Source organism: Microlunatus capsulatus (assembly GCF_017876495.1).
GTDB classification, from domain to species: domain Bacteria; phylum Actinomycetota; class Actinomycetes; order Propionibacteriales; family Propionibacteriaceae; genus Microlunatus; species Microlunatus capsulatus.
The window spans coordinates 227,315-282,329 of record NZ_JAGIOB010000001.1 but is presented as its reverse complement, the minus strand read 5'-3'; the positions used below and the strand labels follow the sequence as shown (position 1 = coordinate 282,329).

Here is a 55,015-nt window from a genome sequence, read left to right as displayed (position 1 = left end):
AGCGGCGCGGTGACTGGCTGGACGCGTCGAGCACCGTGAGCCGTCAGCTGCTGGCGCTGAGCACCGACGTCGTGACGATCGTGCAGCAGATCCTCGACCACGTGGCCCGGCTGACGGGGGCCCGGTCGGTCACCCTGGTGGTGCCGTCGACGGAGGACCCGGATCTCCTGCACGTGCGGGCGGCCGCCGGGCTGGGGGCCGGGGACCTGCCGCAGGTCGTGACGCCCCGGCGCGGCAGCATCGCCGCCGCCGCCTGGGACGTCGGCGCCGGCGTGGCCGAGGCGTTCGCCGGGCTCGCGTCGGGCCACGACCAGGTGGCGACCGACCAGCCCGTCGGGCCGGTGCTCGCGGTCCCGTTCGACGGCGGTGGGCAGGTGGGGGCCCTGGTCGTGAGCCGTCGCACGGGCGAGCCGGCGTTCAGCGTCAAGGACGTGGCCATGACGGAGGACTTCGCGCGGCAGGCCGCCCTCGCCCTGGAGCTGGCCCGGAGCCGGTCCGCGCACCAGGAGCTGCAGCTGCGCCGCGAGCGGGCGCGGATCGGCCAGCAGCTCCAGGACAACGTCCTCCAGCGGATCTTCTCCGCCGGGCTCCGGCTCGAGGCCCTGCAGGGCTCGGCCGAGGACCCCGTGGTGCAGGACCGGCTGCGCGAGGTGACCGCCGACCTGGACGCCACCATCCGCGAGATCCGCGCAGTGCTCACCGCCGGCTGAGCGGTGCGGCCGGGGGCAGCGCCCCCGAGATCGTGGTCGCTGCCCCCGGCCTGGGAGCCGCCGACGGTCGTCCCACCACGTCGGTGACCCTTGGGCCCGTTGTCTACCGGACGGCAGCCGTCCGGTGCAGCACCGGGGTCGGCGCCCAGCAGCCACCGCCGCCGAGCGGGCGTCTCCCCGGCGCGGCTAGGAGCGGTCTGCGCGGCGACCGCGGAGGTCAGGGGTCGACGTCAGCTCCGCCGCGTCCAGGCCGCCGGAGTGCCGGGCGTGGGCGTCGACCGCGGCCAGCTCCCCGGCCGTGACCGGCTCGAACAGCCCGCCCGCCCAACGGAGCTCGGCCTCCGTCATCGGGTGGGCGGCGGACTCCGCCTCGTCGTTGCGCTGCTGGAGCCGCGCCCAGAGGGTGTCGTGGTCGACGTCGAAGACGTGCAGCTCGACCCGTGCCGCGCAGGACCGGGCGTCCGCGATCTTCTCCGCACGCTCGGCGCGCATCCAGAGCCCGTCCTCGAGGATCACGTCCACCCCGCGCCGCAGCAGCGTCAGCGCGTGGGCGTACAGCGTGCTCTGCAACCGCTCGTGGAAGTCGCTGTCGGCGTGCCCGACGCCGAGCGCCGCCTGCCACGCGTCGGCGCTCAGCCGCACCCCGTGGCCCTCGGCCTCCAGCCGCCGCGCCAGGGTCGTCTTCCCCGACCCGGGCAGCCCGCAGAACAGCACGAGGGTCGGGGCGGAGGGCGTCAGCGGCGGTTCCACGCCGCTCAGGATGCCCGGTCCGACCGTGAACGGCGCAGCTGAGGCCGGCGCTGACCCGAGGCGGACAGGTGGGCGATCAGTCGTCACCGCTGATCACGTGCCACCGGCCGTAGCGCCGGAACCCGGCGGCACCGGCGAGGGCGATCGAGGCCGTGTTGTCCTGCTGGCAGCGGTACTGGGGCTGGTGGCCGCGGGCCAGGGCCTCGGCGCTCAGGGCCCGGACGGTCCGACGTCCCAGGCCGCGGCCGCGGTCTCCGGGCAGGGTCAGCACGCCCAGGTCCGCGAGGTGCGTCCCCTGCCACGGGTAGGCGCTGGCCGCGCAGACCAGCCGCTCGTCGTCGAACGACCCGAGGACCGCCCAGTGGTCCAGCTCGACGAAGGCCTCGTCGAGGTCGGCGGCCGGTGCGCTGCGCTCGAACACCGCGAAGGCCGACGCGTCGGCCGGACCGAGCAGCCGGGTCGTCGGCGGCAGGCTCTCCGCCTGGACGACGGCCTGCTCGGCGAGCGGGAGGTAGAAGAGGTGGTCGGGGTCATTCATCGCCACCCCGGCCCGGGACAGCGCGTCGAGGACCGCGGCGGGGCTGGTCCTGGACCCGTCGGCCAGCCCCAGCGTCTCGGCATGGCCGGGCGTCAGGGTGACCAGGCCGCCACCCTCCGCGAGCTCGAGGACCATCACCGCCCGGTTGGCCGGCAGCCCGTCGTCGACGACGACCGCCAGCTCAGGACGGCCGAGGTCCCCGGCGGGCGTCCAGTGGTCGGTCACAGCGGGAGAGAACATGAGGTTCCTCTGAGCAGGGGACAGCGGCGCCCGAGCGTAGAGGCGGGGCGGGTCCGACGCGAGCGGGTTGTGCCGCCGGAGACGCCGCCGACCTGGTGCTTCGATGACGTCGTGACCGTGACGCCCTGGTTCGCCCAGCCCGAGGAGCCGCTCGGCACCGCGCTCCTGCTCCCGGGTCGGCAGGCGGGCATCGCGACACCGCTGCTGCACTGGCCCGCCTCGCTGCTGACCGAGACGGGCTGGTCCGTGCTCGGCGTCTCCTGGGACGAGGCCCGGCTCGAGGAGGCCGGAGCCGCGCGGGAGGTGCGACGGTGCGCGGAGGCGGCCCTCGCCCGCGCCCAGCCGGGGCGGCCCGTGCTGGTCGTGGCCAAGTCGTTGGGCACCCTGGCCCTGCCCTGGGCGGTCGAGCACGGGCTGCCCGGGGTCTGGCTGACGCCGTTGCTCCAGGACGCGGCGGTCGCCACGAGCGCGGCCGAGGCCCGGGTGGACACCCTGCTGGTCGGCGGCACGGCGGACGCGCACTGGCGGCTGCCGGCGGCCGTCGGCCCCGGCGTCGTCGAGGTCCCCGACGCCGGTCACGGGCTGCAGGAGGTCGGCCAGTGGCGTCGCTCGGTCCTGCGTCAGCTGGAGGTCTTCGACCGGATCGGGGAGCTGGCGGATCGCGTGCTGCAGGCCGGCCCCTGACCGCCCGTCCGGGTCGCGTGAGCTGGAGCGACCGGCTGCGAGCCCTGGACCGCTGACGACGACCTGACCGGCCGCGGGGTGCCGGGTCACTCCGGTCCTACGGTGGGCCCATGAGCCGTGTGCGCCAGGTGCAGGTGACCGTCGACTGCCACGACCCCCGAGCCGTCGCCGACTTCTGGAAGGCCGTGCTCGGCTACGTCGACCCGCCCGTCCCGGACGGGTTCGCCTCGTGGGACGCCGTCGAGGCCTCGCTGCCCGTCGAGCGCCAGGGGGCGGCTGCCGTCGCCCAGGACCCGGACGGCGTCGGCCCGCGGCTCTACTTCCAGCGGGTGCCCGAGGGCAAGACGGTGAAGAACCGGGTGCACCTGGACGTCCGGGTCGCGACGGGCCTGACCGGCGAGGAGCGGGTCGCGGCCCTCGAGGCCGAGGCCGCCCGGCTGGAGGCCCTCGGCGGGCACCGCCTCCACCTGCTGCCGGCCGACGGCGAGGACGAGGCGTGCCTGGTCATGCAGGACGTCGAGGGCAACGAGTTCTGCCTCGACTGAGCATCCCCGCCGCGGTAGCGTCCACCCATGATGACCGGATCGGCCCCTGGCCACGCACGGACGGGTGATCCGGCGCTGCTCTGAGCCGCCGACGGGTGCGCGGCCCTCCTGACCGCTCGTGACCTCATCCACCACGACCGTCCAGGAGACCCACCGACCATGCCCGCAGCCTTCAACCACACCATCATCGCCTCGCTCGACGGGGCGGCGTCCGCGCAGTTCTACACCGTCCTGCTCGACGCTGCACCGGCCCCGAGCTGGGGTCCCTTCACCAACATCAGCCTGGCCGCCGGCGTCATGCTGCAGTTCGCCGCGCCGCCGGTCGACATCCAGCCCCAGCACTACGCCTTCCTCGTCGACGACGCGCACTTCGTCCGCGCCCTCGGCTGGCTGGTCGACCACGACGTGCCGTACTGGGCCGACCCCCGGATGACCCGGCCGGGGGAGACCAAGACCGAGCACGGCGGCCGCGGCGTCTACTTCCGGGACCCCGCCGGGCACTTCCTCGAGCTCACCACGCGCCCGTACTTCTGAGGCGCCGGTGCGGGCGAGGCGGGCGTCGCCGGACCGGGGTCAGCGGGCCAGGTGCTCCCGGACCGGCTCGTCCGACCACAGCTGGATCTCGACGTAGTGGTCGAGGAGCCGCCACTGGTAGCCCTCGTAGTCGTCGCCGCCCTCCGCCCGCCCGGTCCCCGTCGTGGCCGTCGGGTCGAGCTGGTCCAGGCGGTACAGGCCGCGCTCGCGGGGATCGGCGGGCTGGGCGACGCCGAGGTGGGTGCCGAGGCCGAGGGCGGTGATGCTGTCGGTCCAGGTGAAGCTCGTGACCGCGGGCGGCAGCTCGGCCAGCGGGACCGTCACCGCGCGCGGCTCGTCGTGCAGGCCCGCGAACCACGCGCTCTCGCCCAGGACGAAGTAGTGCGGGTGCCGCCGCACGGGCCGACCGCCGGCCCGCACGAAGAGCTCGCGGGCGCGGGCCTCGGTGGCCCGGCGCAGGGGGAGGTAGTGCGGGCCGAACCGTCGTCGCGAGCCCTCGGCCAAGGAGGCCAGCACCGCGTCGAGGTCGCCGTCGTCGACCTCGCAGAGGTTCTGGAAGGGTCGGCGGTCGGCCCGGTGGTCGTGGGTGGCGCACAGCTCGCTCGTCGGCACGGTCCCACCTCAGCACGTCGTCCGCCGCGGGGCCGTCTCGCGGCGCACCGGTCCCGGCTTCGGCACACTGGCGCTGTGGAGCGTCAGGAGTTCGGCGTCGCGGTGCGCCAGCTGCGGGAGGCGACGGACCCGGCTGACGTCGGGCTGCCCGGCGGCCGGCGGCGGGTGCGCGGTCTGCGGCGGGAGGAGCTCGGCGAGCTCGCCGGCCTGTCGGCCGACTACGTCCGCCGGCTGGAGCAGGGCCGCAGCCACCCGTCGGCCGCCGTCGTCCGGGCTCTCGCCCGGGCGCTGCGGGCCGGCCGCGCCGAGTACGAGCAGCTCAGCGCGCTCGCCGGGTACGCCGCTGCGGACGGGCAGGTGCCGCACGAGCTGGGGCCGGGCGCCACGCGGCTGCTGGAGCGCTTCCCCGGCACCCCGATGATCGTGACCGACGCGGGGCTCGACCTCGTCGCGGTGAACAGCGCCTTCACCGCGCTGGAGCACTGGACACTGACTGGTCACCGGTGGGAGTGGAACATCGCGTACCGCACGTTCTGCGACCCGTTCGAGGCGTTCCGCCAGTCCCCGGCGGACGCCGCCGACCACGAGTCGGTGCTGGTGGGCAGCCTGAAGAGCTCGGTGCTGCGCTATCCCGCCGACACGTCCCTCGCCGCCCTGGTCGACGAGCTGCGGACCCGCAGCCGCCGGTTCGACACCTCCTGGCGCTCGCCGCGGGCGGTGGGGGTCTACGAGAGCGCCGCGACCATCAGCCGCCCCGAGGGCGCCGTCACCGTCGTCGGGAACATGATCGCCCTCCCCGGCGACGACCTCGCGGCCGTCATGCTCACCGCCGCCCCGGGCTCGGCCGACGCCGCGCGGCTCGCCGAGCTGGTCGGGGCGGCGGGCGGGCCGGCGGTCGTCAGGGTGGGCCGGTCTGGCCCAGGCTGAGCGGCTCGCGACCTGCCACGGTGGGTGGGACGGCCCGACGACGGTCCGGCGGACCACGACGACACCCCCACGAGAGCGAGTTCCATGAAGGCAGTGCGTTTCCACGCGTTCGGCGGTCCCGAGGTCCTGCGGCAGGAGGACGTCGAGCCGCCCCGGCCGGCCGCCGGCCAGGTGCGGGTCCGGGTGGCGGCCTCGGCGTTCAACGCCGCCGACAACGGCATGCGCGCCGGCTTCCTGCCCATCCCGGTCGTGCTGCCGCACGTGCCCGGTTACGACGTCTCCGGCACGGTCGAGCTGCTCGGCGACGACGTCGGGGAGGAGTCCGGCCTGCACGTCGGCGACGCGGTCATCGGGTTCCTGCCCATGGAGCGCGACGGCGGCGCCGCCGAGCTCGTCGTCGCGCCGGCGGAGGCGCTGGTCGCCGCCCCCACGACCATCCCGCTGGCGGACGCGGCGGCCCTGCCGTCGGTGGCGCTGACCGCGTGGCAGGCGCTCTTCGACGACGGGGCCCTGCAAGCCGGCCAGCGGGTGCTCGTCAACGGCGCCGGCGGCGTGGTCGGCAAGTACGCCGTCGCCCTGGCCCGGCGCGCCGGCGTGCACGTCGTCGCGACTGCCAGCCCCCGCAGCATCGACGCGGTCCGCGCCGCCGGGGCCGACGAGGTCGTCGACCACACCGCCACGAGCCTGTTCGACGCCGTGGACCAGCCGGTCGACGTCCTGCTGAACCTGGCCCCGGTCGAGCCCGAGGAGCTCGCCGCCCTCGTGGCCCTGGTCCGCGACGGCGGCGCCGTCGTCAGCACGACGGCGTTCATGGCCACGCCGTCCGACGAGACGCGCGGCGTCCGCGCGGCCACCGTGTTCGTCCGTCCCCACCGGGACCGGCTCGCCGCGCTGGTGGCCCTCGTCGACGCCGGGTCCCTGACGGTGGAGGTCACCCGCCGCATCCCGCTCGAGGAGCTGCCGGCGCTGCACGCCGAGGCCGCCGCCGGCCGGGTCCCGGGGAAGGTCGTCGTCCTGGCTGGCTGAGCGGACCCGCTGGCCGGGTGGCTCGGGGTGCCGGTAGAACGGACCATGGCACCGACGAGCAGCCGACGACCTGCGGCCGGGCCGCCTCCTGCTCGCGGGGCGGCCCGGCCGGTCGGCCGGTGGGTCCTCGCGGCGGGCACGGTGGCGTGGCTGGTCCAGCCGCTGTACGTGGTCGCCGAGCTGGTCACGGCCGCCGGCTCCACCGCTCCCTACAGCCTGGCCGACCAGACGATCAGCGACCTCGGAGCCACCACCTGCACCAGCGTCGGGTACCCGTACGGGGCCGTCGCCGTGTGCTCGCCCCGGCACCTGCTGCTGAACGGGAGCCTGGTGCTCTTCGGCGCCCTGCTGGCGCTGGGCGCCGTCCTGCTGCACCGGTCCCTCCCGCGACGCCGCTCGGCCCGGGCGGCGACCGTCGCCTGGGTCGTGGTCGGCCTGAGCAGCGCGGCGACCGGTTTGGTGCCCCTGGACCGCGACCTCACCCTGCACGCCCTGGTCGCCCTGCCCGGCCTGCTGGCCTCGCCCGTCGCGCTGCTGCTGCTGGGTGGGGCACTCCGGTCGATCGCGCCGAGGACGGCGGTCCTGACGGCTGCCGCCGGCCTCCTCTCCGCGGTGGGTGCGGTCGCCTTCCTGGCCACCGCCTCCAGCCCCGAGCTGGGCGGTGTGCGGGAGCGGGTCGCGTTCTGGCCCAGCTACCTGTGGGTCCCGGTGGTCGCCGTCGTGCTCCGACGTCACCGGTAGCGGCCCCCGTGGCACCGGCCCTCGGCGCACGGGCGCCGGCGGACCGCCGCCATCATGGGGCGGGTGATCGACCTCAGCAGCGGGTTGGCGGACCGCTACCGCGACTTCGCCGGGTGGGCGGCGGGCAGCTCGCCCTGCTTCCAGCGGTGGGCGGACGGCGTCGCCGGGGACCCGCCGGTGCTGGAGTGGATCGGCACGCTGCCGGTGGCCAAGCAGCAGCCGAACCTCGTCTTCGCGGCCGCGCGCTGGCACGGCGTCCCCGCACCGGGCCCCTACCGGGGTCTCCGCCAGGCGCTCCTCGGGGACGACGGCAGCATCCGTCGCACGGTCCTGCGCCGCGCCACCCAGACCAACGAGGTCGGGCGGCTGGCCACCCTCGTGCCGGCCTTCACCCACCTGGGCGAGGACGGGCCGCTCGCGCTCCTGGAGGTCGGGGCCAGCGCCGGCCTGTGCCTCTACCCCGACCGCTACGACTACGCCTGGGCGCCGGCCGGCGGGTTGGGCGGCAGCGGCGGCCCCACCCTGGCCTGCGCGGTGGCCGGGCCGGTTCCCCTCCCGACGGCGCCGCTGGCGGTGGCCTGGCGGGGCGGGGTCGACCTGAACCCGCTCGACGTGACCGACGACGACGCCATGGCCTGGCTGACCACCCTGGTCTGGCCCGAGCAGGACGAGCGACGACGTCGGCTGGCCGACGCCGTCGCCATCGCCCGGCAGGACCCGCCGCTGATCCGGACCGGTGACCTGCTCGACGAGCTGCCGCCGCTGGTGGCGGAGGCGTCCCGGCACGGCCGTGTGGTGGTGTTCCACAGCGCCGTCATCGCCTACCTGACGACGGAGGACCGCCGGGCCTTCACCGCGATGATGACGGCGCTCGTCGCCGCCGGCCGCTGCCGCTGGGTCAGCAACGAGGGATCGCAGGTGCTGCCCGAGGTCACCGCCACCGCGCCCGCGGGCGACGACGGCGCCACCACGTTCGTGCTCGGCGTCGACGGGCGGGCGGTGGGCCGCACCCACCAGCACGGGGCGACGCTGGACTGGTTCGCCGCCTGACGGGCGCGCTCCCGACTAGGGCAGCCGGAGCCCGGCCAGCGCCCGGTCCCGGCTGGGCGGCTCCTCGTTGCAGAGCACCGCGAGGTCGAGGTCCTGGTCGGGCAGGTGGGCCAGCAGCGTCTCGTACCCCGGCATGTCGCCGGGGTTGACCCGCGCGCGGTGGCCGCGGACGTGGCCGAGGAAGGTGCCGTAGCCGTACCCGGTCAGCGTCATCGGCCCGCCGCCGGGCTCGCCCGCGGGGAGGGCTGCGTGCTGGGTCCAGAGCAGCGCGGCGGACCGGGTGGACACGACCGCGCCGGCCCGCAGCGCCTGGTTGAGGCGGACGAGGTCACCCGCGGTCGTCCAGAGGTCGCCGGAGCCGGTGATGGCGGCGAAGCCGGGGTGCAGGGGTCGGAGCCGGCCGTGGTCGTGGCCGACGGCGAGGTCCGGGCCCGCCGGCGCCGCGCCGGAACGGGTGGCCGTCATCCCCGCCGGCGCGAGGACCAGGATCTCGGCGGTGGTCGCCCACGGCTGGCCCGTCACGGCGTCGACGACCCGCGTCGCGGTGAGGAAACCGGGTCCGCTGTAGCGCCAGGCGGCGCCGGGCGGGGTGACCGGGGGAGCCGCGGCGATGAGGGCCAGGAGCTCGTCGAGGGGCGGCGGCGCCGTCAGAAGCCGCGGCAGGCCGGGCACGTCGCCCCAGTGCCCGAGGCCGGAGGTGCTGCTCAGCAGGTGGTGCAGCGTGATGCCCGACCATCTGGCCGGCAGGTCGTCGAGCCAGGTGGTGACCGGCCGCTCCAGGTCCAGGTCACCGGCCTCGACCAGCGCCAGGACGACGGCCGAGACGACCAGCTTGCTGATCGAGCAGGCTTGGAAGACCGACCCCGGGCCGCACGCTGGGCTGTCCGCCCCGGCGGTCCGCCCGAGGGCGCGCTCCTCGAGCACCTCGGACCCGCGCACCACCAGCGCCGTCCCCGACCACGCCGGCCCCTCGTCCTGTTCCGCCACCTCCGAAACGGTAGCGGCGCTGCCCTGCGGCCAGCCGGTCCGGGGAGGGTGCGGGCGTGCGCGGACGGCGGCCACCGGGGCGGCCGCCGGCTCAGGTCGTCGTCGTCAGCACCCCGCCGTCGGCGCGCAGCGCGGCCCCGTTCGTGGCCGAGGACAGCGGGCTGGCCAGGTACAGCACCAGGCGCGCGATCTCGTCGGGCTCGAGGAACCGCTGGACCAGCGAGGTCCGGTTCTCGGCGACGATCGCGGCCTTCAGGTCGTCGGCTCCCATCCCCTGGGCCGCCGCGATCCGGCGGACGGTGTCCTCGACGCCGTCGGACCAGGTCGGCCCGCCCAGGACCGTGTTCACCGTGACCTCGGTGCCCCGGGTCAGCTTGGCCAGGCCGTTCCCGAGCGCGATCACCGCCGCCTTGGTGACGCCGTAGTGGAGCATCTCGGCCGGGACGTCCACCCCGGACTCGCTGGCGACGAAGACGATCCGGCCCCGCCCGCGGGCCAGCATGCCGGGCAGCGCGTGCCGGGAGACCCGCACGCCGCTCATCACGTTGACGTCGAAGTAGCGCTGCCAGTCGTCGTCGCCGAGGTCGGCGAACGCCGCCCGCTCGAACAGGCCGACGTTGTTCACGACGACGTCGAGCTCGTTGAGGCCGTCGAGGAGGCCCTGCACCTGGGCGGGGTCGCCGAAGTCGGCGACGGCCCCCTCCACGACGGCACCCGGCACCTCGGTGCCCAGCCGGTCCACCGCGTCCTCGACCCGCTCGGCGCTCCGCCCGTTGACGACGACCCGGGCGCCCTCGCCGAGCAGCGCCCGGGCGACCGCGTAGCCGATACCTCCCGTCGAACCGCTCACGAACGCCCGCTGACCGCTCAGCCGCAGATCCATCCCGCACCCGTCCCCTTCTCGTGCCGAGCCGCCGAAGTTGGTTGCTCAGTCAAGTGAAACGGTAACGCTTTCACTTGCTCGGTCACGTGAGCCCGGTCGTCGTCATGGCCGCACGTCGCGTAGCCTGCGGGGATGGCGGACGACGAGGGCGCCCCGGGCCTCAGCGGCGAGGAGCTGCAGACGTGGGCGGCCCTGGCCACCGTGCTGGAGTGGCTGCCGCCCGCCCTCGACGCGCAGCTGGGGCGCGACGCCGACCTGACCCACTTCGAGTACGGCGTCCTCTTCGCCCTGGGCGACGCCCCCGGGCGGACCCTCCGGATGAGCGTGCTCGCCGGCTACGCGAACAGCACGCTGACGCGGCTGTCGCGGGCGGTCGGGCGGCTGGAGAAGCGGGGATGGGTGCAGCGCGCCCCGGACCCCTCCGACGGCCGGTCCACCCTGGCCATGCTCACCGCGGCCGGGGTCGAGAAGCTGGAGCAGGCGACGCCGGGGCACGTCCGGGTGGTCCGTCACGTGCTCGGCTCCCTCACCCGCGCCCAGGTCCGGCAGCTGCGCGAGATCAGCCGTCGCCTCCTGGGCGCCCTCCGCGAGGAGGAGGGCTGGCAGCCGTCCACCCCGCCGACGGAGGCGGCCGCTCCGGTCGGACCGGGCGGACGGGGCGGACGGGGCGGACGGGGGAGCGGCCGTCGACGGGAATAGCGGCCGCGCCGACGGGCTTGGACCGGACATGACCACCATCGGATTCATCGGCAGCGGGAACATCGGCAGCACCGTCGCACGGCTGGCCGTCGCGGCGGGCCACGACGTGGTGCTGAGCAACAGCCGCGGACCGGAGACCCTGGCCGACCTCGTCACCGAGCTGGGGCCCCGCGCCCGCGCCGGCACCGCCGCGGAGGCGGCCGAGGCGGGGGAGATCGTCGTCGTGACCGTGCCCCTCAAGGCCTACCGGCAGGTGCCGGTCGAGCCGCTCGCGGGCAAGGTCGTCCTCGACACCAACAACTACTACCCCGAGCGCGACGAGCGGATCCCCGAGCTGGACGAGGAGTCGACCACCACCAGCGAGCTGCTGCAGCAGCACCTGCCCGACTCGCACGTCGTCAAGGCGTTCAACAACATCTACGTCGTGCAGCTGGGCGGGCTGCCGCGGCCCAGCGGCGACCCGGAGCGCTCGGTGCTCCCGATCGCCGGCGACGACGCGGCGGCCAAGCAGACGGCCACGGCGTTCCTCGACGCCGTCGGCTACGACGCGCTGGACGTCGGCCCGCTGGCCGAGGGCTGGCGCTTCCAGCGCGACACCGTCGCCTACGTCCAGCCCTACGTGGCGGCGAGCGGCGACCTCACCGACCCGCGGGGCCAGCAGGTCACGGCGGCGACGCTCCAGCAGAAGCTGGACGCCGCCGCGCGCTACCGCGACATGTAGGCCGCACCGCCGCACCTGCGGCTGGACGCGTCGACCGGCCCGCCCCACCACGGAGCGGGCCGGTCGTCTGCGTCCAGGGACGGAGCGCGACCTCAGCCCGGCGGGTTGGCCGCGAGCTGGGCGTAGAACGCCGTCGGGTCCGCGGCGAGCGAGGCCTTGACCATGGCGCTCCACTCGTCGACCACGACCTCGATCGCCCCGGCGGCGACGCCGTCGAGCGCGGCCCGCGGGACGTCGCGGGGGTCGATCATCGGGCCCTCGTAGCCGGCCATGATGTCGGTGGCGGCCGCCCCGAGGTGGACGCCCTGCACGAGGGTGCCCTGCGCGGCGAGGTCCTGCCGGACGGCGTTGGTCAGGCCCCACTCCGCCGCCTTCGCCGCGGCGTAGGCCCCGTTGCCCGGGAAGGCGAACCACGACAGCGCCGACAAGATGTTGACGACCGCGCCGCCACCGCCCGCGGCCAGCACCGGCGCGAAGGCCCGGGTGACGGCGAGCGTCCCCCAGAAGTGGGTGTCCATCTCGCGCCGGATGGCGTCGAGGTCGCCCGTGATGAGCGGGGTCGAGGTGGAGATGCCGGCGTTGTTGACGAGCAGCGTCACGTCGGAGGCCTCCGACGCGGCCGCGGTGACCGAGGCCTGGTCGAGCAGGTCCAGCCGCAGCGGCACGACGCGGCCGTCGCCGCCGGTGTCGACCGCCTCGGGCCGGCGGCTGGCCGCGTAGACCTTGGCCGCGCCGCGGTCGAGCAGCTCGAGCACGAACGCGCGCCCGATGCCCCGGTTCGCTCCGGTGACGAGGGCCGTCTGTCCGGTGATGTCCATGGATGTGTCCTCGTGTTCTTGGTGAGCCGGGTACCTGTCGACCCGGCCTCGCCTACGCTAGGAGCTGACGTTGACGTCAGGGGCAAGTCCTGCACCGCCCGCTGGTCCCCACCCGTCCTCCGAGAGGTCCTTCATGCGCATCGGCGAGGTCGCCCACCGCTCCGGCGTCAGCCCCCGGGCTCTGCGCTACTACGAGGAGCAGGGTCTGCTCACCTCGAGCCGGACCAGCGCGGGCCAGCGCACCTACCCGGAGTCGGCGGTCGAGCGGGTGCAGCTCATCCAGCAGTTCTTCGCCGCCGGCCTGCCGAGCCGCTCGATCGTCCAGCTGCTGCCGTGCGTGGACTCCGGTGCCTCCACGCCGGAGGTGTTCGCGATGCTCGAGGCCGAGCGGGCGCGGATCACCGCGGCGATGGACGCCCTCGCCGCGGCGCGCGACGCCCTCGACCACATGATCGACATCGCGCACCACCCGACGCCCGAGCACTGCCCGGCCCTGCGTGAGCCCGCCGGTGCGGACGAGGGGTTCGCCCGGGCCGGGTAGCCGGCGCGGTCCTGGTGCCGAGCCGGCGTAGAACGAGGAGGTCCGGACGGTTCGGGAGACCCCGGAGGTCGGCATCCGGCCGCCCGAGCGCGAGCACGCCGTGCGCCCCGGGCTCGGCGGGCTGGAGCTGGACTGCCGGTCCCTGCCGGACCCGGACCAGTCCCACCGCCTGCTGGTCTGCACCGCCGTCCCGGGCCGCGAGAGCCACGACGAGCTGCAGCTGCTCACGGTCGTCGGCGCCAGCCGATGACCGCGACCGGGGCGGGCGCGGACCGCACGCCCTGAGACCCCGACGGGCTCCCGGGGGGCTCATCCGGGCGGCCGTGAAAGCCCTGGACTTCGCGCAACCCCTGGTGAAACGCACCATTTCCCGTCCCGTCACGCCGTGGAAACGGCCGGCGGTCAGGGTGGTCAGCAGTCCCGGACGCCGATGGAGCGTTTCACGGACGACCCTTCCCCCGATGCACGAGGAGTCCGACCTTGACCTCCCACCACTGGAGCTCCGTGAGCCGACGCACCCTCCTGGCCGCAGGCCTGGCAGCGCCGGTGACCGCCGCCGTGGCCACGCCCGCCGAGGCCCGAGGAGGTGGTGGCGGCCGGAAGAAGCGTCGCTGGGACCACCACCTGCGGGCCACGCCCGACCACCTGCACTGGGGCGGCTTCCCGGTGGACGCCGAGCCGGCCCTCACCATCCGGTCCGGCAGGACCGTCCGGGTCGACATGCTCTCCCACCAGGGCGCGACCCAGGCCATCCACCCCGTCGAGTACTTCGCCGCCTTCGGGGCGGGGCGCTCGGCCGTCCTCCCCGACGCGATCGCCTTCTGGGAGACCCGGGCCGAGCGCCAGGCCAAGGGCCAGCAGTACGGCGGGCACGTCCTGACCGGGCCCATCTACGTCGACGGCGCCGAGCCCGGCGACACCCTCGCCATCGAGATCATGGACGTCGAGACCCGGGCGCCGTACGGGTTCAACAACACCGCCCCCGAGGGCGGGGTGATGGCGACCTTCTACCCGGGCTGGCGGGAGGGTGACGCCGGCCTCGACATCCCCGCCGAGATCCCGGCGGACATGCCGGCGGGGGTGTGGCCCGACGTCCGGACCCACATGTACCGGGTGGGCAAGCACCGGGGCGAGGACGTCGTCTTCTTCTCCGACCGGCTGAGGGTCCCCGCCCGGCCCTTCCCGGGCATCGTGGCCGTGGCCCCGGCGAGCGGGGTCTTCATCGGCAACACCGAGGACGCCCCGCCGCCCGCCACCGGCGTCCAGAATTCGACACCGCCGTGGACCTTCGGCGGCAACATGGACGTCCGGGACCTCTGCTCGGGGTCGACGCTCTACCTGCCGGTCTTCCAGCCGGGCGGCCAGGTCTTCCTCGGCGACCCGCACAGCGCCCAGGGCGACGGGGAGGTCAGCGGCACCGCCGTCGAGCACTCGTGCGTCGGCAACTTCCGGATCACCGTCATGAAGGACACCGAGACCGAGCTGCCCTGGGCCGAGAACGAGACCCACTGGATCATGATGGGCATCCACTGGGACCTCGACCGCGCGATGCGGATGGCGGTGGAGAAGACCGTCGACTTCCTCGTCACCACCCAGGGGCTCACCGTCCCGAAGGCGTACTCCTTCGCCTCGATCGCGGTGAACTACCACAACGCCGAGGTCGTCGACCGGACCCAGGTCGTCACCGGGTACATCCCGAAGGACGTCTTCGCGCGTCCGCACCGCTGACCGGCGGGGGAGCGCGCACCGCTCCTGGAGCCGGGAGGTCCCGGCGCGGGTCGCCCCGCCGGACGGCTGCCACCGTCCGGCGGGGCGTCGGCCCGGCGTGGCATCCTGCCGGCATGCGCGCCAAGGCCGTGACCGTCGGCATCCCCGTCCGCGACCTGGTCGCGGCGACCGCCTGGTACCGCTCGGCCCTCGACCTCGCCGAGCCGGACTCGGAGCCGGTGGACGGCGTCGTCGAGTTCGACCTCGGCCCCTTCTGGCTGCAGCTGGCCCTCGCTCCCGAGCTCGCCGGCGCCCGTGGCATCTCGGTGAACATCAGCGTCGAGGACGCGGGGTCGGAGCGCGAGCGGCTCGCCGCCCTCGGGCTGGAGGTGGGCCCGCTGGAGCGCTTCGAGAGCTTCGTCGAGCTGTTCGCGCTGACCGACCCCGACGGCAACGAGATCGGCTTCGTCACCGAGCTCGGCTGACCGGGCCCGGGCGCCGGCCGCCGGTGGTCGGCACCGCGCCGGTGCCCGCCGCCGCCGGCCCGGTCCCTACGATGACGCCCATGACCGCCCCCGCACCGCCGCCCCCGCCCGCGCCGGACGGACCGGTCTGGGCCGGGTCGCTGACGACGGTCCGCACGGCCGCCCCGCAGGTGGTGCTGACCTTCGACGACGGACCGCAGCCCGGCGGCACCGACAAGATCCTGGCCGCGCTGGCGGACACCGGGTCGACGGCGACGTTCTTCGTCCTGGTGTCGCGGGCGCGCCGGTTCCCCAGCCTGCTCGACGAGGTCGTGGCGGCCGGGCACGAGATCGGGCTGCACGGCCTCGACCACGTCCGGCTCACCACGTTGCCGCCGGAGGAGGTCCGGCAGCGCACCGCGGATGCGCGGGCGGAGCTGCAGGACCGGATCGGCGGTCCCGTGCCGTGGGTGCGCCCGCCCTACGGCGCGCAGGACCGGGACACCTGGGCGGGCCTCACCCACGGCGGGCTCACGTCGGTGCTGTGGGGGATCGACCAGGAGGACTGGCGGCCCGACGTCGACGACGACCACCGGCTGGCCATGGCCCTGACCGGGCTGGCCCCGGGGATGATCTTCCAGGGTCACGACGGGTTCGCCGGACCGGAGGACGGAGCCTTCGACGGCCCCGCCCCGCAGCTGGACCGCGGCGCGCTGCTGCGACGCGTCCTCGCCGCCTACGCCGAGCAGGGCCTGGTCGGGCGATCCCTCAGCCAGGTGCTGGGCGACGGCGGCGTCCAGCTCCGCGAGGAGCGCTTCCCCGTCTGAGCCGGCGCGCGCCGGCCCGCCGCGGTGGGGTGACCGGCCGGCGAGCTCACCGTCCCTGACCCTCAGAGGCGTCGTCGCGACCGGTCCGGCGTCCTCGGTGCGAGACAGCGGGGGCGGCGTCCCCTAGATTCACCAGGGCGCGGGCGTCGCCGGACGCTCCGGGGAGCAGGGGGCGCAGTGCAGCGAGCCGGGCGTCTGTTCGTGCTGCAGTACGGCGCGGAGCGGGTCTCCAAGGGGCTCTCGCTGCGCGGCGGAGACCACGGACACCTCTACTGGGAGCCGCTCACCGGGGTGCTGGTCGAGACCACGGCCGGCTGGATCATCTTCGACACCGGGATGAGCCGGCGCCACCACGACTCCGCTGCGGTCGAGCAGGTCTACCGCGGGGACCTGCCACCCGGTCCTCTCCCCGGCCCGCCGTGGCACCTGCCGCCCGCCCCGCCCGCCGATCGCAGCACCTGGGGACTCCCGGGCGACCCGCTCGTGTCCGTGCTGCAACCCCTGGGTCTGACGCCGGCCGACCTGTCGTTGGCCGTCATCAGCCACCTGCACTGGGACCACACCGGCGGCATCGAGACCCTCACCGGGGCTGGGGTCGAGGTCCTCCTGCACGCCGACGAGCTGGCCTGGGGCCGCAGCGGTCGCGCCCGCTTCGAGGAGGGGTTCGACGCCGCCGAGTGGTCCCTCCCCGCGACGCGCTGGCGGACGGTCGACGCGGAGACGGAGGTGGCTCCGGGGGTGACCGTGCTCCCGACGCCGGGTCACACCCCGGGGCACGTGTCGCTCCAGGTCGAGCTCGCGGGCACCGGGACCTGGATCTTCGCCGCGGACGCCACCGACCTCGCCCAGAACCTGCTCGACGCCGTGCCGTGCGGCTCCTGCGCCGGCGGCACCGCTGCCGACGAGGAGCAGGCCTCGGCGTCGCTGGACCTCCTGCTCGCGCGGGCGAGGGCGAGCCACGCCCGCCTGGTGCCCGGGCACGACCAGGTCGTCTGGAACGCCATCCGGCACCCACCGGGCGGGCACCGCTGAGCCGCGCCCGGGCGCTGCGGAACGCCCGCGGCCGCCGGTCGCCTCGCCGAGGTCCGTCGGGGCGAGGCGGCCCCCGGTCTCGAGGGCCGGGGCTCCAGCCGGAGCGGTGGCCCGTGTGCGAGCGTGGCTGCACCTACCCGGGAGGTCTGATGAGTGCCATCGCTCCATGGCTGTCCGTCCGTGACGCCGCCGCTGCCGTCGCCTTCTACCGCCGCGCGTTCGGGGCGACGACCGGCGAGCTCGCCGAAGGCGGAGGCGTCCTGCAGGTCGGAGAGCTCTTCGTGGGCGGCGCACGGTTCTGGGTTCAGCACGACCCGGAGCTGCCCGCCGGCCACGATCCGGGCCGCGCGGTCCGGATGATCCTCACGGTGACGGACCCCGATGCTGCGTTCAGCCGCGCCCTCGACGCCGGAGCGGTCGAGATCGCCGGCGTCCACGACGAAGGAGCCTGGCGGACCGGCCGTCTCGTCGACCCCTTCGGGCACCAGTGGGAGCTCGCCCGGCTCACGCCGTAGGGGACCTGCCCCCCACCCGTGCGCGCCAGTCCGCGGTCGCACCGCGGGGGCCGGCTCGACGCACCGGGCCCCTGGTCGTGCCCAGCACCGCGGACGTGTCAGCGCCGGTGGCGGCTGGGGCGACCACCGACGCTGACAACCCGCGTCCCGGCCGACGCGCGGGCTACGGCGATGGAGGGGCGGCGGGCAGGGTCGCCCCTCGCAGCCGGTCGGCGAGCGCGAGAACCGCGTCGTGGAGCGGCGGCGGCCCGTGGACGGTGAAGTCGACGACGAACGCCGCGAAGGCGGCGGCGAGCCCCTCCCACGACCACGACCCCAGGGTCACCCGGACCTCGTCGGGACCGGTCGGCTCGACCACGGCGTCGTCCGGCAGGTACGGCGCGAGCGTCCGCGCCCCGTCGGCGGACACGAGGACCGAGCCGGTGCACGGCCAGACGTCGTCACGGTCGGAGCCCTTGAACCGTGCTGCGACGAACACCGCCGCGTCGTCGCCGGGGACGGGACGCGGCACGAACCGCACGCCGGTCCGGGCCCGGGGGGCGATCCGGTCCACCCGGTAGGTCCGCCAGTCGTCGCGCTCGAGGTCCCAGGCCAGCAGGTACCAGCGGCCGTGCCGGGCCACGACCGCGTGCGGCTCGACCCGCCGGGCCGGCCGGGCGTCACCGTCCGGGGCGTGGTCGAAGCGCAGCAGCTCACGCCGGTGCACGCTCTCGCTCACCGCCACGAGCACGTCCGGGTCGACCCGGACCGCGCCCGTCGTCGTCACCGCGCCCACGGCGTCGACCCGGTGCCGCAGCCGCGCGGGCATGACCTGGCGCACGGTCGCGAGAGCCCGCGCCGCCGACTCGGCGATGTCAGCCCCCGACGCCGGCGCGACCGCGAGCGCCAGCGCGATCGCGACGGCCTGGTCGTCGTCGAAGAGCAGCGGCGGCAGGTCGGAGCCGGCGGCCAGCCGGTAGCCGCCGGCGGGGCCCCGCAGCGCGTCCACCCGGTACCCCAGCTCGCGGAGGCGGTCGACGTCACGCCGGATCGTCCGGGGCGTGACCGCGAGCCGCTCGGCGAGCTGGTCGCCCGGCCAGTCGCGGTGCACCTGCAGCAGGGAGAGCAGCGCGAGCATGCGGGAGGAGGGGCTGGACATGCGAACCATTCTCGACCGAGAAGAGGACACGACCTGTCCTGAACGCCCGGAACACTCGGGGCCGAGGCCGCCGCCGGGGCGGTCCGACCGAGGAGAACCCATGAGCATCGAGACCACCACCCACCTGAACTTCGACGGCCAGGCCCGTGCCGCGCTCGACTTCTACGCCACCGTCTTCGGCGGGACCGCGACGGCGGTGACCTACGGCCAGATGGGCGCGTCCGACGACCCGGCCTGGGCCGACAAGGTCGTCTTCGGCCAGCTGTCGACCGACGCGGGCCTGCGCGTGATGGCGTTCGACGTGTGGCCCGGCCAGCCCTACGACCAGGGCTCGAACGGGTTCTACGTCTACGTGCACGGCACCGACGCCGACGAGCTGACCCGCTACTGGGACGGCCTCGCCGACGGCGCCGAGATCCGCCAGCCCCTCGGTCCCTCCGCCTGGGCGCCGCTCGCCGGCCAGCTGCGCGACCGCTTCGGCGTCATCTGGGCACTCGACGTCGCCCCAGCGGCAGGCTGAGGTGCGGCCGGCGTCCGGGAGGGACCGGACGCCGGCCGTCGTGCGTCAGCTGGTGGTGACGGGCAGCTGCCGGTTCCGGCGTCGGTGGACCACGGCGACGGTCGTCAGGACCGCGAGGTAGTAGAGGGGGTACCAGGCGCGCTCGGCGGCCTGGGTGCTGTTGACCATCTGGCTGGTGGTCGTGCAGAACACGACGACGGGGAAGGCGGCGACGGCGATCGCCACCGACCAGCCCGGGTGCCGGCGGCTGCGCAGCCCGGCGACCAGGAGGGCGAGACCGCCGACGAAGGGCAGGACGGTAGCCAGGACGGAGAAGGCGATGTTGCCCGAGGTCGTCATCGTGCCGATGCTCCAGCCCAGCACCGGCTTGGTGACCAGGACGCCCAGCAGCAGGGCGGTCAGCAGCGCGGCGCCGTAGCCGACCATCCCGCGCGCGGCCCGCCGCGAGGGTCGGAGCGTGGCCAGCGCGGCCAGCAGCGCCAGTCCGGCGAACAGCGCCAGCACCAGCGGCCGCGGCGTGGGGTAGGGGCCGGACCACAGGGAGCTCATCCAGGCCACGTAGGCCAGCGCGGCGACGAGCAGCAGCCGGGCGAGGCCGCCGTGCCCCCTCACCACCAGCAGGGCAGCCGTCATGAACGCCAGGTAGAGGCCGACGCCGATCGTGAGGAACGGACCGGACAGGAAGTAGTGGCCGTAGTTCGCGACCTCCTCCATCGGCGGTCGGGAGCGGGCGCCGATCACCTCGGCGGCCAGCATCAGCAGCCCGAGCGCGGCGCCGACGACCAGGGCGCAGGCGGCGACCTGGTCCCGCAGCCGGGTCGGCACCCACCGGAGCACACCGTCCACGCGATCCTCGGCTCCGTGCCCGACCAGGTCGGCGACGGTGCTCAGGCTGACGGTCGACCGGTCCGCGGGCTCCGCCTGGTCGAGCAGGACCGCCACCACCTCGTCCTCGTGGTGCCGGCGCCACCGCTGCGGGTAGCAGCGCAGCAGCAGCCGGAGACGGCGTTCCAGACGTCGGTCCGCGCTGGTCATGCCGGTCCTCCCGCCCAGCGCACGTCCACGGCGTTGCTCCGGTCCTCACCCGACCGGGTGCGGCGGTGCTCACGGACAGCGGCGGCCGTGGCCGCGGCGAGGGCCTGCAACCGTGCGGTCTGCGCCGAGAGGACCTCGACGCCGGACCCGGTGAGGGCGTAGTAGCGGCGGTGCCGGCCCGCCACGACCTCCGACCCGCTCTCCGCCACCAGCCCCTCGCGGGCCAGCCGGTCCAGCGTCGCGTACAGGCTGCCCGCCTTCAGGCGGACCCGGCCTTCGGACAGCTCGGCCACGGCCTCGATCAGCGCGTAGCCGTGACGGGGCTGGGTCGCCAGGGCTGCCAGGATCAGCAGCGTCGGTTCCCGGAGGTCATCGACGGTCATGTGAGCAGCATAGTCATGTGGAGTGAATATGACCAGGCCGGCCGGGGCAGCGCGCCAGAGCCGCTGCCGCTGGTCCTCGACCGCCTGGACGATGTCCGCTTCCGGGGTTCCGGATCAGTCCGTGCACGCCACGCCGGGAAGCTGGCGCGCCCAGCTCTCGACGGTGCCGTCGGCCCGGGTGACGTAGACCCGCCTGTCCTGGTCGACGACGTGGATCGCGTTGCCCCGGCGCTCGAAGCCGGTGGGTCGCGCCTCCGCGGGCAGCCGGTCGTCGAGGTCCGACGCGCCGTCGGTGCGGAGGAGGGACCCGCGGGTGTCGCGCAGGTAGGTGCGGGCGAGAGCCTCGTCCGGCAGGTCCCGCTCGGACCGGGTCGTCCCGACCGGCCAGACGAGGGTGAGGACGACGGTGTCGTTCTTCTCGCAGTCGTTCGGCAGCAGCACGGTCCGCACCACGAGGGGGCGGTCGGGGGCGCCGGTGCCGTCCGGCAGCTCACGCCCCGTCCGGGCGTCGGTCCACGGCCCGACGAGGTCCTCGTCGCCGGCAGAACAGGCAGCGAGCGGCAGGAGCGCGAGCGCCGCAGCGGCGGCGAGGTGGACGGGCCGGGGCCACATGGGTCGAGCATCACCCCGATGTCCTCGAGCGGCAAGCACCGCTGCGGCTTCAGCTCGGGGCGTTGAGCACGGTCCACCGGCCTTCGGACACCACCTCGACGGTGCCGTCGACGACCGTGATCGCGGTGTCGTCGTCGATGACGTAGGCGGGGTGGGGGAGCGCCGCCGCCCACCGCTCCGCCTCGGCCATGGTGTTCCCCGCCCGGCCCTCGCCGTTGACGTGCGGGCAGAGGCAGAAGTCGACGACGCCGAGCGCCTCGTCCCCGGCGGCTGAGGGCCACGCGACGAACTCGGCGCCGACGCGGGGCGTCAGCGCCATGCTGCCGGCGCTCAGCCCCACCCAGACGGTGCCGTCCAACGACGGCAGGAGCTCGGCCAGCCCGCTCTGCCGCGCCCAGTGGCTCAGGTACGTCGCGTCGCCGCCGGCCACCAGCAGGACGTCGGCCTCGCGGACCCAGGGGACCCACCGATCCCTGTCGATGCTGGGCAGGGCGGTGAGCTCCAGGACGCCGACGGACTTCCAGCCCAGGTCGCACAGGGGCAGCGAGGAGGTCCCGCTGATGAACTGCCAGGTCATCGTCGGGTCGACCATCGGGTGCCCGTACTGCGCGGTCGGGATGCAGAGGGCGGTGGAGTCGGCGATCGGCTGGCCGAGGAGGTCGGTGAGGGCCCGGTGGATGCTCGGGTTCGTGACGCCCGCTGAGGTGAGGAGGAGCTTCATGGTCCAGGTCTCGATCGTGTCGTCGGTCAGGAGCCGCGCGGCGCCCGCGGTCCTGGGCTAGGACCCGCTGCGGTCGGCAGACTCGTCGACCGGCGGCCGCCAGGGCTCGTGGGCGTGGCTGAGCCAGACCGCCCCGGGCTCCAGGGCGAGGATGAGCCGCTGGCCCTCGGTCTCCGGCTCGTCGAGCTCGCCGAACCAGACCGCGGTGTCCCCGGTGATGACGGTCGGCCGCCCGCCGGCGCCCTGCACGACGACGACCTGGCTGCCGCGGGTGTGGCCGGGGGCGGGCAGCAGCCGGACGCCGGGCAGGAGCTCGTGCTCCCCGTCGACGGGGACGTACCGGACGCCGGGCGGGTCGACCCACTCCGGGATGGTGTACCCCTCCTCGGTCCGCGCGTCCTCGAGCTCGCGCCGCTGCACGTAGACGGGCGTGCCGGCGAAGAGGTGGTTGCCCCCGCAGTGGTCGAAGTGCAGGTGGGTGTTGACCACCAGGTCGATGCTGGCCGGGTCGATCTCCCGCTGGCTCAGCACCCGCGGGTCGAGGTCGGCCGCGGCAGGGTGGAGCTCGGTGAAGCCGGTGTCGACCAGGACCCGCCCGTCGGGGTGGTCGATCAGGTGCACGTAGACGGGCATCAGCTCGCCCTCGGCGACGAGGTCGGCGACGTGGATCGGCGTGATGGTGGTGGTCATCGAGGTGGCTGCCTCCGGGGTCCGCGACGGACGCCCGTCGTGCCGCGGGAGTCTCGTCCTGGTCGTCGACCTGCCGGCAGCGCCGAACTCATCGGGGTGCGGGCGGGTGGTCCGCCCACGAGTCACCGGTGCTGGAGAGTCGAGCGAGTGGAGGGACCGGGGCCTACCGGCCCGCCGACCCGTGCTCGAGGCCGTGGACGTCCTGCAGGTCCTCGACCGTCCTGGCGTCCATGACTCCGTCGCGGACCGACGAGGAGTCGCCCGTCACCCGGCCGATCATCACCCGGTCCTGCGGCACCGGCTCGTCAGCGACCGCGAGCCGACCGACGGTCACCGCGGCCACGACCACGAGCGCCGCGGCCGTCCCGACGACCCACCTCGACGTGCTCATGCCACCTCCTGCTGTGCGGCGGCAGGTGCAAGCAGACGAGCGCTCGGCCACGTCTCGACAGCCCTGACGGGCACCGGACACCTCACCGACGTGTGCCGGACGAACCCGGCGCTCGTTCGTCCCCGCCCGAGCGTCCGTTGTCCTCGAGGCGGCGGAGCAGTTCGGCATCTTCCGTGCGGACCCGCTCGATGGCCCCGTGCAGGCGGTCGTGCCGAGCCAGCCGATCCACGTGCTCGAGCTTCCCGACGCGGGCGTGGAGGACGGCACTCAACAGAGCCGCGCCGATCCCGACGTACAGCAGACGTGACCCGATGACCCGAGCCGGCTCGCCCAGATCGAAGGCGGAGAGGATGCAGGTCAGCGACACCAGCAGGACGGCCAGTGCAGCCCCGCGCACGGCGTTGTGCAGCCGCTGGACCTCGTCCCTGTTGCTCCACATGAGGGCAGAGTAGCCGCGCTTGCCGACACCCGTACCTCCGCGATCACCTCTCCGCCGGTCCTTTCAGCCGAGCGGCGCGACCGTCCCGGGAGCGGACGGCTGAGGTGCGTCCGGCTGGAGAGGACCGGGCTGGGTCGTCGGAGAGGACGCCGAGGAACCCGGGTCACCCGGAGCCGGGCCCGCGCCGTCGCCCCTCGGTGCCGGGCTGGGTTCGGCCGAGGGCGTCGGCGTCGGTCCGGGCGAGGTCGGCACGGGTGCCGGGCTCGGTGCCGGCGTCCCCCCGGGCGACGACGACGGGGTCGCGGCAGGGCTCGGGCCGGAGGTGGGGTCGGTGCTCGGCGCGGGCCCCACCGGCGTCTCCCGGGGGACCGGCTTCCCGCTCGGCAGGTCACCGGGCGAAGGCGCGGCCCCCGGGCCGGGCGGTGCCGTCGACGGCGGGTCCACGAGCCCGGGGCTGAGGGCCGGGGTCCCGGCGGGTGAGGGGTCGACGGCGACGCCGCGGTCGGCGGACAGGACGGCTCCCGCGCTCAGCGTCACCAGGACGGCCGCCGTCACCACGAGGGCGGTGATCCGGCGGTGGCGTCGCCGCTGCTCGACCTGGCGCAGCCGGCGTGCGGGAGGCGGTGGCGGCACCCGCTCCTCGGCGTCCGCGGCCAGGGCGCGCAGGCGGCCGTCCAGCGGGTCCTCAGCCACGGGTCAGCTCCTCGGGCAGGCGGTCGGACAGCAGCACGGCCAGCGCCGCCCTGCCCCGTGACAGCCGGGCCTTGACGGTGCCGACGGGAGCGCCGGTCTCGGCCGCGATCTCGGCGACCGGCAGGTCGCAGAGGTGGTGCAGGACGATCGCCCGCCGCTGCTCGAGCGGCAGCTTGGCCAGGGCCTCGAGCAGCGCGAGGTGGGCGATGCCCGGCTCGCGCGCTGAGTTCCGGCCGGTCAGGGCGCGGTCCGGGTCGAGGAGGGCCTTGCGCGCCCGGCGCCAGCGGCTGATCGCCAGGCGGGACGCGGTGACCCGCACCCAGGTCTCGGGCGACCGGTCGAGGTCCAGCCGGCGGCGGTGGCGCCAGGCCCGGATGAAGGCCTCCTGCACGCAGTCCTGGGCCTCGGCCAGGTCGCCGCACATCGCGTACACCTGGCCGACCAGCCGCCGGTAGCAGAGCGCGTACAGCTCCTCGAACGCGTGCTCGTCCAACCCGACCCGGCTGGTGCCCGGTGCGTCCACGGCTGCCCCGCCGTCCCCGTCTGCGACGAGCTCACCGCCGCGCCGCGCCGCGGTCGCAGCGTCCATCGCGTCCAGCCTCCTCCCGAGGTCCTGCCCTGTCCACGTCCGGACCGCGCCGGGTGGCGTCTGCCCGGGAACGGACGTGCACCCCTCCGACGTCACGGGCCCTGCCACGGTCGGTGGTCCGGGCCGGCCGTGCTGGCGGGGGAGCACCTGCTCAGTTCGTGGTCGACCAGCCGAAGCGCTCCGCCCCTGCTGAGGCGACCCACGAGCGGGCCGGCACCCGGCCGCCCTCGGGCAGCTCCGCGTCGGAGAGGACGTAGACGTAGCCCCGGCCGACGTACGGGCTGGAGACGGTGAGGATGTTCTCCGCCCGTCCGGAGAGGCTGCCGAGGGACCGCCCGAACCGGTGCCCCGACCCCACCGAGGAGGCGGTGCCGCGGGCGTCCTCGGTGATGCTCCTCGAGAAGGTCAGCGGTCGGGCCGGCGTCACCCGGACCGGCTGCACAGCACCTGCGTCGACCACCGACCCCACGTCCTCGGTCGGGACGCCCACCAGCAGGGTGGTCGCCGTGAAGCCGAAGGCCAGCGACCCGCCGAAGTGGTCCCCGGCCTCGGGGGTACCGGGGACGCCGGCCGTCGCCTGGGTCAGGGCGCGACCCGGGGCGAACTGCTCGTGGGTGTTGAGGAACAGGGTCACCGAGCCGGCGTCGGCGGTCCTGCCGACGTCCTCCCCGGGAGACCCGACGGCCAACGAGGCCAGCTCCGTCGCGGTGTACCGGCTCAGCGCCAGGCTCGCGCCGAAGTGGTCGCCCTTCTCCGCGGTACCGGGGACCTCCGACGTGTTCTGGGTGAGCAGGGTCGCGGTCTCGAACCTCTCCGAGACGACGGTCACCGAGCCGGCACCGGCCCGCCCCGAGACGGTGTCGCCGGGGGCGCCGATCGCCAGGCCTCCGGCGAGGTCCCGGCCGTTGGTCTCGGGCAGGTCGACCGGTCCCGCGGCCAGCGAGCTGCCGAAGCGGTCGCCGGTCTGCGGCGTGCCCGGCAGCCGCACCGCACCCAGCGGTCCTCGCCGCCCCTGCCGCAGCTCGGCCACCAGGCTGCGGTCGCCGTCGACCTCGCGGATGTTGACCGCACCTGCGTCGACCGCCGAGCCGGCGTCCTCGCCGGGGGCGCCGACGACCAGCCGTGGCCGCTCCGCCGGACCGGCCGTCATGACCTGGACGGCGGAGCCGAACGCGTCGCCCGCCTCCACCTGTCCGCCGAGGTCACCCTGGTCCAGGGTCAGCACGTCGAGGTCGGGCGTCCCCTCCGCCGGGGCGAGGTCCCGGATGACCGAGACGGTGCCGGCATCGGCGGCCCCCCGGACGTCCTCCCCGGGGGCGCCGACCACCAGGTCGCTGCAGCTCGGGGCGGCGCCGGCCGGGGCGAGCGCGAGGTCCCAGCCGAAGTGGTCGCCGGCCTGCGGCGTGCCGCCGAAGCTGGCCTGGGTGATCACCTGACGGTCGCCCTCGCCGATCTGGCCGTACCGGTCGCCGTACAGCACGGTGACGGCACCGGCCTCGGCGCGGCCGGCCACGGTGGCGTACGGGTCACCGACCGCGGCGTCGTCGTAGCCGTCGCCGTCGAAGTCGAGGGCGCTCGGGGTGGTGGCGCAGGCGTCGGGGGCCGCGGCCGAGGCGGGCGGGGTCAGGACGAGGCAGCCGGTGACCGCCAGTCCGGCGAGGGTCGGGATCGCGATCCCGGGTCGACGTGGGTTCACGGAACTCTCCTTCGAGCTCGTAGGTGCTCCGTGTACTCACCGCGTGGTCCGGGGGTTGCCCGGCGGGGGAGCCTGATGCGCGATCGTGACGTCCGGCCGTCGGAGAGCCCTCGGGTGCCCCGCCCGCCTCAGCCGCGGGCGGCGCACTCCCGTCAGGAAGGACGGCGGAGGGGCGCTGCACCGGACCGGCACCGCCTGGCTACCGTGGGCAACATGACACTCGCACAAGGACGTGACAGTGAAAAAGCAACGCTGAACCGCCGTCAGGTGGTCCTCGGCGGGGCCGGGCTGGCCGGCGCGCTGGCCCTGGGGCAGGTCTCCGCGCCGGCGCGGGCGGACGTCGTCGGCTGGCGGGCGGACCCGGCCGTGGTCGCGGAGTACGAGTCGACGCGGCCCGGCTTCGTGTTCGACGAGCGGGAGGTGCCGCCCTACCGGCTGCCCGACCCGCTCCGGTCGCGCAACGGGCGACGGGTCCGCACACCGCACCAGTGGCGGCTCCGGCGCCAGGAGCTGCTGGACGACTTCCGCACCCACGTCTACGGCCGCCGGCCGCGCCCGGCGGAGCGCAGCCGGCCCCGGTTCGAGCTGGTCGAGTCCGACCCGACCGCGCTGGGCGGTGCGGCCACGCTCAAGCGGGTGCTCGTGCACACCCGGCACGGGTCCCGCTCGCACCGCTTCGAGGTGATCCTGTTCGTGCCCAACGCGGTGACCGGTCCGGCACCGGTGTTCCTCCTGCTCAACAACCGCGGTCCCGAGAACACCGACCCGACCCGCGCGACCATCTCCCCGTTCTGGCCCGCCGAGCAGGTCGTCGCCGCCGGGTACGCCATCGCCGCGCTCCAGGTGGGCGACCTGGCTCCCGATGACCCGGCGACGTTCCGCGACGGGATCATCGGCCTCTACGAGGACACCGCCACGACGAGGCCGCGACCGGCTGACGCGTGGGGTGCGCTGTCCGCCTGGGCCTGGGGTGCCAGCCGAGCGCTCGACTACTTCGCGACCGACCGTGACGTCGACGCCGACCGGGCCGTCGTCGTCGGCCACTCCCGCGGCGGCAAGGCCGCGCTGTGGGCCGGTGCCGAGGACGAGCGGTTCGCCATGACGGTGAGCAACGACTCCGGCTGCGGGGGAGCCGCCCTCAGCCGGCGGGTGTTCGGCGAGACCGTCGCCCGGATCACCGACGACTTCCCGCACTGGTTCTGCCGCAGGTTCTTCCGCTACGGGGGAGCCGAGGACAGGCTCCCGGTCGACCAGCACGAGCTGATCGCGCTGCTCGCCCCCCGCGCCGTGTGCGTGGGCAGCGCCGACGAGGACCTGTGGTCGGACCCGCGGGGGGAGTTCCTGTCCCTGGCCCACGCCTCGTCGGTCTACGGGTTGTGGTTCCACCGGGGTGTCCGTCCGTCGGCCATGCCGCCGCTCGACCGGCCGCTCCGGGTGCCGGCCCGGAGCTACCACATCCGCAGCGGGGTCCACGACCTCACCGCCCAGGACTGGGGCTACTACACCGGCGCGGCCGACCGGCTGTGGCGCTGAGCGACGTGCGCGTCGGCCGACGGCCGTCCCGGCTCCTGTGACACTGCCCTTGCGCGACCTCCTCGGTCAGCCCACGGACCAGAGCTTCTTGTACCGGGAGTCGGCCAGGACGAGGCGGCCGTCGTTGTTGAGGACGAGGAAGGTGCCCTTGCCCGCGCCTTTGGGCTTGACGGCCCACACGGTCTTGCCGGTGCGAGTCTGAAGAGCCAAGGCTCCGTCCGCTCGCACGGTGAGACGGTCCGCTCGAGAGCCAGCCGTGGGCGTGGACCAGACGACCTCGTCGGTGTACGGGTGGTTGTAGGAGGTGGGCCACTCGCGGCGGAGGAGCAGAGCCTGCCCGTCGCGGATGAGCAGGCGAGGGGCCTGTTCGCCGCGGTTGGTACCGCCGTCGACGCCTTCGATGTTGGTGAGCATGCGGCGACCACGGAGGGCCTGCCCGCTGCGCAGGGTGGACTCGGTCCGGGGTGGGCTGACGCTCCGGGTGGACTGGTAGGCGATCTGCCCGCGGGAGTACCCGCTGCCGTCGAAGGTGCAGGCCATCTCGAAGGTCAGGTCGAGGCGCTTGATCCGGTCGTCGCGGTCGAACTCGAGCTGGCGGATGTCGAGGGTTCCGTCGCTCGACCCGCAGCCTCTGCCCCAGCCCGCGATGGACAGCGTGTAGGGGCCTTCGGGATAGCCGGCGAACCGGTGGACGCCGGCGCGGATCGGCTTCTTGGTCTGGTCCTCGACGAAGATGTAGGTCACGTGGTCCCCGTCGACGACCGTGATCCACATCGTGTAGTCGCGGCGACCCCCCTGAACGTAGGTCTTCTTCGCCGACGTGAAGGCGATGTTGGTCTGGCCCCCGCCGATGGCGTCGCCCGGGTCGCTGTCCAGGCGCACGAAGGTGGCTGCGGCCGGCTTCTTCGCGGCTTGCGCGCTGTCCGCGACGACGGAGAGCGGCGCGGCGACCACAGCCAGGCCGAGAAGGAGGACCAGTAGTCGTCGCACGTCGCACACCCCTCGAGGCCAGGAGCCGACGGTGGCTGCTGGGCGGCATCAGCCTAGAGCGCACGACGGCGCGGAGGGTGGATCGCGACGAACTCGCTGCCTCGGCCGCGTCCAGCAGGGGACCGCCCGGCTGACCGTGACGTGGTGCCCCGCGCGGGACGTCGGAACACCTCAGATCGTGGTGGCCTCGTACCGCGTCAGCGCGACCCGCCCCCCGGCCAGCTCCCCGAGCTCGTTGGCCCCCTCCGGGGTCGCCCGCCAGGCGCGGTAGGCGTCGTCGGCCTCCAGGGACTCCCAGACCTCGATGACGACGAGGTGCCGCGGGTCGTCGACGTCGCGGACCACGTCGGCGGAGACGAAGCCCGGACGGGCGCGCGTCTGGGCCAGGACCGCGCTGACGCGGGTCTCGGCGTCGGCCGGCGCGTCGGGGCGGAGCCGGATGTCGAGCACGGAGGTGATGGTCATGGCGCGACGGTAGCGGGCGGGCCGGCGACCAGCCGGGTGCGGTGCACCCTCCCGGCTCAGCCGGCGATGGTGTCGTAGAGCTGGTAGACGCCCAGGACGACGAAGAACAGCGTGACCAGCCCGAGCCCCAGGTTGTGCCGCCACCGGTTCCGCCACTCCGCGGGCACCCGGTCGGAGTTCAGCAGCCACAGGAGCGTGATCGCCAGGAAGGGCATGAAGAGGGAGCCCAGCACGCCGTAGGCCAGGATGATCGCGACCGGCTGACCGAGCAGCAGGAGCAGCATCGGCGGCAGCGTCAGCCACAGGATGTAGAGCTTGAAGTAGCGACCGCCGGTGCGGGTGTCCGGGTGGCCGGGCGGCAGGTGGCGGACGTGCCCGACGAAGTCGGCGAACATCAGCGAGACGCCGTTCCAGACGCCGATGAGCGAGGAGAACGACGCGGCCCAGAAGCCGATCAGGAAGAAGGCGCCGAAGACGCGCCCGTACCGCTCGGTCAGCACCGCGGAGAGGTCGAGCAGACCGCGGTCGCCCGTGGAGACGGCGATCTGGGCGGAGTTCAACAGCTCCGCGCCGACGATCAGCATCGAGACCACGAAGATCCCGGTCATGACGTAAGCCATCCGGTTGTCGAGCCGCATCACCTTCATCCAGCGCGGTGAGTGCCAGCCCTTCTCGCGCAGCCAGTAGCCGTAGGCCGCCAAGGTGATCGTGCCGCCGACACCGCCGGCCACGCTGAGGACGTTGATCATGGAACCGTCCGGGATGCGCGGGACCAGACCCCCCAGCACGTCGAGCAGGTTGGGCAGGGTGACCACGGCGGCGCCGACGACCGTCACGAACATCAGCGCGACCAGGACCGCGCACACCTTCTCGAAGAAGGCGTAGCGGCCGAACCAGACCAGGGCCAGCCCGATCAGCCCGGAGGCGATGGCGAACACCGGCAGGGGCACCGCCGGGAACAGCGCCGCCAGCGGGAGGGCCGTCGACGACATGGCGGCCGCGCCGTACACGAAGCCCCAGAGGATGATGTACGGGACGAAGTAGATCGTGGTCCACCGGCCGAGCGAGCGCCAGCCCTCGAAGATGGAGCGCTGCGTGGACAGCGAGTAGCGGCCCGCCCCCTCCACCAGGATGATCTTGAGGATGCAGCCGAGCACGGCCACCCAGAGCAGCGCGTAGCCGTACTTCTGCCCGGCGATCAAGGTCGCGACCAGGTCGGCGGCTCCCACACCGGTCGCCGCCACCAGCAGGCCGGGGCCGATGATCTTCCACTTCGGGGGCGGGGCGGACTCCTCGCCCACCGGGTGCTCCGCTGTGATGGTGCCGTCGCTCATCGTCGGTGGTCCCCTCGTCGCCTCGCTGGTGCCGGACAGCGTAGGTCAGGCGGACCGGCGCGGACCTCGGCGCGGTGACGGGGACGGGGTCAGGCGACGGTGCTGCCGCCGTCGACGAGCAGCTCGCTCCCCGTCATGCCCGAGCTCTGGTCGGAGACCAGGAACAGCACGGCGGCGGCGATCTCCTCGGGACGGAGGAGCCGGCCGAGCGGCATGCCGCCCGCGATCTGGTCCAGCAGCGCGTCGGGGTTGTCCGGGGCGAGCCCCTTCAGCCCGGGCGTCTCGGTCGGGCCGGGCACCACGGTGTTGATCCGGACGCCCCGCGGCGCGAGCTCCACGGCCCACGTGCGGGTCATCGCGGCGATCGCCGCCTTCGACGCGCCGTAGACGCCGAGGCCGCGCTCGATGCCGGACGCGGAGGTCGACCCGGTCACGACGATCGCCGCGCCCTCGTTCAGGAACGCCAGCGAGCCCTGGACGGTCAGCGCCGTCCCGCGCACGTTGGTGCCGAAGGTGGTGTCGACGTCCTGGGCGGTCACCTCCGTCAGCGCGCCGAACGCGCCGACGCCGGCGTTCGCGTGCACCGCGTCCAGCCCGGCGCCGCGGGCGGCGACGGTCTCGAAGAGCGTGGTGACGTCGGCCGGGTCGGAGGCGTCGGCCCGCACCGCCGTCACGCGGTCGCCGAGCTCGGCCGCGACCGCGTCGAGCGCGGACTGCCGGCGCCCGGTGACGACGACGTGCGCGCCCTCGTCGACGAACCGGCGGACGACGGCCAGCCCGATCCCCGACGTCCCGCCGGTGACGAGCGCCGTCTTGCCGGCCAGTACCTGAGCCATGATGATCCTCCGCGGTGTTTTGGACTGCTTCGTCCAGAACGCTACGACATACTGGACTGATCAGTCAACAACCCACCAGGAGGCTCCGGTGCCCCGACCCCGCTCGTTCGACGAGGCCGACGTCGTCGCCCGCGCCCGGGAGGCGTTCACCGAGACCGGCTTCGCCGGGACCTCGCTCGACGCGCTGCTGGAGGCGACCGGCCTCGGCCGGCAGAGCCTCTACAACGCCTTCGGCGGCAAGAAGGAGCTCTTCATGCGGGCGTTCCTCAGCGACACCGCCGAGGCGCTCGAGGCCGTCGAGTCGATCCGGCACGGCTCCGGCAGCCCGATCACGCGGATCCGCGCCCAGCTGGTCAAGGTGGCGGTCGCGCACGGCGCCGCCCAGACCCCGCCGTCGCTGTTCACGCGGGCCGCGGTCGAGCTCTCCGCGCGGGACCCCGACGTCGCCTCGACGGTCAACGCGGCCTTCGAGACGATGCGCGCCCACTACGCCGCGTGCATCGTGGAGGCCCAGGAGGCCGGCGAGATCGACGGCGCCGCCGACGCCGACTCGCTCGGCGCGTTCTTCTGCGCGGTCATCGACGGCATGCGCACCCTCGGCGGTTCGGGGGTGCCCCGGGCGACGCTCCTCGACATCGGCTTCACCAGCCTGACGGCGGTCCCCGTCACCGCGCTGGGCCAGGAGCACCTCAGCACCGACGACGGCGACTGGTCCTGACCGCGACCGGTCGAGCGACCAGCGGGGTCGACGGCAGCAGGGGGAGCAGCCCTTCCGGGTCAGCCCGCGGTCGTCAGCGCCTGGTCCGGTAGCGGGTCATCACGATGCCGCCGTCGAAGGTGCGGGTCTCCACCAGGTCCAGGACCACCCAGCGGTCGAGGGACGCGAAGAACGGCGTGCCCCCGCCCACCAGGACCGGGTGGGTGACGACGACGTACTCGTCGACCAGCCCGGCCCGCTGAGCCGCCGCCGCGAGCGTGGCGCCCCCGACGTCGAGCGGTCCGCCGTCCTCGGCCTTGAGCCGGGTGATCTCGGCGACGGCGTCGCCGGTGACCAGGCGGGCGTTCCCGTCCACCGCGCCGAGCGTCGAGGAGAACACCACCTTGGGCATCGCCCGCCAGCGGTGGGCGTACGCGACGTGCGCCGGGGTGGCTCCGGGCTGCTGGTCGGCGGTCGGCCAGTGCGCGTTCATGGTCTGCCACAGCCGTCGTCCGTACAGCGCGGCGCCCGTGGCGGCGACGCGCTCGGACCACCACGCGAACAGCTCGTCGCTCGGCACGCTCCAGCCGAGGTCGTCGCCCGGCGCGGCCGTGTAGCCGTCCAGGCTGACGTTCATCGCCCACGTCAGCGTCCGCACGCGCCGCCCTCCCTCCGTCGTCGTCGGACCTGCAGACCGCGTCGGAGGGGAGAACTCATCGGCGGAAGGCGGGGGTCCCCGCCGGGGAGGGGTCCCGCCCCGGGGCCGACGAAGGCCTCGCCCGGTGTCCTGGCCGAAGTCTCACCGCTCGCTGCCCGGAGGTCCGGGCGGGTGGGGCTCAGGCCTCGTCCGCCGTGCCGGCCGCTGGCACGGCGGCCCCCTCGGACTCGAGCCGCGCCGTTGCCGCCCAGGTGGCGAGCAGCTGGAGCCCGTCCCGGCTGGCTGAGCCGGGTGCGGCGGTGAAGGCGAGCAGCTGGAGGCCGGGCTCGGAGGTGAGGTCCAGGGCCTCGAAGGTGAGGTCGAGGTCTCCGACGACGGGGTGGTGGACCTGCTTCGTGCCGGTGCGGTGGACGCGGACGTCGTGGGAGGCCCAGAGGGTGCGGAACGCCTCGCTGCGGGTGGCCAGCTCACCGACGAGGTCGCTGAGGACGCGGTCGTGGGGCGCGCGGCCGGCCACGGCGCGGAGCAGGGCGACGATCTGGCGGGCGTTGCCCGGCCAGTCCCGGTAGAAGGTCGGGGCCCGGGGGTCGAGGAAGGTGAACCGGGCGGCGTTCACCGGCCGTTGGGGCAGGACGAACATCTCGGAGAACAGGGCGGCCCCGAGCCGGTTGGTGGCGACGGCGTCGAGGCGGCCGTTCTGCACGTACACCGGCACATCACGCATGGTGTCGATCAGCTGCTGCACGGCCGGGCGCACCTGCTGCGGGCGTGAGGGCCCGCGGCGGCGAGCGGGGTGCGCGCCCGGGTCGGCGGCCTTGACCAGGGCGTAGAGGTGGGCGTGCTCGGCCTCGTCGAGCTGCAGGGCACGGCTGATGCCGTCGAGGACCGCCTCGGAGACCCCTGTCCCGTTGCCGCGCTCCAGGCGCACGTAGTACTCCGTGCTCATGCCGGCCAGGAGGGCGACCTCCTCACGGCGCAGTCCCTTGACCCGACGCCGGCCGCCGAAGTCGGGCAGCCCCGCCTCGGCCGGGGTGAGCCGTGCGCGCCGTGAGGTCAGGAACTCACGGATGTCGTCCCTTCTGTCCACGGGACCGAACCTAGGCGCCGCCGGGTCGTCGAGGGAGTCCCTGGCGTTGACCCCCTCGCTGGTGACTCCCTGGGCTGTCGCTGGACGCCTTGACTGGACACATCACTCCAGGAAGGCGCTCCACTCATGACTGACACCACCCCCACCCAGCCCGTCTGGTTCGTCACCGGCGCTGCCCGCGGCATGGGCATCGAGCTGGCCAGGGCAGCCCTGGACGCGGGCCACCGCGTCGTCGGCACCGCCCGGGACGCCGCCCGGGTGACGGCCGCCCTCGGCGAGCACGACAACCTGCTGGCGGTGTCCCTCGACGTCACCGACCCCACCGCGGCCCGGACGGCGGTCGACGCCGCGGTCGAGCGGTTCGGGCGCGTCGACACCCTCGTCAACAACGCCGGCAACTTCTACGCCGGGTTCTTCGAGGAGATCAGCGACGCCCAGTTCCGGGCCCAGATGGAGACCAACTTCTTCGGCCCCCTCAACGTCACCCGGGCCGTGCTGCCTGTGATGCGCGCCCAGCGCAGCGGCCAGGTCGTCACCATCACCTCCACCGCCGCCATCGTGGGCGGCGCGTTCGTCGCTGCCTACGCCGCCTCGAAGTTCGCCCTCGAGGGGTGGATGGAGTCGCTGCACGTCGACGTGGCCCCGTACGGAATCTCCACCACGGTCGTCGAGCCCGGCTTCTTCCGCACCGAGCTGCTCGTCGAAGGTGCCTCCTCGATCTGGCCCGAGCTCTCGATCGAGGACTACGCCGAGCGCACCGAGCAGACCATCGAGGCCTGGAAGGCCATGAACGGCCAGCAGGGCGGCGACCCCGCCAAGCTCGGCCGCGCCCTGGTGCAGCTGATGGCCCTGCCCGAGCCTCCGCAGCGCTGGATGGCCGGCGCCGACGCCGTGGCCGCCGTCGAGCAGAAGGCCCACGAGCTGCTCGCCCAGGCGGAGGCGCACCGCGAGCTGTCCAGCTCCCTCGACCACGACGACGCCTGACGACCCGGCTGACTCTGCCGCGCTCGGCGGACGAAGGCCACGATGCCGCGGGTGCCTCTAGGCGGCTCGCGAGCGTCGCCGGGTCTTCCACAGAGCTCGTTGGACGAGCAGTGTGGCGACGCCCGCGACGGTGATGCCGAGGAGGTTGATGCCCAGCTGAGCCGCGGCGCCGAGGAGGTGACCGGGTGCACCGAGGGCGAGGGAGAGGGCGATGTCACCGGCGGCGGGGACGGTGGTGACGGAGATGAAGACCCCCACCGGGGCGCTGGAACGGCCGGCGGTCTGGGAGAGGACGCCGGCGCAGCCGGCGAGCACGGCGACGACGGCCGACCACTTGTCCGGCCGCCAGATGAAGCCGGTCAGGGGGCGTGGGCCGGTGACATCGCTCAGGTCGACCCATCCGACGAGCCGGGCGAGCAGCACCAGGACGACCGTGGCGGCGATGGCGAGACCGAAGCCCTTGAGCAGCAGCAGGGCGGCGCCGCGCACGAGTCCGAGGCGACGCCCGGCGAGGCCGACGGCGAGGGCGGCGACCAGCCCGAACTCGGGCCCGACGACCATGGCCCCGACCACGAGGATGGAGGAGTCGGTGACCACAGCGACCGCGGCGATGGCCGTCGCGAGGGTGAGGAAGGCATACAAGGACCAGGATCCGCGGACCTCGCCGTAGGCGCTGTCGAGGACGGAGTCCCAGACGATCGCGTCATCGGGCGCCCCGGGGGCGGCGGCCTCGGTGGCGCGGGCGTTCGCCGACGGCGCTGACACGACCTCGCTCAGGACGACGGACCCGTCCTCGTAGAGGTCCTGGTCCCGGAGCCAGCCCAGCACGTCGGAGACCGCTTCACGGGTCACCTCGCACTGCACGAGGTCACCGCGTGGCCGTACCGCCGCACCGGGGAGGACGACGAGATCGGTGAGGCGCTCGTCGTCGGCCAGCCGCGCGATCACCCGGCCGGTGCGGTCGGGCGGCACGATCAGCCGGAGGGTCATCATCACGGGCTGATGCTGTCAGGTAGCGCGCTCCAGCTGGGGTCGCCGAGAGCGCGTCGACTCCGGACCCAGGGGTTTCGGCAGGTGGAGAAGGCTCCCGAGGACGACGGCTCCGCCGTGGTGAGCCCGGCGCCACGTGCGCCCCGCGGGTCCTCGCGGCAGGGCCGGTGGACGGATCGAGGAGCCGTCGGAGGCCGACGACAAAGGCTCCGACCAGTGTCCTGGTCGGAGCCTTCACGGTCGGGCTGACAGGATTTGAACCTGCGACCCCTTGACCCCCAGTCAAGTGCGCTACCAAGCTGCGCCACAGCCCGTGGGACGACCGCCGGAGCGGCGCGACCACGAGGGAAGACTCTACTGCACCCGGTGCGGGGAGCCCCAATCGACACGGCGACGCGGACACCGGGCAGCACCGCGGCGTGCTCGGCGGGCATGCTGGGGACCTGACCAGCTCAGCCCGGGGCCCACCCGGCCGCCGCGCGGCGGCTCGTGCCCGGACGACCGGAAGGCAGGATGGCGCAGAAGCAGAAGGCCCCCCGACAGGCGAAGGACCCCTACGCGCAGCGGAGCAAGGAGCTCACCTCCGCGGTGCAGCGGCTCCGCGGCTGGGTCGGCTCGGACCCGACGCGGCTGCCCGAGCTGGGCGACGCCCTCGTCGCCCTCACCGGGCACCGCCTCAGCGGCCACGAGTACGCCGCCGCCGGGCCGGACGCGCAGGACTCGGTCAAGCAGGCCGCGCAGCTGCTGACCGCGCCCGGGGCCGTCGGCGCCTACACCCAGTCCGCCGACGCCGCCCGCTACGTCACCGCGGTCGTCCAGCTCGCCGCCGTCCAGGCGGGCCTGGGCCTGGCCGAGCCCGCCGGCCGCACCGTCGCCTCCCTCGACGACCTCCACGAGCAGTTCCTCGCCCTCCGCCTCGAGCTGCCCCTGGCCCCCGAGGTCGTCGTCCGCGCCCTGTCCTGCACCGCCCGCGGGGCGCTGGCGGGTGACGACGTCGTCACCGCAGCCGCCACCGCCGACGAGGCGCTGCGCCGGCTGGTCGCCGCCGGGCTCCCGGACGACCCGGACGCCACCGCCGTCACCCTGGAGGTGGAGCAGCTGGTCGCCGACACCCGGTGGGCGGCGGACCGGCCCGCTGACGCGCTGGCCACCCTCCACCGGGCGCGCGACCGCTGGTCCGCCGTCGTCGACGGCCGGCTCGACGCCCCGGCCGGCCTCAGCCCCGCCCTCGTCGCCCGGCTCGTCGCCCCGGCCCCGGCTCTGCACCGCGACCTGGCCGACCGGCTGGTCGCGACGGGTGAGGTCGACCTCGGCCTGGTCACCCGCCGCACCCTGGTGGACCTGCTGCGCCGGGTCGGCAGCCGGGGCGGACCGGCCGCCCCCCGCCTGCTCGCGACGGCGCTGGCCGACCTGGCGTCCGACCTCCTGGCGGTCGGCCGGCACGAGGAGGCCGACAGCGCATCGGCCGAGGGCCTCGCCGTCCCGGGCGTCGCGGCCGAGCCCGGCTGGCCCGTGGTCGTGAGGGCCCGCGTCCTGGTGGGGTCCGGGCACCCGGCCGACGCGGTGGCCCTGCTCGGTGCCCGACCGGTGCCGGCCGAGCAGCCGGCGCTCGCGGGCCTGGTCCAGCAGACCCTCGCCGACGCGCACCGGGCCGCAGGGGACAGCAGCGCGGCCGAGCAGGCCGAGCAGGCCGTGGCCTCCGTCGTGCAGCAGCTCGGCCTGGCCGGACCGGACCGGCTGGCCGACCGGGTGCGCGGCGTCGTCAGCCGTGGCCGGCAGGCCGTCACCTGGGAGCCGCTCGGGCCCACCGTCTGGGACCGGCTGGCTCCCGCCGCCGCCGCCGCCGCCCCGGCGCCCGCCCCGGCCGGTGCGTCGGAGGCGCAGGACACGGGCTGGCTGGAGGCCGAGCGGGCCGAGGCCCACCGGCTCGAGGAGGAGCGCTCGGCGCAGGCCCGGGCGGACGCGGTGCGGCGCGAGGAGGAAGAGCGCGCGGAAGCCCGTCGCGCCGCCGAGCAGGCCGAGCAGGAACGCCGTCGCCAGGTCGCCGAGCAGCAGGCCGAGGAGGCCCGGCAGGCGGCCGCCGCGGAAGCCGAGCGCCTGGAGACGAAGCGTCGACGCGAGGAGCGGCTGGAGGCCTACCGGGTCGAGGCCGAGCGCCGCGCCGCCGAGGAGGCCGCGGCCGAGGCTGCCCTCCGCGGAGAACCCGCACCCGCAGCCACGACGGTGCCCGCGCCCGCCGAGCCCGCCGCGCCCGCCACCGACCCTCGACCCGCACCTGAGGCCGAGGTTCGACCTGCACCTGAGCCCGAGCCCGTGCCCGACGCCGAGCCCGGCCCGCTCCCGGCGGTGCCCGCCGAGCCGGTGCCCGCCGAGCCCGCGCCCAGGACCCTCCCCGAGCCGGTGGCCGACCCCGTCGTCGACCCGCTCGACCTGGCTCGGCAGGCCTGGCAGCAGGCCCGCGCCGCGGGCGACCGGCGCACCACACGCGCGGCGGCGGAGCGGCTGGTCGAGGTGCTCCGCCCGCGCGCGGAGGCCGAGCCGGCCGCGCACATCGCCCTGCTGCAGCAGGTGCTGTCCGAGCTCGCCGGCCTGCGGATGCGGGGCGGCGACCTGCGCGGCGCCCGCGCGGCGAGCCGGGAGGCCCGGGAGCTCGGACGCGGCCTCGGCCGCTGACGGCCGGGGTCCTTGCCCCGCCCTGCCCCGGGCCGCATGCTCGGGGGATGGCCAAGAAGAGGACCAAGGTCCGCTCCCACGTCTCCAGCCAGCCCGCGCACACCCGGTCGGTGCCGATCGGGGACTACGGCTTCCTGAGCGACGGCGAGGTGTCGGCCCTCGTGTCGCCCGGCGGCAGCATCGACTGGATGTGCCTGCCGCGCTTCGACGCGCCCAGTGCCTTCGGCCACATCCTCGGCAAGCTCGCCGGCTCGTTCCGCGTCGCACCGGACGAGATCACGGTGCCGGGGGACCGGCGCTACCTGCCCGGCACGATGATCCTCGAGACCAGCTGGGGCACCCCGACAGGCTGGATCATCGTCCGCGACGCCCTCCTGGTGGGCCCGTGGCGGCACGAGGACACCCGGTCGCACACCCACCAGCGCACGCCCGTCGACTACGAGGCCGAGCACGTGCTGCTGCGGACCATCCGCTGCGTCTCCGGTGAGGTCCAGACCATCGTCGACTGCGAGCCCGTGCTGGACTACGGCCGCGCGCCGGTCAGCTGGTCCTACACCGAGCACGGCTACCACCAGGGCGTCGGACGCGCCGAGGGCTCCGACCTCGAGCTGCGGCTCACCTCCGACCTGCGGCTCGGCTTCGAGGGCGGCCGCGCGGGCGCCCGGACGCTGCTGAAGGAGGGCGACGTCCGCTACATCGCCCTCAGCTGGGGCGGGGTGGAGCCGCCGATGGACTACGCGGAGGCCTACCGCCGGCAGGTGTGGACCGCCCACCACTGGCAGCACTGGCTGGCCCGCGGCGACTTCCCCGACCACCCGTGGCGCAGCTACCTGCAGCGCAGCGCCCTCACCCTCAAGGGCCTCACCTACACCCCGACGGGCGCGATCGCCGCCGCCGGCAGCACGTCGCTGCCCGAGACCCCGGGCGGCAACCGCAACTACGACTACCGCTTCACCTGGATCCGCGACGCCACCTTCGCCCTGTGGGGGATGTACTCGCTGGGCTTCGACTGGGAGGCCGTGGACTTCTTCTCCTTCATCGCCGACATCGCCAGCCGCGACGACGAGCTGCAGATCATGTACGGCATCGGCGGTGAGCGCGAGCTGACCGAGCACGAGCTGGACCACCTGCCGGGCTACGCGGGCTCGCGGCCCGTCCGGATCGGCAACGCCGCGTACGCCCAGCAGCAGCACGACGTCTGGGGCGCGCTGCTGGACTCGGTGTACCTGCACTCCAAGGCGGCGGACCACCTCGACGGCCGGATCTGGCCGATCCTCGACAAGCAGGTCACCCAGGCGCTGAAGCACTGGCGCGAGCCCGACGCCGGGATCTGGGAGGTGCGCGGGGAGCTGCAGCACTTCACCTCGTCCAAGATCATGTGCTGGGTGGCCGTCGACCGCGGCGCGAAGCTGGCCCGGGAGACCGGCGAGCTGGGCAAGGCCGCGGAGTGGGAGCTGGCGGCCCAGGAGATCAAGGACGACATCCTCGCCCACGGTGTCGACGAGCGCGGGGTGCTCACCCAGCACTACGGGACGACGGCGCTGGACGCGTCGCTGCTGCTGGCCCCGCTGCTCCGCTTCCTGCCGCCGGACGACCCGCGGATCCGCGCGACGGTGCTGGCGATCGCCGACGAGCTCACGGTGCACGGCCTCGTGCTGCGCTACAAGGTGGAGGAGACCGACGACGGGTTCAGCGGCGAGGAGGGCAGCTTCACGATCTGCTCGTTCTGGCTGGTCTCGGCCCTGTGCGAGATCGGGGAGTACCAGCGCGCCCGGAAGCTCTGCGCCAAGCTGCTGTCGTTCGCGGGCCCGCTGGAGCTGTACGGCGAGGAGATCGACCCGCACACCGGCCAGCACCTCGGCAACTTCCCCCAGGCCTTCACCCACCTGGCGCTCATCAACGCCGTCATGCACGTCATCCGGCTGGAGTCCCAGCAGGACCCGGGCGACACCGGCTCGTGGGCGGGGGCGACCGAGGCCGGTCGGTGAGCCTGGTTACCGTGGCGCCATGAGCGCTGAGACCTGGGTGCCCGCCGGCGCCGGCATCGACGAGCTGCGGGCGGCGGCGGCGGGCTGCCGGGGCTGCGAGCTGTGGGAGCCGGCGACGCAGGTCGTCTTCTCCGCCGGCAACCCGAAGGGCCCGATGATGCTGGTGGGCGAGCAGCCCGGGGACCAGGAGGACCGGCGCGGCATCCCCTTCGTCGGGCCGGCCGGCCAGCTGCTGCAGCGGGCGCTGGCCGAGGCCGGCGTCGCCGTGGCCGACGTCTACGTCACCAACGCCGTCAAGCACTTCCGCTTCACCGAGCGCGGCAAGCGGCGGATCCACGCCACGCCCCAGGTGACCCACATCAAGGCCTGCCGGCCCTGGCTGGAGGCCGAGGTCGCCGACGTCGACCCGCAGCTGGTCGTCGCCCTGGGCGCGACCGCGGCCAAGTCCATGCTGGGCCCGGCCTTCCGGATCACCGCCCAGCGCGGGACCGTCCTCGAGCTGCCCCCGCCGTTCGGGCCCCGTCCGGTGCTGGCCACGATCCACCCCTCGGCCGTGCTGCGGACCCAGGGCGGACCCGAGCACGACGCCGCCTTCGCCGGCCTGGTGGCCGACCTCCGCACCGCGGCCGCGGCCGTCGCCGGCTGACCGGCGGGTCACCGTCCCGGCGCGGCGGCCGGGCCGGCCTTGGCGCGCCGTGCAAAAGTTGACGCGTCAAGCGAACCATCGTGGTCCCGCCCTCGTCCGGAGGGGGAGAGCCCGGGTGAGCGGCTCTGCCTGTCCCTGACGAAGGAGTTCCCGTGTTCAGCTCGATCGGCGACCTGCCCCTGCACCCCCTGGTCCTGCACGCGGCCGTGCTGGGCCTGCCCGTGACCCTGCTGCTCGCGATCCTCTTCGCCGTGCCCCGCACCCGGGGCTGGGCGCGCTGGCCGCTGGCGGTCGCCGGCGTCGGCTCCCTCGTCGCGGTGTTCCTGGCCAAGGAGAGCGGTGAGGCGCTGCAGCGGACGATGCTCGGCAACCAGTCGCTGGGGGGCGAGGCCGCGACGCTCGTCATCCGGCACAGCGAGCTGGCCGACCAGCTCTTCGGCATCACCGTCGCCCTGACCGTGGTGGCGGTGGCCTCGGCCGTGCTCGTCGGCCGGGTCGGCGGGACCGCCGAGCGCCGGGGGAGCCGGGGTCGCGACATCGCCCTGCTGGCCGTCCTGCTGGTGCTCGCCGCGGTCGCCGCGTTCTGGGTCTACCGGGTCGGCGACCTCGGCGCGACGGCCGTCTGGAATCCCTCCGGGACCCAGGACTATTCCTCCGCCGGCCGCTGATCGAATTCGGCGATAAACCTCGCCGGGACGGGACGGGTCAATTTCTGACCCGTCTCCGGAGGCCCGCGGGCGTTCCCGGAACGGCGTGCTCCGACCCCGTCGTCACGTCCTCGTGATAGCGCCAGCCGTGATCACGAGGGCATCACGGCACGATCACGAAACGTGTTCGTAACGTCACGGAGCCCTCGGTGGTGCCCGGAACGGCCCGTCGGACCGCTGGAAACGGGTGATCTGCGTCACAGGGGACACGATCCGATCACGCCCCGGTCACGGTCGCGCACGCCTGCCCGGGACCTTCCTCCCGGGTCGGAGGAGCGGAAGTCCCGGTTCCGGGGACCGAAGGACATTTGTGGCGGCCAATAGCGGAACTCTAGAGTTCTGGTCAGACCTCTCCACCGTCGGGGATCGGCAGGGTCGACCACGAGGAATTCCCCAGCATTTCCTCGTCCTTGTTCACAACACGAGGAGATCCCGTGCTCCGCAAGCTCTCGGCCACCACCGCCGCCCTCGCCCTCGTCGGCGGCCTGCTGGCCACCGCGCCGGCCGAGGCCGCCGCCACCCCCTCCGCCATCACCAGCGTGAAGGCCACCCCCGGCCCGGGCGCCGGCCAGGTGACCTTCCGCTGGTCGACCGCCGGCAAGAACACCGCCGCCTTCAAGCTCGAGACCGGGCTGACCAGCTTCAGCAAGAGCCGGTCCTCGTCCCTGCCGACCAGCGGCCGGAACGCCAAGGTCTTCACGATCAGCGGCAAGAGCCGCTCCTGGACGATGAGCGCGGCCCAGGCCAGCGCCGCCGGCGCCTCCGTCGCCTCGGCGAACCACCTCTACTTCCGGCTCTCCGCGGTCAACGGCTCCGCCACCCGCGCGTACCCCCGCCTCCAGGCCGTGCTGCCGAAGGCGGCCGCCCCCAAGGCCGCCGGCAGCCCGCTGCGGATGGGCTCGTTCAACATCCGCTCCGCCAAGGTCGACGGCGGGCCGCGCTGGCTGAGCCGGGCCACCGACGTCGCCCGCGAGATCCGCGACCAGAACCCCGGCATCGTCGCGATCCAGGAGCTGAGCCCCGGCCGCGCCGACGGCAAGAACAAGAGCACCACCGGCTCGGTGCGGCAGACCACCAGCCTGGTCAACGCCATGCGCAGCGTCGGCGCCCCGAAGTACCGCCTGGTGCGCGAGACCCCCTACGTCAAGCCGGGCGTCAGCCACGGCAGCCAGGGCACCCGGATCCTCTACGACACGAGCCGCTACACGCTGATCAGCCGCTGCGCCGAGAAGACGGGCAACCGGAACTACAGCACCAGCTGCTCGCTCGACCTGCCCAAGCTGGCCGGCGACGGCCGCAACGCCATCCGCAGCGCTGCCTACGCCCGCTTCCAGGACCGCCGCACCGGCGCCAAGCTGTGGGTGGCCTCGGTGCACCTCGACGCCCGGCACAGCGGCAGCCTCGCCAAGGAGCGGGTCTACGAGGACCTCCGCGCCCGGCAGATCAAGACGGTCACCGCCCGTCTGGCCCAGGTCAACACGACCGGTGACCGGGTCGTCCTCGCCGGCGACATCAACTCCTGGCAGAACAACAAGGGCGGCTACCGGGCCCACGACCACCTGGTCGGCGCCGGCTTCTTCGACGGGGCCAACGCCCAGAGCAAGGTGAACCTGCAGTACTCGACCATCAACCACTTCGACACCCGGCTCTCGCCCGGCGCCAACGGCTTCGGCTCGCGGATCGACGTGATCATGGTCAAGGGGAGCCGCGGCTCCAAGCGCTTCGTCAACGTCATGCGGCCCGTGGACTCCTCCCGGCCCTCGGACCACAACATGATCGTGAGCGACCTGGTCCTCTGACCCGGTCCCGACGCACAGGACCCCGGGGCGGCCGCAGCCGCCCCGGGGTCCTGTCACGTCCGGGTGCTGTCCGGGGGTGGTGGACGGCGTCGACCGCCTCAGCCGGCCGCAGGAGCGCCGCCGGCGACGGCGTCCCACCGCTCCTGGTCCAGGACCAGCTCGTCCGACCAGGGCTTCGTGCGGCCTGCCCAGTGCAGCAGTGCGGCGTCCTCGGTGAGGTCGCGCCCCGGCACCCGGTGCCAGCGCGTCGGGAGCACGGCCCGGTCCGGGCCGACGGCGAGGTGCAGCAGCTCGCGGGGGCCGAGCCCGAACTCCTCGACCCAGGCCAGCTGGTCGCCCAGCACCTCGTGCCGGCGCCAGGCGGCGAGGTCGACGACCAGCACCGACACGTCGAACGCCTCGAAGTCGAACGTGTGCCGGCCGTAGGCCCGGCGCCGCAGCTCGGCGGCCGGGCCCGTCCGGTCGCCCAGCCGGTTGGCGGCGCCGTTGAGCACGGCGAAGCCGCTCGCCGAGCCGCTGCCGACCGGCTGCGGGGCCGCCAGCAGCCGTCCGCCCAGGTCCAGCGCGCCCAGCTCGGCCGGGTCGTCCTCGACGACGGCGTCGACGGGCAGCACGACGGCCCGCTCGGCGTCGGGCAGCAGGTGGGGGAGCAGGAGCAGGCCCACCTCCGAGGCCGAGAGCCGACGTCCGGCGGCCCGCAGGTCGTCCCCGACGGTCCTGGTGTCGACGACCTGGACGGTGACGCCGTCGTGCCCTCCGACGGCGGCCACCTCGTCGGGGTGGTGGGTGAGCAGGAGGACGTGCAGGGGCCGCGAGGTGCGGGCGGCGAGGGAGGCGAGCAGCACGCGGACCGCCTCGGCCCGGTCGCGGCCGACGGCGACCACGACGGGCAGGGCGTCCGCGGGCACGGCGGCGGCCCCCTGGAGGACCGGCCCGACCTCGGCCGCGAGGTCGGCGCGCGCCGCGGGCAGCGGGTGGCTCGCCGCGTGCCGCTCCTCGGCCAGCCGGACGTCCGCGGCGTTGACCTCGCGCCACAGGGCGTACACCTCCTCCTCGGACGCGCCGCCCAGGGCCGCCCCGAGGACCGTCTCCAGCCGGCCGTCGATGCGGTCCTGGATGGCGGTGAACTCCTCGTCGGTGATGTCCATCAGCCCGGCGAAGCGCGGGTCGGAGCGGTTCTTCGGCTGGAAGTCCACGGGCACCCCGAGGGCGCGGACCGGCAGGTAGCAGTGCAGCCGGCTGGTGACCATCGCGGGGTGCCGGCGCCGGTAGGTCTCCAGCAGGGTGACCGCGTCGCCGACGTTCCGCGCGAAGCTGCGGAAGCGGATCTTGTCGCTGCTGTGGGCGTAGGTCACCCCGCCGGCCGGCACGGTCGACGCGGGCACGTCGACGTAGCCGACGGGGGCGTCGGCCGGCGGCCGGTCGACCTGGGCCGGGAACACGGTGCGGACCGTCGTCGTCATGCAGCCCGAGAAGAAGGCGGGGACCCCGGCCGAGAGCAGCAGGTCCACCGTCGTCCAGTCGCGGCAGCCGATCGGGGCGTAGCGGCGGAGGTGGTCGATCGCCTCCGGGACCAGCAGGTCGCGCTTGCTGGCGTGGAAGGAGATGAACAGCGGCCGCAGCCCCGGGTGCAGGGGGAAGCCGTAGCGGCTCTGGAACAGCGCGTGCATGAACCAGCCGAACGCCAGCGTCCAGGTGCCCTCCGGGACGGTGGCGTACTCGGAGGCGTCGCGGTCGATCTGCAGCAGCTGCACGCGGCCCTCGACCCCGTGCCGGGCGAGCTCGGGCCGGACCCGGCCGCGGAGCTCGCCGACGAGGTCGACGAGGTCCTGCGGGCCGTCGAAGTCGAGGTCGGCGTGCCGGACGAGGTGCCCGAGCGAGGCGAGGCTCTGCACGTGGTCGCCGATGTTGGCCGAGGCCCGGCTGCGGCCCGGGTGGTCGTAGTCCATGATCGCGAAGGCCACCGAGCCCTCCGGCGGCCGTGGGGCGAGCCGGCCGCCGGGCTCGGCGGCCACCCAGCGGCGCAGCCAGTCGCGCTGCACGACGAGGTCGCGCTCGACGCCGTCGCCGGTGCCGACCCGCTGGTCCAGCCGCTCGTGCAGGGCCCGGGCCAGCGCGTGGTCGCCGTGCCCGAACACCGGGCCCAGCAGGTCGAGCCAGGTGCGGGTGGGCACCCAGGCCGGCGCCTCCGCCACCAGGGCCCCGAGGTGCTCCAGCGTCGACGTCGGGTCCTGGTCGAGCCCGCTCGTCACCCACGCGGTCGCCGCGTGCCGGCCCCAGACCTGCGGGTCGAGCCCGCGGAGCCGCGACCAGGCCAGCGCGTGGTCACCGCGCGAGGCCGCGACCAGCCCGACGGCCAGGTCGCCGGCCGGCGCGGTGGCCGGGGTGCGGCCGAGTCCGGCCCCCAGCGAGAACGCCCGGTCCGGCTCGCCGGCGTCGAGCAGGTGCTCCACCTCGACGCGGACGGCCTCCTCCAGGCTGGCGCCGCGGCGCAGGGTGTCGGCCAACGGCTGGGGCGGCGGTCCGGCGGCCTTGCGGGCCTTCGCCGCCCGGCGCTCGGCGGCGGCGAGCGCCTTGGCCACCTTCGCCGCCGTCGCCTCCGCGGCCTGCTGGGCGGCGGCCTTCTGCTGCGCCTTCGTCGGCCCGGCGGGCGCGCGGCCGGCGAGCGCCAGACCGGCCTGGCGGACGCGGTGCGGGAGGTGACGGCGGGCCAGTCGTCGCGCCAGGGTGGGCATGCAGGGACTCCTCGTCCTCGTGGTGTGCTCGCACTGTAGGGCGGTGGGCGCCGGGCCCGCCCGGGGACACGCAGGACGCCACGTCAGCCGCTCGGGGGCGGGGGCGGCGACCCGCTCAGCCGTTGGCGATGGCGGCGGGCCCGTCCTCGCGGCGGATGTCGATGACGTGGCCGGTCTGGCCGGACAGCAGCACGTCGAGGGACTGGCGCGCGACGGCCTCGGAGGTCAGCAGCGTCCCCGCCGGCTCCTCCCCGAACGCCTTGGTCCGCATCGGCGTCGACGTTCGCTCGGGGTTGATGCAGTTCACCCGGATGCCGCTGCCGGCCCACTCGTCGGCCAGCGCCTGGGTGAGGTTGACCACCGCGGCCTTCGCCGAGGAGTACAGCGAGTAGCCGGAGCGGCCGCGGGTGTAGGAGGACGAGGTGAACAGCAGCAGGGAGCCGCTGCTGGCCGCGAGGTGCGGCTGGAACTCCTGGGCGATGAAGATCGGCGCCAGGTAGTTGACGTCGGTGGAGGCGTAGATCGTCTCCTCGCTGGTCTCGGTCAGCTCCCCGCGCGGCAGCACCCCGGCGGTGTTGACGACGAAGTCGATGCGGCCCGTGTCGGCGAGCACCTCCGCGGCGACGGCGGCCACCTCGGACCGGCGCTCGACGTGGGTGCCGGTGCTGGAGCGGGAGAACGTCCGCACGTCGGCCCCGTAGGAGGCGGCGAGGGCGGCGATGTCGGCGCCGATGCCGTAGGAGCCGCCGAAGACGACGAGCGTGCGGCCCTCCAGGCCGGCGCGGTACTGCTCGTCGGTCAGCGCGGCCGGGATGTCGGCCGAGGTGAGCTGGAACAGCTTGTCGGCGATGTAGACGTCGATCGGCTCGGTCACCTTCATGTTCCGCTCGTGCCCGGGGACGACGGCGATGTCGACGTCGGGCAGGTAGCGCAGCACGACGGTGCAGTCGTCGGTGGCGGTGAAGTCCGGGTCCTGCGCGGCGACCGCGTAGGCCTCGCGGATGGTGGAGAGCCGGAACGACTGCGGGGTCTGGCCGCGGCGCAGCAGGTGGCGGGGGAGCACGTCGGCGATCGTCTCCGAGGCCGCGCCGACCTGGATGACGGTGTCGGCCGAGGGGATGGCGGTGTCGACGGCCCGGTGGTGCTGCAGCGCCTCGACGTTGGCGGCGATGATCGTCTGGGAGACCAGCGGGCGCACGGCGTCGTGCAGGAGCACGTTGCACTCCTGGTCCCCGAGCGCGGCGAGGGCCGTCGCCGTCGTGTCGTTGCGGGTGCCGGCCCCCTCGAGGATCTGGCTGACCTTGTCGTAGCCGCCGCCGCGGACGATGGCCCGCACCTCGTCGAGGTAGCCGGGCGCCATCAGGACGAGGATCTCGTCGACCAGCGGGGACTGCTGCATGGCCGCGATCGTGTGCTCGATGATCGGCTTGCCCGCGATCTTGATGAGCTGCTTGGGGATGCTGAGCCCGACCCGGGTGCCCGTCCCGCCGGCCAGCACGACCGCGACGTTGCGTAGAGGAGTCACCGGACTGACCCTAGCCTGGAGCGCCGTCGGGGAGCCGGTCCGACACCGGCTCCCGGCCGGGGCTCAGCGACGCGCGAGACCGGTGAGACGCCGGTAGGCCGTGCGCAGCGCGGGGACCTGCGCCAGCCGCTCGACCTGCGGCTCCCAGGAGCGCGGCACCGCCCGTCGGACCCGCGCGACCGGACCGCTGGCGGGCACCGGGACCTTCTTCTTCTTCTTCTTCTTCGGGGCAGCGCCGGTCGCCGGCTTCTTCGCGGCAGTCCTGGGGGCGGCGACCGGCTTCGGCACGACGGGCTTCACGACCGGGGCGGGCCGCTCCGGGGCCGTCGTGACGGTGACGCCGCCGTCACCGGCCATCACCACCGCGAGCCCGGTCGGCTGCAGCGGCGCCCGGCCCAGCTGCAGGGAGAGCGGGTAGGTGCCGGCCAGGCCGCTGATGAAGGCGGTCAGCACGGCCTCGCCGTCGCGCGCGACGACGCGGGCGGGCAGGCGGAGGCGGTCGACGGCGATCCGGGCCGGGACGCCCTGGTCGCCGGCCACGTGCCAGCCCGTCAGCCGCAGCTCCAGCCGGCAGCCGGCCGCGGACTCGGTGACGGTGGCCGCCCCGGGCGCGGGGAACGCGGGGCAGCCGCGGGCCGTCGGGCCGATGTCGAGCACCAGACCCGGGCCGGCCGTCACCACGACCCGGTCGTCGACCAGGGCCACGGGGAGCGCCACCTCCGGGAGGGGGAGCGGCTGCGCGGGACCCGACGCCGGGACCGCGACCTCGAGCTGCCACTCCCCGGACGGGAGGGGCGCGCCCGCCGCGGCGGTGCGGAGGTCCAGCGCGCCCTCGGCGGTCCACGCGACCTCGTCCTCGGCGCCCGGCCGGGCGGAGGTGGTGAGGGGAACCGGGAAGGCGAGCCCGGAGGTCAGCTCCCGGACCAGGAGCACGGGCCGGGGCTCGGTCCCCGCGGGCGAACGCCCGGCGAGCCGGAGCCGGACCGAGGCGCCCTCCCAGGCGATCTCCGGGTCGTCGACGGCGGGCGCCGACGGCAGGGCGTCGGCCGGCGCCTCGTCCGCGGTGCGGAGGGTGGCCGGGTAGACCCCCACCACGCCCACGCGGACGGACGTCCCGTCCTGCGTCCCGGGCTCGCGCCGCCGCAGGACGACGGGCCCGGCCAGGAGCTCCTCGGCGTCGCCGGCCGGCTCGGTCGTGTCCACGAGCAGCCGGGGGTCGACAGGTCCGCCGGGCACCACCTCCCGGCCGACGACGGCGTCGAGGGCGGCGACGTCGGCCGTCTCCAGCAGCCGCTCCAGGGCCTCGGGGAACAGCCGCTGCCCGGCCCGCAGGTGGAGCACGAAGGTGCCGCGGGCCTGCTCGGACCAGCTCTGGTCCTCGGCCACGAGGTGGACGTTGGGGCGGCGGCCGGCGAACCGCGGCCAGTCGGTGACCTCGGGCGCGGCGGCCGAGGTGAGCAGCAGCAGCTCGAAGCGGTCGGGGTGCAGGGTCGACTCGTCGACCGAGCGGAGGAGCTCGGGGAGGCCGTCGCCCTCGGCGGTGTCCACGACCACGGTCAGCTCCGGCGACATCGTCCACCCTCCTCCGGACCCGGGGATCGGGCCCTGGCCGTCGCAGGATAGCGGCCCGCCCGGGTGCGGCGGCGGTCCTCGGCCGGCCACGCCGCGGCCGTTACAGTGAGCCATGCTCTACCTCGACTTCCTCGCGACGGTGCACGAGCGGCTCCGCCCGGCCGCCTACCTCGAGATCGGCGTCCGCAACGGCGGGAGCCTGGCGCTGGCCCGTGGCCGCGCGGTGGGCATCGACCCGGCCTTCGCGATCCACGCCGAGCTGGACGGGGACGTCGCGCTGTTCCGGACGACGAGCGACGAGTACTTCAGCCGGCCCGACCCGCTCGCGCCCACCGGCGGCCAGCCGTTCGAGCTGAGCTTCATCGACGGGCTGCACCTGTTCGAGTTCGCGCTGCGCGACTTCATCTTCGCCGAGCGGCACTCCGCGGCCCGCGGGATGATCGTCTTCGACGACGTGCTGCCGCGCGACGTGCCCGAGGCGGCCCGCGAGCGCCACACCCACCAGTGGACCGGCGACGTCTTCGGCGTCCTGCAGGTCCTCGAGCGCTACCGCCCGGACCTGCTCGTCCTGCCGCTGGACACGAAGCCGACCGGGCTGCTGGCCGTCGTCGGGCTCGACCCGCAGAACACGGTCCTGGTCGACCACTTCGAGGAGATCCTCGCCGAGTTCCGCCGGCCCGACCCCCAGCCCGTGCCGCGGGAGATCCTCGACCGGCTGAGCGTCGTCGCCCCGCACCGCTTCCTGGAGGCCGGGGTCGTCGAGCTGCTCGCGGGGCAGCCGGCCGACGTCACCGCGGCGGCGCTCGCCCCGGAGCTGCGCGAGCTGGTGAGCCGCCGGTTCGGGCCCGGTTTCGTCGCGGTCCCCGCCTGAGCGCGCGCCGGGCCTCTCGGGTGAGGACGTGGTGGAAGCGGCGGCCGAAGGCCCCACCGCTGAAGATGAGCGTGATCGTGCCGGTCTACAACACCGGTCCGGTCATCGAGGACCTCGTGCGGTCGCTGGACGCGCAGAGCATGCCGGCCTCGGACTTCGAGGTGCTCCTGGTCGACGACGGCTCGACCGACGGCACGGCGGAGCGGCTGGACGCCCTCGCCGCCGAGCGGTCGAACGTCGTGGTGCGCCACATCCCGAACTCCGGCTGGCCGGGCACCCCGCGCAACGTCGGGCTCGAGCTGGCCCGGGGGGAGTACGTCGCCTTCCTCGACCACGACGACTACCTCGGCGAGCACGGGCTCGCGCTGGTGCACGCCTTCGCCGTGCAGCACGCCAGCGACGTCGTCATCGCGCGCGAGGTGGGGGTCGGCCGCACGATCGGCCGCTTCGTCTTCCGGCGCACGATCCCCGACGCCCGGCTGGACGAGGACCCGGTGGTGCAGCTGCTCACCCCGCACAAGGTCTACCGGCGGGCGCTGCTGGACCGCGAGGGCATCCGGTTCCCCAGCGGCAAGGTGCGGCTGGAGGACCACCAGTTCAACGCGCGGGTGTTCTTCGCCGCCGAGCGGATCTCGATCTACGGCGACTACGCCTACTACCACTGGACCAAGCGCGAGGGGGTCGCGAACGCCTCCTCGGAGCGCTTCGACCCGCACGAGTACTTCACGGTGGCGCTGGGCACCGTCCTGGACGTCGTCGACCAGCACACCGAGCCCGGACCGCGGCGCGACCGCCTCAAGGCCTACTGGCTGGGCAAGAAGGTGCTGGCCCACCTGTCGGGGCGCGCGGTGCTCGGCTACGCACCCGCCCGCCGCGAGCAGATCTTCCAGGAGGTCAAGGCGCTCACGGCGGCCCGGTTCACCCCCGGGGTGACGGCCCACCTGGAGTTCCCGATGCGGGTCCGCCGGCTCCTCGTCGAGCAGGACCGCCTGGACGACCTCGTCGCGCTCGCCCGGGCCGAGAACGGGCTGACGGGGTCGTGGCGCCCGGCGGACGTCGCGCTCGACGGGACGGCCGCCGTCGTCGGCCTCGAGCTCGAGCTCCGCTACCGCGACGGCAGCCCGGTGCGCTTCCGCCGCGACGGCGACGCCGTGCTCTGGGTGCCGCCGGTCGACCTCGGGCCGCTCCCGCGCCCGGTCCTCGACGTGACCGCCGACCTCGCGGAGGCCCGCCTGCACCTCCTGCTGCGCCGGCGCGGGGCCCCGGAGGACCACTCGGTCTGCGTGCCGGCGCGGTACCGGATCGTCCCGCTGGACGGCGAGGACGGCGGCGACGGTAGCGCGCGGCTGGTCCTCACCGGCGACGGGCGGGTGGAGGCGGCCGAGCTGGCCGCGCTGCCCGGCCCCGCCGGCAAGGCGGTGGTGGACCTCAGCGCCGAGCTCGACGGCCTGGGGCGGCGGGTCGCCCGACGGCTGGCCGCGCCGGCCGACGGGCTTCCCCCGCGCCGGCGCGGGGCACCGGCGCTCTACGTGACCCAGCTCGGCAACCTCAGCGCGAGGACGACGGCCGAGGGCGCGGTCACCCGCGCCGCCGCCTGCTCGGCCGCTGAGCACGGCCCGACCCGGCCGACGTCCGGGGCCGGAGCGGGCTGACGTCCTAGAGTGGCTGCGGTGAAGGTCAGCGTCATCGTCCCCGTCTACAACCCGGGCCCCTACGTCCAGGCCTGCATCGACGGGCTGCTCGCGCAGACCCTGCCGGTGGACCAGTTCGAGGCGATCTTCGTCGACGACGGCTCCACCGACGACACCCCGGCCCTGCTCGACCGGGTCGCCGCGGAGCACCCCCACCTGCACGTCATCCACCAGGAGAACTCCGGCTGGCCCGGCAAGCCGCGCAACGTCGGCATCGACGCCGCCCGCGGGGAGTACGTCTTCTTCTGCGACCACGACGACTGGCTGGGCGACGAGGCGCTGGAGCGGATGTACGACTACGCCGTCGCGAACGGGTCCGACGTCCTGATCGGCAAGATGTCCGGCATCAACCGCGCCGTCCCGCACAACCTCTTCGCCCGGACCCGGCCGCACGTCAGCCTGGCCGACTCGACGATCATGGACAGCCTCACCCCGCACAAGCTCTTCCGCCGGGCCTTCCTGGACGAGCACGGGCTGCGCTTCCCCGAGGGCCGGCGCCGACTGGAGGACCACCTCTTCGTCGTCACCGCCTACCTGCTGGCGGACGACATCGCCGTCTACGCCGACTACACCTGCTATTACCACATCCGGCGCGACGACGGCGCGAACGCGGCGTACCACGCGGTGGACTGGGAGGCCTACTTCGGCAACCTGCGCGAGGCCCTGGACGTGGTCGTCGCGCACACCGAGCCGGGCCCGCTGCGCGACCGCATCTTCCGCCGCTGGCTGCAGACGGAGATGGTCAAGCGGCACTCCGGGCGGAGCCTGCTCAAGCGGCCCGACCCCGAGCTGTCGGACCTGTTCACCGCGGCCCACCGCACCGCCGCCGCCTACTTCGGCCCCGGCGTGGCCGAGCTGCTCCCGCTCCGGACCCGCGCCGCCGGACGGGCGCTCGTCGCCGGCGACCTGGACCGGCTGCTCGAGCTGGCCCGGGAGGAGGTCCGGTGGCAGGGACGCGCCGAGCTGCTCGACGCCACCTGGTCGGACGACGACCTGGTCGTGCACGGCCGGGCCGCCCTCGGCGTGCCCGGCGAGGACGGCGAGCTCGACGCCGGGCCGACCGCGACCACCGCGCTGCTGGGGGAGGTCGCTCCCGAGGAGCTCGACCGCGCCCTGGCGGCGGCGAAGCTCGTGCTCTACGCGCTCGAGCGGACCTCGCAGGAGCGCTGGGACCTGCCCGTGACCAGCCGGGCCGACGGCCTGCGCTGGGAGCTGGAGGCCACGCTCGACCTGACGCGGGCCGAGGCCGGCCAGCCGCTCGGCCCCGGCCGCTGGGACCTCTACGTGGAGCTCACCGCCCTGGGCATCCGCCGACGCGTCCGGCTGGAGCTGCCGAGCCGCTGGTCCGGCGACGACGCCGCCGTCGGCCGGCCGGCCCGGCTGGGGGAGCAGCCCGTCGCCCTCTACTACACCCAGGGCCGCCGCGGCCTGACCGTCGCCGTCGGCCGTCAGCACGAGCCTCCGGAGTGGAAGCGGGCCGCGGCCGCCGCCCGCGACGCGGCCGCCGCCGCCAGGACGGCCGCCGCCGCCCCCGCCGAGACCGCCCCCAGCAGCACCTCCGTACCGGCGCCGGCCGCCGGGGAACCCGCGCCCACCGGACCGGGCCTCGGCCGCCGGGTCGCGCGGCGGGCGCGGGCGCTCGTCGCGCGCACCACCGGCCAGGGCCGAGGGCGGTCCTGAACCCCGTGCCGGCCGTGGCGGCGCGGCACGCGCCGGACCCGACGTCCCCGGGGCAGGTGCCGACCCGGCTATATCCTGGGTCGTCGGCCGGGAGCCCGGACGACCGCACGACCGCACCTCTGCGAGACGCTGCGCACCGGTGAGGGGAGACACGGCGTGACCCGCGGACGGCAGGACCTCGGCACCAGGAGCCGGCTGCGCAAGCTGGGCGCCGATCTCGGCACGACCGCCCTGGCCGCCGCCGCGACGGCGCTGGCGCTGGACGACTCCCGCTGGAGCCTGGTGCTGCTGGCCCTCGCCCTGGCCGCCGCCACGGGCCGCGCGGTCACCATGCGCCGGCGCAGCCCCCGCCTCAACCTGCTGACCAGCCAGCTGGGCCAGCGCGCCCTCATCGGCGCGTCGGCCGCGACGGCGCTGGCCCTGCTCCGGCCCGACCACGCCCTCGGCGCGGCCCTCGGCGGCGCGGTGCTCGTGGCCGCGGTCCTCTACGAGCCCTACCTGCGGCCCGGGGCGGACGTGAAGGTCCCGGTGGTGGCGCACCTCCCGGGCGTGCGCACGACCCCGGTGCCCGCCGACCTCAGCCGGCAGGTCCTGCTCGCCGACCTCGGCGCGACCGCCGCCGGCCTCGTGCTGGCGGCGCTCGGGGTGTCGCCGTGGTTCTGGGTGCCGCTCGCGGTCCTCGCGGCCGCCACCCGGGTGCTGGTGTCCCGCGACAGCGCCCGCCGGGCCGCGGCCCTCCGGCGCTACGAGCGCGACCTCCCGGGGGCGGTCGCCGCGCTGGAGCCCGAGCTGGCGCTCTACACCTCCTGGCCGGGGGCCGACGGCGTCCACCAGGTGACGATGTGGCTGCCCTACCTGCAGCGCACCGGCCGGCGCTGCCTCGTGATCACCCGCAGCAGCGCGAGCGCCCGGGCGCTCGCCGACCTCGTCGACGTGCCCGTGGTGGAGGCGCGCGGGCCGGCCGACCTCGACGTCATCGTGACGCCCTCGCTGCGGGCGGCCTTCTACCCGAACGCCTCCTCGGGCAACGGCGTCCTGGTCCGGTACCAGCAGCTCACCCACGTCTTCCTGGGCCACGGCGACTCCGACAAGCCGA

At 74.9% G+C, this 55,015-nt stretch carries 55 protein-coding genes, 1 tRNA gene and 1 pseudogene (2 of these 57 cut by a window edge); 30 read left to right on the top strand and 27 right to left on the bottom strand.

Going from position 1 to position 55,015, the window contains the following annotated elements; all coding sequences use genetic code 11:
* Positions 1 to 710: the 3' portion of a GAF domain-containing protein gene (locus JOF54_RS01320; RefSeq protein ID WP_210052286.1), read on the top strand. The gene continues 529 nt to the left of window position 1, outside the view; 710 of the gene's 1,239 nt are visible here — the last part of the coding sequence; its start codon lies beyond the left edge, outside the window; its stop codon occupies positions 708 to 710.
* A gap of 186 nt (positions 711 to 896) precedes the next feature.
* On the opposite strand, the gene JOF54_RS01315 is transcribed toward JOF54_RS01320, so the two are convergent.
* Entirely contained in the window at positions 897 to 1,460 is a 564-nt protein-coding gene (locus JOF54_RS01315) for a P-loop nucleotide/nucleoside kinase family protein (protein ID WP_210052284.1), read from the bottom strand.
* Between the two features lie 76 nt (positions 1,461 to 1,536).
* Positions 1,537 to 2,238, bottom strand: coding sequence for a GNAT family N-acetyltransferase (locus tag JOF54_RS01310; RefSeq protein WP_210052282.1), 702 nt, complete (start codon positions 2,236 to 2,238; stop codon positions 1,537 to 1,539).
* 111 nt (positions 2,239 to 2,349) lie between these two features.
* Here JOF54_RS01310 and JOF54_RS01305 point away from each other — a divergent pair, with 111 nt between their 5' ends.
* From JOF54_RS01305 to JOF54_RS01295, 3 genes are all read left to right on the top strand, one after another.
* Positions 2,350 to 2,922: an alpha/beta fold hydrolase gene (locus JOF54_RS01305; RefSeq protein ID WP_210052280.1), complete on the top strand. Its 573-nt coding sequence runs from the start codon at positions 2,350 to 2,352 to the stop codon at positions 2,920 to 2,922.
* A gap of 110 nt (positions 2,923 to 3,032) precedes the next feature.
* The gene (locus JOF54_RS01300) at positions 3,033 to 3,467 is read left to right on the top strand and encodes a VOC family protein (protein WP_210052278.1); all 435 of its coding nucleotides are present in this window, start codon (positions 3,033 to 3,035) and stop codon (positions 3,465 to 3,467) included.
* A 159-nt stretch (positions 3,468 to 3,626) separates the two neighbouring features.
* The gene (locus tag JOF54_RS01295) at positions 3,627 to 4,001 is read left to right on the top strand and encodes a VOC family protein (protein ID WP_210052276.1); all 375 of its coding nucleotides are present in this window, start codon (positions 3,627 to 3,629) and stop codon (positions 3,999 to 4,001) included.
* Between the two features lie 39 nt (positions 4,002 to 4,040).
* On the opposite strand, the gene JOF54_RS01290 is transcribed toward JOF54_RS01295, so the two are convergent.
* Positions 4,041 to 4,613 carry a hypothetical protein gene (locus JOF54_RS01290; RefSeq protein WP_210052274.1) on the bottom strand — a complete coding sequence of 191 codons (573 nt, stop codon included), beginning with the start codon at positions 4,611 to 4,613 and terminating at the stop codon, positions 4,041 to 4,043.
* A 75-nt stretch (positions 4,614 to 4,688) separates the two neighbouring features.
* Between JOF54_RS01290 and JOF54_RS01285 the strand changes: the two genes are divergently transcribed.
* From JOF54_RS01285 to JOF54_RS01270, 4 genes are all read left to right on the top strand, one after another.
* Positions 4,689 to 5,540 carry an MmyB family transcriptional regulator gene (locus JOF54_RS01285; protein ID WP_210052272.1) on the top strand — a complete coding sequence of 284 codons (852 nt, stop codon included), beginning with the start codon at positions 4,689 to 4,691 and terminating at the stop codon, positions 5,538 to 5,540.
* Between the two features lie 84 nt (positions 5,541 to 5,624).
* A complete protein-coding gene (locus JOF54_RS01280; RefSeq protein WP_210052270.1) occupies positions 5,625 to 6,566 on the top strand; it encodes an NADP-dependent oxidoreductase in 942 nt (313 codons plus the stop codon).
* A gap of 45 nt (positions 6,567 to 6,611) precedes the next feature.
* Entirely contained in the window at positions 6,612 to 7,307 is a 696-nt protein-coding gene (locus JOF54_RS01275; protein WP_210052267.1) for a DUF998 domain-containing protein, read from the top strand.
* A 63-nt stretch (positions 7,308 to 7,370) separates the two neighbouring features.
* Complete coding sequence (locus JOF54_RS01270) at positions 7,371 to 8,357, top strand: DUF2332 domain-containing protein (protein ID WP_307803706.1); 987 nt, start codon at positions 7,371 to 7,373, stop codon at positions 8,355 to 8,357.
* 15 nt (positions 8,358 to 8,372) lie between these two features.
* Here JOF54_RS01270 and JOF54_RS01265 read toward each other — a convergent pair whose 3' ends face one another.
* Together JOF54_RS01265 and JOF54_RS01260 are read right to left on the bottom strand one after the other, a co-directional pair.
* On the bottom strand, positions 8,373 to 9,344 hold the full coding sequence (locus tag JOF54_RS01265; RefSeq protein ID WP_210052265.1) for a serine hydrolase domain-containing protein: 972 nt from the start codon (positions 9,342 to 9,344) through the stop codon (positions 8,373 to 8,375).
* 91 nt (positions 9,345 to 9,435) lie between these two features.
* Positions 9,436 to 10,227, bottom strand: coding sequence for an SDR family NAD(P)-dependent oxidoreductase (locus tag JOF54_RS01260; RefSeq protein WP_210052263.1), 792 nt, complete (start codon positions 10,225 to 10,227; stop codon positions 9,436 to 9,438).
* A 132-nt stretch (positions 10,228 to 10,359) separates the two neighbouring features.
* On the opposite strand from JOF54_RS01260, the gene JOF54_RS01255 reads away from it, so the two are divergent.
* Both JOF54_RS01255 and JOF54_RS01250 read left to right on the top strand, forming a co-directional pair.
* Entirely contained in the window at positions 10,360 to 10,926 is a 567-nt protein-coding gene (locus JOF54_RS01255) for a MarR family winged helix-turn-helix transcriptional regulator (protein ID WP_210052261.1), read from the top strand.
* A gap of 28 nt (positions 10,927 to 10,954) precedes the next feature.
* Complete coding sequence (locus JOF54_RS01250; RefSeq protein ID WP_210052260.1) at positions 10,955 to 11,647, top strand: NADPH-dependent F420 reductase; 693 nt, start codon at positions 10,955 to 10,957, stop codon at positions 11,645 to 11,647.
* A 92-nt stretch (positions 11,648 to 11,739) separates the two neighbouring features.
* On the opposite strand, the gene JOF54_RS01245 is transcribed toward JOF54_RS01250, so the two are convergent.
* The gene (locus tag JOF54_RS01245) at positions 11,740 to 12,465 is read right to left on the bottom strand and encodes an SDR family oxidoreductase (protein WP_210052257.1); all 726 of its coding nucleotides are present in this window, start codon (positions 12,463 to 12,465) and stop codon (positions 11,740 to 11,742) included.
* A 133-nt stretch (positions 12,466 to 12,598) separates the two neighbouring features.
* Between JOF54_RS01245 and JOF54_RS01240 the strand changes: the two genes are divergently transcribed.
* The 7 genes and pseudogenes from JOF54_RS01240 (at position 12,599) to JOF54_RS01210 (ending at position 17,551) form a co-directional block, all read left to right on the top strand.
* Positions 12,599 to 13,006 carry a MerR family transcriptional regulator gene (locus JOF54_RS01240; protein ID WP_210052255.1) on the top strand — a complete coding sequence of 136 codons (408 nt, stop codon included), beginning with the start codon at positions 12,599 to 12,601 and terminating at the stop codon, positions 13,004 to 13,006.
* A 46-nt stretch (positions 13,007 to 13,052) separates the two neighbouring features.
* Positions 13,053 to 13,256: pseudogene (locus JOF54_RS01235) on the top strand (MmyB family transcriptional regulator); the annotation flags it as partial.
* A gap of 254 nt (positions 13,257 to 13,510) precedes the next feature.
* Positions 13,511 to 14,734, top strand: coding sequence for an acetamidase/formamidase family protein (locus tag JOF54_RS01230; RefSeq protein WP_210052252.1), 1,224 nt, complete (start codon positions 13,511 to 13,513; stop codon positions 14,732 to 14,734).
* A 113-nt stretch (positions 14,735 to 14,847) separates the two neighbouring features.
* Positions 14,848 to 15,198: a VOC family protein gene (locus tag JOF54_RS01225; protein ID WP_210052250.1), complete on the top strand. Its 351-nt coding sequence runs from the start codon at positions 14,848 to 14,850 to the stop codon at positions 15,196 to 15,198.
* A gap of 80 nt (positions 15,199 to 15,278) precedes the next feature.
* Positions 15,279 to 16,004, top strand: coding sequence for a polysaccharide deacetylase family protein (locus JOF54_RS01220; RefSeq protein ID WP_210052248.1), 726 nt, complete (start codon positions 15,279 to 15,281; stop codon positions 16,002 to 16,004).
* 177 nt (positions 16,005 to 16,181) lie between these two features.
* Complete coding sequence (locus tag JOF54_RS01215; protein ID WP_210052247.1) at positions 16,182 to 17,036, top strand: N-acyl homoserine lactonase family protein; 855 nt, start codon at positions 16,182 to 16,184, stop codon at positions 17,034 to 17,036.
* A gap of 149 nt (positions 17,037 to 17,185) precedes the next feature.
* Positions 17,186 to 17,551: a VOC family protein gene (locus JOF54_RS01210; protein WP_210052245.1), complete on the top strand. Its 366-nt coding sequence runs from the start codon at positions 17,186 to 17,188 to the stop codon at positions 17,549 to 17,551.
* Between the two features lie 163 nt (positions 17,552 to 17,714).
* Here JOF54_RS01210 and JOF54_RS01205 read toward each other — a convergent pair whose 3' ends face one another.
* Positions 17,715 to 18,689, bottom strand: coding sequence for a helix-turn-helix transcriptional regulator (locus JOF54_RS01205; RefSeq protein WP_210052242.1), 975 nt, complete (start codon positions 18,687 to 18,689; stop codon positions 17,715 to 17,717).
* A gap of 100 nt (positions 18,690 to 18,789) precedes the next feature.
* Between JOF54_RS01205 and JOF54_RS01200 the strand changes: the two genes are divergently transcribed.
* Positions 18,790 to 19,209, top strand: coding sequence for a VOC family protein (locus JOF54_RS01200; RefSeq protein WP_210052240.1), 420 nt, complete (start codon positions 18,790 to 18,792; stop codon positions 19,207 to 19,209).
* 45 nt (positions 19,210 to 19,254) lie between these two features.
* Here JOF54_RS01200 and JOF54_RS01195 read toward each other — a convergent pair whose 3' ends face one another.
* From JOF54_RS01195 to JOF54_RS01155, 9 genes are all read right to left on the bottom strand, one after another.
* Positions 19,255 to 20,244, bottom strand: a complete 990-nt coding sequence (locus tag JOF54_RS01195; protein ID WP_210052238.1) for a hypothetical protein — start codon at positions 20,242 to 20,244, stop codon at positions 19,255 to 19,257.
* On the bottom strand, positions 20,241 to 20,627 hold the full coding sequence (locus JOF54_RS01190; protein ID WP_210052236.1) for a PadR family transcriptional regulator: 387 nt from the start codon (positions 20,625 to 20,627) through the stop codon (positions 20,241 to 20,243). Before JOF54_RS01190 ends, JOF54_RS01195 begins: the two co-directional genes overlap by 4 nt.
* A gap of 114 nt (positions 20,628 to 20,741) precedes the next feature.
* Positions 20,742 to 21,239, bottom strand: coding sequence for a hypothetical protein (locus JOF54_RS01185; RefSeq protein WP_210052234.1), 498 nt, complete (start codon positions 21,237 to 21,239; stop codon positions 20,742 to 20,744).
* A gap of 49 nt (positions 21,240 to 21,288) precedes the next feature.
* Positions 21,289 to 21,960 (bottom strand): Type 1 glutamine amidotransferase-like domain-containing protein, encoded by a 672-nt coding sequence (locus JOF54_RS01180; RefSeq protein WP_210052233.1) that lies wholly within the window; start codon positions 21,958 to 21,960, stop codon positions 21,289 to 21,291.
* Positions 21,961 to 22,017: 57 nt separating this feature from the next.
* Entirely contained in the window at positions 22,018 to 22,650 is a 633-nt protein-coding gene (locus JOF54_RS01175; RefSeq protein WP_210052231.1) for an MBL fold metallo-hydrolase, read from the bottom strand.
* A gap of 163 nt (positions 22,651 to 22,813) precedes the next feature.
* Entirely contained in the window at positions 22,814 to 23,041 is a 228-nt protein-coding gene (locus JOF54_RS01170) for a hypothetical protein (protein WP_210052228.1), read from the bottom strand.
* A gap of 82 nt (positions 23,042 to 23,123) precedes the next feature.
* Positions 23,124 to 23,480 carry a hypothetical protein gene (locus JOF54_RS01165; protein WP_210052226.1) on the bottom strand — a complete coding sequence of 119 codons (357 nt, stop codon included), beginning with the start codon at positions 23,478 to 23,480 and terminating at the stop codon, positions 23,124 to 23,126.
* 685 nt (positions 23,481 to 24,165) lie between these two features.
* Positions 24,166 to 24,762: an RNA polymerase sigma factor gene (locus JOF54_RS01160; RefSeq protein WP_210052224.1), complete on the bottom strand. Its 597-nt coding sequence runs from the start codon at positions 24,760 to 24,762 to the stop codon at positions 24,166 to 24,168.
* Between the two features lie 151 nt (positions 24,763 to 24,913).
* Positions 24,914 to 26,458, bottom strand: a complete 1,545-nt coding sequence (locus JOF54_RS01155; protein WP_210052222.1) for an FG-GAP repeat protein — start codon at positions 26,456 to 26,458, stop codon at positions 24,914 to 24,916.
* Positions 26,459 to 26,671: 213 nt separating this feature from the next.
* Here JOF54_RS01155 and JOF54_RS01150 point away from each other — a divergent pair, with 213 nt between their 5' ends.
* The gene (locus JOF54_RS01150; RefSeq protein WP_210052220.1) at positions 26,672 to 27,991 is read left to right on the top strand and encodes a glucuronyl esterase domain-containing protein; all 1,320 of its coding nucleotides are present in this window, start codon (positions 26,672 to 26,674) and stop codon (positions 27,989 to 27,991) included.
* 66 nt (positions 27,992 to 28,057) lie between these two features.
* On the opposite strand, the gene JOF54_RS01145 is transcribed toward JOF54_RS01150, so the two are convergent.
* The 4 genes from JOF54_RS01145 to JOF54_RS01130 all read right to left on the bottom strand — a co-directional run bounded on the left by JOF54_RS01145 (position 28,058) and on the right by JOF54_RS01130 (position 31,616).
* Positions 28,058 to 28,981: a hypothetical protein gene (locus tag JOF54_RS01145; RefSeq protein WP_210052218.1), complete on the bottom strand. Its 924-nt coding sequence runs from the start codon at positions 28,979 to 28,981 to the stop codon at positions 28,058 to 28,060.
* Between the two features lie 171 nt (positions 28,982 to 29,152).
* On the bottom strand, positions 29,153 to 29,446 hold the full coding sequence (locus JOF54_RS01140) for a putative quinol monooxygenase (protein ID WP_210052216.1): 294 nt from the start codon (positions 29,444 to 29,446) through the stop codon (positions 29,153 to 29,155).
* Positions 29,447 to 29,502: 56 nt separating this feature from the next.
* Positions 29,503 to 30,780, bottom strand: coding sequence for an Nramp family divalent metal transporter (locus JOF54_RS01135; RefSeq protein ID WP_210052214.1), 1,278 nt, complete (start codon positions 30,778 to 30,780; stop codon positions 29,503 to 29,505).
* 89 nt (positions 30,781 to 30,869) lie between these two features.
* Entirely contained in the window at positions 30,870 to 31,616 is a 747-nt protein-coding gene (locus JOF54_RS01130; protein WP_210052212.1) for an SDR family NAD(P)-dependent oxidoreductase, read from the bottom strand.
* Between the two features lie 88 nt (positions 31,617 to 31,704).
* On the opposite strand from JOF54_RS01130, the gene JOF54_RS01125 reads away from it, so the two are divergent.
* The gene (locus JOF54_RS01125) at positions 31,705 to 32,334 is read left to right on the top strand and encodes a TetR/AcrR family transcriptional regulator (RefSeq protein WP_210052210.1); all 630 of its coding nucleotides are present in this window, start codon (positions 31,705 to 31,707) and stop codon (positions 32,332 to 32,334) included.
* A gap of 73 nt (positions 32,335 to 32,407) precedes the next feature.
* On the opposite strand, the gene JOF54_RS01120 is transcribed toward JOF54_RS01125, so the two are convergent.
* Positions 32,408 to 32,971, bottom strand: coding sequence for a dihydrofolate reductase family protein (locus JOF54_RS01120; RefSeq protein WP_210052208.1), 564 nt, complete (start codon positions 32,969 to 32,971; stop codon positions 32,408 to 32,410).
* Positions 32,972 to 33,149: 178 nt separating this feature from the next.
* A complete protein-coding gene (locus tag JOF54_RS01115) occupies positions 33,150 to 34,058 on the bottom strand; it encodes a helix-turn-helix domain-containing protein (RefSeq protein ID WP_210052206.1) in 909 nt (302 codons plus the stop codon).
* Between the two features lie 126 nt (positions 34,059 to 34,184).
* On the opposite strand from JOF54_RS01115, the gene JOF54_RS01110 reads away from it, so the two are divergent.
* A complete protein-coding gene (locus tag JOF54_RS01110; RefSeq protein ID WP_210052204.1) occupies positions 34,185 to 35,042 on the top strand; it encodes an SDR family oxidoreductase in 858 nt (285 codons plus the stop codon).
* Positions 35,043 to 35,099: 57 nt separating this feature from the next.
* Here the strand turns inward: JOF54_RS01110 and JOF54_RS01105 are convergent, their stop codons facing one another.
* Positions 35,100 to 36,035 (bottom strand): DUF389 domain-containing protein, encoded by a 936-nt coding sequence (locus JOF54_RS01105; RefSeq protein ID WP_245358421.1) that lies wholly within the window; start codon positions 36,033 to 36,035, stop codon positions 35,100 to 35,102.
* A gap of 237 nt (positions 36,036 to 36,272) precedes the next feature.
* A tRNA-Pro gene (locus JOF54_RS01100) sits at positions 36,273 to 36,346 on the bottom strand.
* 199 nt (positions 36,347 to 36,545) lie between these two features.
* Between JOF54_RS01100 and JOF54_RS01095 the strand changes: the two genes are divergently transcribed.
* The 5 genes from JOF54_RS01095 (at position 36,546) to JOF54_RS01075 (ending at position 43,845) form a co-directional block, all read left to right on the top strand.
* On the top strand, positions 36,546 to 38,705 hold the full coding sequence (locus JOF54_RS01095) for a hypothetical protein (protein ID WP_210052203.1): 2,160 nt from the start codon (positions 36,546 to 36,548) through the stop codon (positions 38,703 to 38,705).
* Positions 38,706 to 38,752: 47 nt separating this feature from the next.
* A complete protein-coding gene (locus tag JOF54_RS01090; RefSeq protein WP_245357916.1) occupies positions 38,753 to 40,693 on the top strand; it encodes a glycoside hydrolase family 15 protein in 1,941 nt (646 codons plus the stop codon).
* A gap of 19 nt (positions 40,694 to 40,712) precedes the next feature.
* On the top strand, positions 40,713 to 41,339 hold the full coding sequence (locus JOF54_RS01085) for a UdgX family uracil-DNA binding protein (RefSeq protein ID WP_210052201.1): 627 nt from the start codon (positions 40,713 to 40,715) through the stop codon (positions 41,337 to 41,339).
* A gap of 152 nt (positions 41,340 to 41,491) precedes the next feature.
* Positions 41,492 to 42,007, top strand: coding sequence for a DUF2231 domain-containing protein (locus JOF54_RS01080; protein WP_210052199.1), 516 nt, complete (start codon positions 41,492 to 41,494; stop codon positions 42,005 to 42,007).
* A gap of 473 nt (positions 42,008 to 42,480) precedes the next feature.
* Positions 42,481 to 43,845, top strand: a complete 1,365-nt coding sequence (locus tag JOF54_RS01075; protein WP_210052196.1) for an endonuclease/exonuclease/phosphatase family protein — start codon at positions 42,481 to 42,483, stop codon at positions 43,843 to 43,845.
* A 98-nt stretch (positions 43,846 to 43,943) separates the two neighbouring features.
* Here JOF54_RS01075 and JOF54_RS01070 read toward each other — a convergent pair whose 3' ends face one another.
* The 3 genes from JOF54_RS01070 to JOF54_RS01060 form a co-directional block, all read right to left on the bottom strand.
* The gene (locus JOF54_RS01070; RefSeq protein WP_210052195.1) at positions 43,944 to 46,580 is read right to left on the bottom strand and encodes a glycosyltransferase; all 2,637 of its coding nucleotides are present in this window, start codon (positions 46,578 to 46,580) and stop codon (positions 43,944 to 43,946) included.
* Between the two features lie 115 nt (positions 46,581 to 46,695).
* Entirely contained in the window at positions 46,696 to 48,105 is a 1,410-nt protein-coding gene (locus JOF54_RS01065) for a bifunctional cytidylyltransferase/SDR family oxidoreductase (RefSeq protein ID WP_210052193.1), read from the bottom strand.
* Positions 48,106 to 48,168: 63 nt separating this feature from the next.
* A complete protein-coding gene (locus JOF54_RS01060) occupies positions 48,169 to 49,677 on the bottom strand; it encodes a glycosyltransferase family protein (RefSeq protein ID WP_210052191.1) in 1,509 nt (502 codons plus the stop codon).
* Positions 49,678 to 49,789: 112 nt separating this feature from the next.
* Here JOF54_RS01060 and JOF54_RS01055 point away from each other — a divergent pair, with 112 nt between their 5' ends.
* The 4 genes from JOF54_RS01055 to JOF54_RS01040 form a co-directional block, all read left to right on the top strand.
* Positions 49,790 to 50,548, top strand: coding sequence for a class I SAM-dependent methyltransferase (locus JOF54_RS01055; protein WP_210052189.1), 759 nt, complete (start codon positions 49,790 to 49,792; stop codon positions 50,546 to 50,548).
* A 65-nt stretch (positions 50,549 to 50,613) separates the two neighbouring features.
* Positions 50,614 to 52,200, top strand: coding sequence for a glycosyltransferase family A protein (locus JOF54_RS01050; protein ID WP_245357914.1), 1,587 nt, complete (start codon positions 50,614 to 50,616; stop codon positions 52,198 to 52,200).
* Positions 52,201 to 52,218: 18 nt separating this feature from the next.
* The gene (locus JOF54_RS01045; RefSeq protein ID WP_210052184.1) at positions 52,219 to 53,919 is read left to right on the top strand and encodes a glycosyltransferase family 2 protein; all 1,701 of its coding nucleotides are present in this window, start codon (positions 52,219 to 52,221) and stop codon (positions 53,917 to 53,919) included.
* Positions 53,920 to 54,075: 156 nt separating this feature from the next.
* Positions 54,076 to 55,015, top strand: the beginning of a protein-coding gene (locus JOF54_RS01040; RefSeq protein WP_210052182.1) for a CDP-glycerol glycerophosphotransferase family protein. It continues 2,654 nt past the right edge of the window; the window shows 940 of its 3,594 coding nt (coding positions 1–940); the start codon lies at positions 54,076 to 54,078; its stop codon lies off the right edge, out of view.

What these genes read in the sequence shown, in the direction of transcription:
- JOF54_RS01260 (WP_210052263.1), bottom strand. Translation starts at nt 10,227, where the DNA reads ATGGATCTGCGGCTGAGCGGTCAGCGGGCGTTCGTGAGCGGTTCGACG.
- JOF54_RS01090 (WP_245357916.1), top strand. Translation starts at nt 38,753, where the DNA reads ATGGCCAAGAAGAGGACCAAGGTCCGCTCCCACGTCTCCAGCCAGCCC.
- JOF54_RS01085 (WP_210052201.1), top strand. Translation starts at nt 40,713, where the DNA reads ATGAGCGCTGAGACCTGGGTGCCCGCCGGCGCCGGCATCGACGAGCTG.
- JOF54_RS01070 (WP_210052195.1), bottom strand. Translation starts at nt 46,580, where the DNA reads ATGCCCACCCTGGCGCGACGACTGGCCCGCCGTCACCTCCCGCACCGC.
- JOF54_RS01060 (WP_210052191.1), bottom strand. Translation starts at nt 49,677, where the DNA reads ATGTCGCCGGAGCTGACCGTGGTCGTGGACACCGCCGAGGGCGACGGC.
- JOF54_RS01110 (WP_210052204.1), top strand. Translation starts at nt 34,185, where the DNA reads ATGACTGACACCACCCCCACCCAGCCCGTCTGGTTCGTCACCGGCGCT.
- JOF54_RS01210 (WP_210052245.1), top strand. Translation starts at nt 17,186, where the DNA reads ATGAGTGCCATCGCTCCATGGCTGTCCGTCCGTGACGCCGCCGCTGCC.
- JOF54_RS01130 (WP_210052212.1), bottom strand. Translation starts at nt 31,616, where the DNA reads ATGGCTCAGGTACTGGCCGGCAAGACGGCGCTCGTCACCGGCGGGACG.
- JOF54_RS01135 (WP_210052214.1), bottom strand. Translation starts at nt 30,780, where the DNA reads ATGAGCGACGGCACCATCACAGCGGAGCACCCGGTGGGCGAGGAGTCC.
- JOF54_RS01220 (WP_210052248.1), top strand. Translation starts at nt 15,279, where the DNA reads ATGACCGCCCCCGCACCGCCGCCCCCGCCCGCGCCGGACGGACCGGTC.
- JOF54_RS01250 (WP_210052260.1), top strand. Translation starts at nt 10,955, where the DNA reads ATGACCACCATCGGATTCATCGGCAGCGGGAACATCGGCAGCACCGTC.
- JOF54_RS01150 (WP_210052220.1), top strand. Translation starts at nt 26,672, where the DNA reads ATGACACTCGCACAAGGACGTGACAGTGAAAAAGCAACGCTGAACCGC.
- JOF54_RS01160 (WP_210052224.1), bottom strand. Translation starts at nt 24,762, where the DNA reads ATGGACGCTGCGACCGCGGCGCGGCGCGGCGGTGAGCTCGTCGCAGAC.
- JOF54_RS01190 (WP_210052236.1), bottom strand. Translation starts at nt 20,627, where the DNA reads ATGACCGTCGATGACCTCCGGGAACCGACGCTGCTGATCCTGGCAGCC.
- JOF54_RS01275 (WP_210052267.1), top strand. Translation starts at nt 6,612, where the DNA reads ATGGCACCGACGAGCAGCCGACGACCTGCGGCCGGGCCGCCTCCTGCT.
- JOF54_RS01050 (WP_245357914.1), top strand. Translation starts at nt 50,614, where the DNA reads ATGAGCGTGATCGTGCCGGTCTACAACACCGGTCCGGTCATCGAGGAC.
- JOF54_RS01140 (WP_210052216.1), bottom strand. Translation starts at nt 29,446, where the DNA reads ATGACCATCACCTCCGTGCTCGACATCCGGCTCCGCCCCGACGCGCCG.
- JOF54_RS01095 (WP_210052203.1), top strand. Translation starts at nt 36,546, where the DNA reads ATGGCGCAGAAGCAGAAGGCCCCCCGACAGGCGAAGGACCCCTACGCG.
- JOF54_RS01280 (WP_210052270.1), top strand. Translation starts at nt 5,625, where the DNA reads ATGAAGGCAGTGCGTTTCCACGCGTTCGGCGGTCCCGAGGTCCTGCGG.
- JOF54_RS01055 (WP_210052189.1), top strand. Translation starts at nt 49,790, where the DNA reads ATGCTCTACCTCGACTTCCTCGCGACGGTGCACGAGCGGCTCCGCCCG.
- JOF54_RS01225 (WP_210052250.1), top strand. Translation starts at nt 14,848, where the DNA reads ATGCGCGCCAAGGCCGTGACCGTCGGCATCCCCGTCCGCGACCTGGTC.
- JOF54_RS01195 (WP_210052238.1), bottom strand. Translation starts at nt 20,244, where the DNA reads ATGACCAGCGCGGACCGACGTCTGGAACGCCGTCTCCGGCTGCTGCTG.
- JOF54_RS01295 (WP_210052276.1), top strand. Translation starts at nt 3,627, where the DNA reads ATGCCCGCAGCCTTCAACCACACCATCATCGCCTCGCTCGACGGGGCG.
- JOF54_RS01170 (WP_210052228.1), bottom strand. Translation starts at nt 23,041, where the DNA reads ATGAGCACGTCGAGGTGGGTCGTCGGGACGGCCGCGGCGCTCGTGGTC.
- JOF54_RS01185 (WP_210052234.1), bottom strand. Translation starts at nt 21,239, where the DNA reads ATGTGGCCCCGGCCCGTCCACCTCGCCGCCGCTGCGGCGCTCGCGCTC.
- JOF54_RS01165 (WP_210052226.1), bottom strand. Translation starts at nt 23,480, where the DNA reads ATGTGGAGCAACAGGGACGAGGTCCAGCGGCTGCACAACGCCGTGCGC.
- JOF54_RS01105 (WP_245358421.1), bottom strand. Translation starts at nt 36,035, where the DNA reads ATGATGACCCTCCGGCTGATCGTGCCGCCCGACCGCACCGGCCGGGTG.
- JOF54_RS01200 (WP_210052240.1), top strand. Translation starts at nt 18,790, where the DNA reads ATGAGCATCGAGACCACCACCCACCTGAACTTCGACGGCCAGGCCCGT.
- JOF54_RS01180 (WP_210052233.1), bottom strand. Translation starts at nt 21,960, where the DNA reads ATGAAGCTCCTCCTCACCTCAGCGGGCGTCACGAACCCGAGCATCCAC.
- JOF54_RS01300 (WP_210052278.1), top strand. Translation starts at nt 3,033, where the DNA reads ATGAGCCGTGTGCGCCAGGTGCAGGTGACCGTCGACTGCCACGACCCC.
- JOF54_RS01240 (WP_210052255.1), top strand. Translation starts at nt 12,599, where the DNA reads ATGCGCATCGGCGAGGTCGCCCACCGCTCCGGCGTCAGCCCCCGGGCT.
- JOF54_RS01255 (WP_210052261.1), top strand. Translation starts at nt 10,360, where the DNA reads ATGGCGGACGACGAGGGCGCCCCGGGCCTCAGCGGCGAGGAGCTGCAG.
- JOF54_RS01245 (WP_210052257.1), bottom strand. Translation starts at nt 12,465, where the DNA reads ATGGACATCACCGGACAGACGGCCCTCGTCACCGGAGCGAACCGGGGC.
- JOF54_RS01310 (WP_210052282.1), bottom strand. Translation starts at nt 2,238, where the DNA reads ATGTTCTCTCCCGCTGTGACCGACCACTGGACGCCCGCCGGGGACCTC.
- JOF54_RS01175 (WP_210052231.1), bottom strand. Translation starts at nt 22,650, where the DNA reads ATGACCACCACCATCACGCCGATCCACGTCGCCGACCTCGTCGCCGAG.
- JOF54_RS01205 (WP_210052242.1), bottom strand. Translation starts at nt 18,689, where the DNA reads ATGTCCAGCCCCTCCTCCCGCATGCTCGCGCTGCTCTCCCTGCTGCAG.